We start from the raw sequence: 57,671 nt of genomic DNA, 5'->3' as shown, positions 1-57,671 counted from the left end.
GGAGCGGGGAAATCGATTCTGATTGATGCCCTGGCGTTGCTGTTGGGTGGAAAGGCCTCGGCTGACTTTGTTCGCCATGGGGAAGAGAAGGCGGTGGTCAGTTGTGTCTTCGAGCTGACGCAGGGGGCGGCTGCGATTCTTGAGACGAATGGGATCGACAGTGAGTCGGATCATCTTCTGCTGCGACGCGAGATATTGGTTAGTGGCAAGGGGCGGGTGTTTGTGAATAATCAGCCAGCGACTGTAGGGGTGTTGCGACAGCTTGCGCCCGAGCTTGCGCTGGTGCACTCGCAGGGGGAGACGATGGGCTCGTTCGACCAGGCGCAGCAGCGTATTTTGCTGGATCGCTTTGGTGCGGTGAGTGTGGACGGTGTGGCGGAGGCGTTTGCTGCGTGGCGTGCGACTACGGACAAGCTGGACGAGTTGCAGTCTGCTGAGCAGGACCGTTTGCGGATGGCGGATCTGTGGCGGTTTCAGAGTAGGGAGATCGATCAGGCCGGGCTGAGTGCCGAGGATGAAGATGTTCAGCTTGAGGCCGAGAAGCGCGTGCTGGGGAATGCTGAGAAACTCTATACGGCGGCAATGAGTGCGCATGAGCTGCTGTATGAATCAGAGAGTTCTGCGGAGGGCGCGCTGGGTGCGGCTCTGAAGCATGTGGAGGAGTTGGCGCGGTACGATGCGCGGTTTCAGGAGCCTGCGCAACAGTTGGCTGCGGCGAAGGCGATCGTGGAAGATGTCGATGCCGAGGTGCGGGACTTTGCGGACAATGTTCATGCTGCGCCGGGTCGGCTGGAGGAGATTGAAGATCGGCTGGCTGCGCTCGATCGGTTGAAGCGGAAGTATGGACAGAGATTGAAGGATGTTATCGACTTTGGTGCGGAGGCGGCGCGGCAGTTGGCTGAGGTGGAGAATCGCGATGCGCTGCTGGTGGAGCTGAAGGGGAAGCAGGAGAAGGATGCGGAGGCTTATAAGATCGTCGCGGCGAAGCGAACTGTTGGGCGTACAGAGGCCGCGAAGCGACTGGAGAAGCTGGCTGAGGCGCAGATCAACGATCTTGCTATGAGCACGCGGTTTCATGTTCGCGTGACGGCGGAGAAGTCTCCGGAGAACTGGACCGCGCATGGGTGGGATCAGGTGGAGTGCCTGATCGCGACCAACGCCGGGGAGCCGATGAAGCCGTTGCATGAGATTGCTTCGGGTGGTGAGATGTCGCGGGTGATGCTGGCGCTGAAGGTGACTGTGGAGGAGGCGGCGTCGGGAGTAGCGGGGAGGAAGAAGAAGTCGGTTCTGCCACGGACGCTGGTGTTTGATGAGATCGATATAGGGATTGGCGGACGGGCCGCGGAAGCAGTGGGGCGGAAGCTGAAGACGTTGTCGAAAGGCCAGCAGGTGCTGTGTATTACGCATCTGCCCCAGATTGCCGCGTTTGGGGATCAGCACTTTCTGATCGAAAAGACAGAGAAGCGCGGACGCACGCAGACCGAGGTTCGCCGCATGGAGGATTCAGAGCGAACTCAGGAGATTGCGCGCATGTTGAGTGGGGCGAAGTTGACTGAGACGAGCCTCAAGCACGCTGAGCACTTGCTGGAGAGCAGCCGATGATGGTTTGCTGCACATCTTGTGGGACGGTGAACGCATCCTAGTGAGGAGATGCTAACCAGGAGGATAAGATGTCGAATGATCCCAAGAAATGCGCGATGAAGGGTTGTCTTTGTACTCCACCTGACGGACAGAAGTACTGTTCTGCGTACTGTGAAACAGCTAAGGGTGAGACGAAGCTGCAATGCGACTGCGGTCACCCGGCATGCGCTGGTCAGAAACTCTAGGTTTCGGACAACATAGGAGGATGCCAAGACGATGCCGGTGGGCTGCGAAAGGTTCCATTATTTGTGCTGCTTTTGTTGCTTTCTCGTCTTGTTATGTTGCACCTAGAATGGTTCAATTCTGTGCTAATGCGGGGTTGAACGCGGTATACTAGGAACGTGACTACAACCACCCTTGACCATGCTGCTGTAACCGAGAGCGGCGACAAAACGAAAACTAAGCGGGTTCTCCTCCTCAAGCCTCGCGGCTTCTGTGCCGGCGTCGTGCGTGCGATCGATATCGTGCAGATTGCGCTGGAGACCTTTGGCGCTCCGATCTATGTTCGCAAAGAGATTGTGCATAACAGCTATGTTGTGACCGACCTGGCGAAGAAGGGCGCAATCTTTGTCAACGAACTTGATGAGGTTCCAGAGGGCGCTCGGGTGATTTACTCGGCTCATGGAGTTTCGCCAGCGGTTCGTGACCGGGCGAAAGAACGCGGTTTGAAGGTGGTGGATGCGACTTGCCCGCTGGTGACGAAGGTTCACGTGGAGGCGATCAAGTTTGCCAAGCAGGGGTACTCGCTGGTGCTGATCGGTCATCGCGATCATGACGAGATTGAGGGTACGCAGGGTGAGGCTCCGGATGTGACCCAGGTGGTTTCGACGGTGCAGGAGGTTGCGGATCTGGTTGTGCCGGATCCGAACCGCGTGGCGTATTTGACGCAGACGACGCTGTCGCTCGATGAGGCCCGGGACATGATCCAGGCGCTCAAGAATAAGTTTCCGAATATTGTTGGGCCGCACTCGCAGGACATCTGCTATGCGACGGAGAACCGGCAGGTTGCGGTGAAGAACGTTGCTCATGGAGCGGACCTGGTGCTGGTTGTGGGGTCGACCAATAGCTCCAACTCCAACCGCCTGGTCGAAGTTTCGAAGAATCTGTATACGAATTCGTATCTGATCGATACGGCAGATGCTATTCGGCCGGAGTGGCTTGATGGTGTTGACACGGTTGCCGTGACGGCCGGCGCGTCGGCTCCTGAGGTTCTGGTGAAGGATGTCGTCGAATATCTGCAGAAGATGGGTTACGGCTCGGTCGATGAGGTCGAAGTGATGCCGGAGAACGTGCGCTTTGGTCTGCCGCCGGAGATCGTTCAGGCAATTGCATCTGCTCCACCAGTAAACCGGTAACGAGTTTCGTATCGGTAACTAGTTTCGTAAAAACAGAGAGTTTGTTTTTCATGGGTATATCTGCAAGTAATCCGAAGGGCGTTGATCAGCCGGCCCAGCCGCGTTTTGGCCGGATGGATGTTGGACTGGATCGTATTACGCAGGGTGTTGCGCGGGCGAAGGACTGGCTCTTCGCGCAGCAACATCCAGACGGGTACTGGTGCGGTGAGCTCGAAGCAGACAGCATGCTGGAGTCTGACTACATCTTCATGCATACGCTGCTGGGCACCGGCGAACCGGGCCGGATGGAACGCGCGATCAATGAGATTCTTCGGCATCAGAATGACGACGGAGGCTGGGGATTGTTTCCGGGTGGGCCGTCGAATATCAGCTACGGGGTCAAGGCTTATCTTGCTCTGAAGCTGATGGGATGGTCGAAGGATCATCCGGTGCTGGTGAAGGCTCGTGAGTGGGTGCTTGCGCATGGCGGGGTCGTCGAGTGCAACACGTTTACGAAGATCTATCTGTGCGCTCTGGGACAGTACGACTACGACGCTGTGCCGGCTATTCCGCCGGAGATCGTTCTCTTTCCGAACTGGTGCTACTTCAATATCTACGAGATCTCTTCGTGGTCACGCGGCATTCTTGTTCCGCTGTCGATCATCTATGCGAAGAAGCCGTTCAAGAAGCTCGCTCCGGAGCAGGGGATCGAGGAGCTTTTCGTTGGCGGCCGCGAGCATGCCAATCTGCATCTTCGCTGGGATAAGAAGAAACCGTTCGGTTGGCGCAACGTCTTTCTTGCCCTCGACAGGATCGCGCATCTTGCGGAGCGGGTGCACATTCGACCATTGCGCAAGATCGCATTGAAACGCGCCGAGGCGTGGATGCTGGAGCGTTTTGAGAAGTCCGATGGACTGGGCGCGATCTATCCGGCCATGTTGAACTCGATCGTGGCATTGCGGTGCCTTGGGCGCTCGGTGGACGATCCTCAGTTGATTCGTGCGCTCGATGAGTTTGAGAAGCTCGGTATTGACTGTCCTGATGGCACGGACGACTATTCGACGCCTACGTTTCGCATGCAGCCGTGCTTTCCTCCGGTGTGGGACACGGCGCAGGCCATGTACGCGCTTGGTGAGGCAGGTGTTCGCAGAGACGACCCGCGTATGTTGAAGGCTGCGGACTGGATTCTGTCGAAGGAAGTGCGTCAGAAGGGCGACTGGGCGGAGAAGGTCAAGAATGTTGAACCGGGCGGCTGGTACTTCGAGTTCAACAATGAGTTTTATCCGGATGTAGATGATACTGGGCAGGTTCTCCTTGCGCTCAATTGCGTGGAAAATCCACGGGAACGGTATCAGTACGACGCCTGCCAGCGCGCTCTGAACTGGATTTGGGCGATGCAGTGCAAGAACGGTGGCTGGGCGAGCTTCGATCGCGACAATACCAAGATGATCTTCCAATACATCCCGTTCGCGGACCACAACGCGATGCTTGATCCGCCGACGGTCGACATTACCGGCCGTATGTTGGAGATGCTGGCGCTGTATGGCGTTACGCGAAGCGATCCGCGTGTGGAGAAGGCGATTCAGTTCATCCTGAAAGAGCAGGAGCCGGACGGGAGTTGGTTCGGGCGCTGGGGCGTCAACTATCTCTACGGGACGTTCCTGGTGCTGCGCGGACTGGAGGCGATGGGTTTTTGGAATCACGAGCCAGCCGTGCAGCAGGCGGCTGAGTGGATTCGCATGGTGCAGAACGCGGACGGAGGCTGGGGCGAGACCTGCGGGACCTACGACGATCCGAATCAGCGTGGCATTGGGCCGAGTACGCCCTCGCAGACGGCGTGGGCTGTGCTTGGATTGCTGGCTGCAGGGGATACGCGTTCTGATTCTGTGGCCAAGGGTATTCGCTGGCTGGTGGATCGTCAGCACGAAGATGGAAGTTGGGATGAGCTTGTTCCTGGGCGCAATGGTGAGAGCTACTACACGGGCACGGGGTTCCCGCGTGTGTTTTATCTCGGATACCACCTTTATAAACAGTACTTCCCGCTGCTGGCGTTGACGACCTACGAACGTGCCATGAAGAGCGGTACGGCTCACTAACTCAGTAAGCCGCGCGTCAAGAATTTATTCGGAAGTTTATCTGGAGGAGACACCGATGGCAGTGCCAGTCTCGCAAGCCTGGACGGTTGCAACTTATGTTTTGAAGCAGAAGCTGATGGGCCGGAAGAAGTATCCGCTCGTGCTGATGCTGGAGCCGTTGTTTCGCTGCAACCTGGCGTGCGCGGGCTGCGGAAAGATTCAGTATCCGGCACACATCCTGAAGTCGGAGCTCTCGCCTGAGGATTGCTTCAAGGCGGTTGAGGAGTGCGGAACGCCGATGGTTTCGATTCCCGGTGGGGAGCCATTGCTGCATCCTCAGATGCCCGAGATCGTTGCCGGATTGGTGGCGCGCAAGAAGTACGTTTATATGTGCACCAATGCTCTGCTTTTGAAAGAGAAGCTGCACTTGTTCAAGCCGAGCAAATATCTTTCTTTTTCAGTTCATGTAGATGGTCAGCGCGAGCATCATGACTTCTCCGTCTGCCGCGAGGGTGGATACGACATTGCGATGGAGGGCGTACGGGCTGCGGTTGCGGCTGGTTTCCGTGTTACGACCAATACCACCTTGTTCGACGGAGCGGATCCGAATAGTGTCCGTGCCCACTTCGACGAGATGATGGCAGCCGGCGTTGAAAGCATGATGGTATCGCCGGGATATACCTACGATAAGGCGCCGGATCAGAATCATTTTCTCGGCAAGGCGAAGTCTCGCAGAATGTTTCGCGCCATACTATCGAACCGCAAAAAAGAGTGGCAGTTCAATACTCACCCCCTCTTTTCCGAATTTCTGATGGGGAAGCAGAACTTCGAATGCACGCCGTGGGGAATGCCGACTTTCAGCATCTTCGGCTGGCAAAAGCCATGCTATCTGCTGCAGGACGGCTACGCGGATACCTTTCAAGAGCTGCTGGACTCCACGAAGTGGGAGAACTACGGCGCCAAGAGCGGTAATCCCCAGTGCGCGAACTGTATGGTGCACTCCGGACACGAAGCTTCCGCGGTGGACTATAACTTCGGCTCTCTGAAAGGCTTTTTGACGACGGCCAAGAGATATATGTTTGCGTCTCTCTACCCTGATGAGGGCGCACAGAAGCTGCTCAACGAATGGCGGCCAGAGCATGCCAGTCCGCTGATTCAGATTCAAGCTCCAGTCGGCACAACGAAGACAGAACTGCAATCGATCTCAGGAGACTAGGTGTCATGTCTACGGAACAACAGGAACATCTAAAGATCGAACAGTTGCGGCATCAGAGTGCTGACGAGCTCGAGCACATTGCGGGTCGCGACCGCGAACAACTTGAAGGCTGGATTCCGACGCTTGCGACCGATCAGGAGATCACCGAGGCGTTGGAGAAGGCCTTTGATTATCGCGGCGATATTACGGTCACCCGTAAAGATGGGTGTCAAGTGATTGGCTACCTCTTCGATCGACGGACGGGTGCCTCCCTCGCAGACTCGTTTGTCCGCATCATTCCAATGAATGAGAAGACGAAGGTAAGTATCACTTACTCTGACATTGCGGCGATTGCGTTCAGCGGCCGCGACACAGCGGCGGGCAAGACCTTCGAAGCGTGGGTGAAGAAGTACTGGGAGAAGAAGGCAGCCGGCGAACAGAACATCCAGATTGAGCCGGAGAAGCTGGACTAAGACCGCGGTCGGGCGTAGAGTTTGCCGGGTAGCAGGTTGATGTTTCCAGGGTTTATCTGCCAATTTGGCTGAAAGAGCGAGAGTGCGCGTATTTATTACGGGAGCGACGGGCTTCGTTGGAGGCCATGTGGCCAGGAGCTATGCGGCTGAGGGCGCAAGCCTTCGGTTGCTGACTCGGCAGACGAGCCGATTGGACTCCCTTGCTGGCATTGATGCAGAGATGGTGACCGGAGATCTTCGCGAGCCGGAGAAGCTGCGCTCTGCTTTGGTGGGTTGTTATGCACTCGTTCATGTTGCCGCGGATTATCGTCTGTGGGTGCGTGATCCTGACCAGATGTATGCAGCCAATGTGAATGGTACGCGGGAGCTACTGAAACTCGCTTGCGAGGCTGGGGTCGAGCGTGTGGTCTATACCTCGAGCGTGGCGACGATGGGCTTCAAGAAAGATGGGACGATCGTAGATGAGGAGTCGCCGGTCTCGTTGTCGGAGATGATCGGCCACTACAAGCGCTCCAAGTTTCTTGGCGAGCTTGAGGCGATCAAAGCAGCGAAGGCAGGCCAGCATGTGATGATCCTCAATCCTACGACGCCGATTGGCCCGGGCGATTCGAAGCCTACGCCGACGGGAAGGATCATTGTTGATTTCCTGAATAGAAATTTTCCTGCATATGTGGATACCGGACTGAACCTGGTGGATGTGTCCGAGGTGGCGCGCATGCATGTCGTCGCGCTCGAACGAGGAACTCCGGGGGAGCGATACATTCTTGGTGGGGAGAACCTTACGCTGAAGCAGATTCTGGATCGGATGTCGGCGATTACGGGGCTTCCTTCTCCGACGATGAAGGTGCCGCATGCCGTGGCGATGGCCTTTGCCTTCTTCGATGAGAACTTTACCGGCAAGTTGAGGGGCAAGGAGCCGCGTGCCACTGTCGAGGCCGTTCGAATGGGGAAGAAGATGATGTTTGCTTCTTCAGCGAAGGCGGAGCGGGATCTGGGATTTCAGGTGCTGCCTGTTTATAGTGCGCTGCGAGCGGCGATTGAGTGGTTCGTCGCCCACGGGTATGCGCCGCCGCTGGGTGGACAGACGACATGAAGGGAAACATCGCGATCATTGCTGCGCTCGAAGGCGAACTGAAGCCGCTGGTTCGCGGTCGAGGTGCAGGGAGTTGGAAGCGGAGGGAGTCGAGTAAGGGGTGTTCGGTGTGGGAGTATCGCCACGCGGATGGGTGCTGGATTGCCGCGTGTGCAGGTATGGGAGAAGTCAGGGCTGCTTTGGCCTTTGCTGAGGCTGAGAAGATTGCTGCGATCGATGCTGTTTGCTCGGTGGGGTGGGCGGGTGCGCTGGATGGAACTATTGCGGCGGAGTCGGTTTCGGGTGTCTCTTTAGTCATCGATACGAAGACGGGAGAACGGTTTCGTCCGACGGATCTTCAATCCGCATGGCCGGTGCTGGCAACTACAACGCGTGTAGCTGATGAGCGAGAGAAGAAGCGGCTCGCTGCGAGTTATGGGGCGAGGCTTGTGGATATGGAAGCGGCGACGATTGCCCGGATCGCGTTAGGGAAAAGCATTCAGTTCTACTGCTTCAAGGCCGTGTCGGATGATGCGGAGGCACGGTTGCCAGATTTGAATCCGTTTGTCGCAGACAATGGACGGTTGAAGATGCTGCCGTTTTTGGCGCATGTTGCAGTGCGGCCGGGCTCGTGGTCGGGCTTGATGAAGTTGGGAAGACATAGTTCTGCGGCGGCTAAGAATTTGGCAGAGGCGCTCTATGGATGGTTGGATGAGAGCGGTTCGCTCCGCAGATTGAACGGCGATTACACTGAGAAGCAGAGATAAATAAGGATCGGTTGATGTCACAAATTATTCCTGAGACGATGCGTGCCGCGGTCTATCGCGGGGTAGATGATGTTCGGGTTGAGACAATCGCGGTGCCGGAGATCGGTGACGGCGAGGTGTTGGTAAAGATCCACACCTGCGGGATCTGCGGGACGGATTTGAAGAAGATTCATAGTGGTTCGCATGATGCTCCGCGCGTCTTTGGGCATGAGATGGCGGGGACGATTGTGCAGGTGGGCGCCGGGGTTGAGGAGTTCGTTGTTGGCGATCGAGTGATGGCTTATCATCACATTCCTTGTGGCGAGTGCTATTACTGCCGCAAACGGACGTTTGCACAGTGTGAGGTTTATAAGAAGGTCGGGTGTACTGCGGGTTTTGCGCCCTCCGGCGGGGGCTTTGCCGAGTACATTCGCGTGATGGATTGGATTGTGCGTCGCGGGTTGGTGAAGATTCCTGACGGTGTTGCGTTTGAGCAGGCGGCGTTTCTGGAGCCCGTAAATACTTGCTACAAGGCGATTCAGTTGCTCGATTTGAAGACGGATGAGACCGTGCTGGTGATTGGCCAGGGGCCGATTGGGATTTTGTTGGCTGCGCTGGCACGGCGGACGGGAGCTAATGTGCTGACCAGTGATCTGTATCCAGAGCGGCACGCTGTGGCCGCGAAGTTTGGGCTTGATCATCCTGTTGATGCTCGCGAAGATGTGGTTGCTGCAGCGAAGGCGGCTACTGAAGGTCGTGGAGCGGATGTGGCTCTGCTGGCGGTTGGCAGCGATTCGCTCATCAAGATCGCGATGGAGGCGATTCGGCCGGGTGGACGAGTGGTGCTGTTCGCTTCGACGCAGCATGGGGAGGCGCCGTTCGATCCTGCAGCAGTATGTATGAACGAGAAGACGTTGATGGGGTCTTACAGTGCGTCGGTGGCGATACAGGATGAGGTGGCGCGGATGGTGTTCGACGGCTACCGCAACGGGTTCGACCTGACGAACCTGATCTCGCACCGGTTTTCGCTGGAGGATGCGGTGGCAGCGATCGATCTGGCGTCGCATCCCCAGGCTGACTCGATGAAGATTGTGATTCAGCCTGCAGGCTAGTCGCGGGTTCGCTTCTTGACCTCTACATTGAGGCGCTTGATCTTCTGATTGAGAGTCGAGAGCGGAATCTTGAAGTACTCTGCGGCTTCGGTCTGGTTCCAGTGGCAGCGCTCGAGACGGTCGGAGATGATGCGGCGTTCGATCTCTTCCATCAGGTCGAAGAGGCTGGCGTTGGGCTGGTGGTCGAGCAGGCTGGCCGAGTACGTTCCGCCTGTGAGTTGAGTAGGCAGCAGGTCTGGATTAATGCTGCGGGAGGTGGAGAGGACGACGCCACGCTCCATGGCATTTTCAAGCTCGCGAACGTTGCCGGGCCACTCATAGTCCATGATGATTCGCATCGCCTCGGGTGACAGGGTGCGGGTCTCAGTGCCGTTTTCTTCTGCGTAAAACTTGAGGAAGTGGGCGGCGAGCAGAGGGATATCTTCGCGGCGGGAGCGGAGCGGCGGGAGTTCGAGGCTGATGACGTTGAGGCGGTAGAAGAGGTCTTCGCGGAAGCGGCCCGCGCGGACGGCGTCCTGCAAGTTGACGTTGGTTGCGGCGATGATGCGGACGTCAACCTGGATCTCCTGCACGCCGCCGAGATGCATGAAGCGGCGGTCTTGAAGAACGCGGAGGATCTTAGCCTGCATGTCCATGCCCATGGTGCCGATCTCGTCGAGAAAGAGCGTGCCGCCGTTGGCGACTTCGAAGAGCCCCTTTTTCGCTGTGACAGCGGAGGTGAAGGCGCCTTTGACGTGTCCGAAGAGAGTGGATTCGAGCAGCTCGGATGGCACGGCACCGGTGTTGACGGGCACGAAGGGACGATCCTTGCGAGGGGAGTTGGCGTGGATGGCCTTCGCGATGAGTTCTTTGCCGGTTCCGCTTTCACCTTGGATGAGAACGGTCGAGCGGCTGGGCGCGACCTGCGCGATGAGGTCGAAGAGGCGAAGCATCGGTTCGCTCTTGCCGACGATGTTTTCAAAGTTGTAGCGCTGCTTGAGGGTGCGTTTGAGTTGAACGACCTCTTCTTCGGCACGATGGCGGGCGACGGCGGCGCGAATGTCGGCGAGCAGCTTCTCGTTGTCCCACGGCTTCTGGACGAAGTTTTCTGCGCCGGCGCGGATGGCGTCGACTACGTTGCCAACCGTGCCATAGGCCGTGATCATGATGACGGGAAGGTTGGGCTGCATCTCGACGATGCGGGGGAGGAGGTCCAATCCGCTTTCGCCGGGCAGCGCAAGGTCGAGCAGGAGCAGGTCGTATTCGTTGCGCGAGAGAAGTTCGATGCCGGAGGGGCCATCGCTGGCGATACTGACAGTAAACCCTTCAAGGGTAAGCAGGGTATCGAGCGATTCACGGATGGCGGCTTCGTCATCAATGATGAGGATTCGGGGATCGCCGACGACTCTGGCGGTACGTTGGAGATGGAGGGTTTCGGCGGCGAGCTCGGTAATTTCAGACATGCATCGCCTTCCTGTCAACAGTTGCAGACTCGCTCTTCGGTTCATCAGCCATCACGGTCGGGCGAGCGGCTGAGGTGGGGAACTCCAACTGGAAGGCGGTGCCGACGCCAATTTCGCTCTCAACGTGGATCTTGCCAGCGTGCTCCTGCATGATGCCGTAGCTGACGGCGAGGCCGAGGCCGGTGCCCTTGTGCCCGCCCTCCTGGGGTTTGGTCTTGGTGGTGAAGAAGGGATCGTAGATGCGGTGGAGATGCTCCTTTTCGATGCCGTTGCCGGAGTCTTGAATGCGGACAATGACGCGGCCGGCGCCGTTGAAGGTTGCGATCTTGAGCGTTGCGTTGGCGGTGCCGAACATCGCGTCCTTCGCGTTCAACATGAGGTTTAAAATGACCTGCTGGAGCTTGCCCTGATTGCCGTGAATGCGGGCGAGGTGTGGATCGAAGTTGGTTTCGACGCGGATCTGCGCGGTTTTGAACTGATGCTCAAGCAAGGTGACGGTGTCGCGGAGAAGCTCGTTGAGGTTGAGGGGGGCGAACTCGGCGCCGCTGGTGCGGGAGAAGTTGAGCAGGCCGTTGACGATCTCGGAGGCGCGGAAGGTTTGCTGTGTGATCTTTTCGAGCACCGGGGCGAGGCGTTCATCGTCGCGCATGTGCTTGGTGAGCATCTGGGTGTAGCTGGAGATGACTGCGAGGGGAGTGTTGACCTCGTGGGCGACACCTGCGGCGAGCAGACCGATGGAGGAGAGTTTTTCGGCCTGGGTAAGTTGGGCTTCGAGCTGCATGCGGTCTGTGATGTCGTCAACCAGAATGATGCGACCTACAGCGACGAAGTTACGCGTGACCAGTGGGGCGATGGCGATGTTGGCGATGCGGACCTTTCCGTCGGGGAGTACGAGGCGGAACTTGTAGAGGGTGTGGGTGCCGTGTTCCTCGCGCACGCTGTTGAAGCGGGCTACGAAGTCCGGCGGCAGGACGGCGGAGATGGGTTGCCGCAGAACCTCATGGCGCGACTTCGAGTACATACCCTCCATCTGGGTGTTCCAGCTTTCGATACGGTCGTCTAGGTCGACGGCGAAGACGCCGATGTTGATGGACTCGACGATGTTTTCGTGGAACTCCTTGAGGCTTTCGAACTCGGTGATCTTTTGTTCGAGGCGGCGGTAGAGCTGCGCGTTTTGAATAGCAATGCCGATGTAGCCGGCGAGGGATTCGAGCAACTCCATGTCTTCGCTGGAGAGGAAGTCTCCGTCGTCGGTGCGGCCGAGACCGATGACAGCGACGGTGCGGGTGCCACCACCTTCGCGATTGGCGACGCGGCAGGGAAGGTAGTAGTTGAGGTCGAGGCGTCCGGCGCTTTGGCGCTGGGCTTCGGGGAGGCGCAGAACCTGTTGGGGATTTTCGAGGAAGATGTGGTTGTTGGCTCCGGGCCGGTCGAAGTCCAGGAAGCGAACATCGAGGCTGCGGAGTTCGGCGGAGTGGAGGTTGGTGAGACCGTGAGAGGCGGCCAGATCGAAGTGACGCGGGGTGAAGCTGCCTTCGCTCTCCGAGGCGAGAAAGACGGCGACGCGAGTGACGAGAAGAGTCTGGGGAAGGCGCTCCACGATGGAGTCCAGCAGGGCGCGAAGGTCGGTTTGGGCGTTGATGCCGCGGCCAAACTCAACGAGGGTCTCGCGGTAGTCGAAGCGTTTCTGATCGAAGACTCGGTCGACTCGTGCCTGGATCATGCGCTTGAGCGGATCAAAGACGATGCCGGCGATGATGATGGCGGCGAGGAGGCCCCATACGCCAAGGCTGGAGAGTCGCGTGTGGACGATCTCGCCGGTTAGCGCGATGACGCCAAAGTAAACGCCGACGAGGGATGCGGTGGCCAGGGTGTAGGTGACGCCGCGTTTGAAGATGAGATCGACGTCCATGAGCCGGTAACGGACGATGGCCCAGCTGAAGGTGAGGGGAAGGACGACGAGGGAGAGGCCGGCGATCTTGGCGATCTGGCTGTTGACCGACCAGTCAGCCAGGTAGGGGATGACGTAAAGCAGGGTGAAAGGCGTGACAGCGATGAGGGTGCCGCGCGTGAGCCACTTGAGTTGCTGACGCTCGAGGGCAGACTCCGCCCAGCGGTAACGCAGTCGGAAGACGATGGCGGCGATGACGTAATAGAGTGCCAGGTAGCCAAGGGCGATTTGATCGAGCCGGTGGAGTAGAACCTCAGTCGCGGACCAGAAACTTATCGCTGTGTACTGCAAACCGATGAGAAAAAGCCCTGGGAGGTAGAGCAACACACAGCCGATGCGGCGGCGCAGACGGTTGCGTTGGTCGGAGGCGAAGTTATCGGAGAAGCTGACCGCGAAGTGCAGAAAGAGGGCCGGTTGAAGCGCCTGTGCCGCCATGTTGCCCCAGTAGATGTACCAGTCGAAGGTGCCCGGTTCGCCGGTAGATCGGAAGCTGTAGAGGACAAACGAGGCAAGGCAGAAGACGTAGAAGTGGACAGACTTTGGAGCGGTCCAGCGCCGGAACAGGACGTAGATGCCGATGCAGAGATAGACCAGCGCGATGAAGCGTAGCCCCTGATTGATGGTGCGGTCTTTGGGCTCGAGGATAACCTGAATGTCGAGCTTGGTTGCGCCGTGGAGATCGATGGACTGGGGAACGGGGCGGAGGATGGAGTAGGTGGCGTGGGCCCAGATGCCGCTGCGAAACATCTCCCGGGTGAGAGAGGCGACGCGTGGGGTGGGCTGGTCGTCGACACTGACGAGGATGTCGCCGGTGCGTATGCCGGCGCGATGGCCTGGGGAGAGCGCTGGAACCCGCTCAGCCCGGAGTCCGGTGGCCGCCTCGACCCACCAGATGCCGTCAGTTGGGACGTCGAAACCGCTCTCCCGATCGAAGTTCATGGCCGCAAGGACGCAGGCGGCGACGGTCGCAACTGCGAGTACGATAGCCAGAATGCGAGTTTGGGAGGCGTTTTTCATGAAAATCCGACAACCTGGAACAACATCAGCACATCAAGGACCAAACGATTTAGCCCTCTATGCACCATTGGCAAGTCATTTGCCGTCCTAGAGTCTACAAAAAATCATAACCTATTCCGTAATAGTCGAAGTTATTCAAGCTTACGCTCCCGATGAAGGAATTGTTTACATCTGTGCATCCATATAGTCTGACTGGGCCCAAAATCCCGGATTTGAACATTTCTGGAGGAGAGATGGAATTTAGCTAAAATAAACACGGGAAGAATTAATACTCCTGTAATATTTGAAGATTGCTTTGGAACGAACTTCCTTTAGCAAACGAGGCTGCCGGACTGTGACACGAAGAGATACTAGCCAGATTACTGAGGGATTCGTTGTGGTGGACGGGGTGAAGGTCCACTACCAGCGCGCGGGTTCGGGACGGCCACTGCTGCTGCTTCACGGCCTGGTGGGATCGGCTAAGAACTGGCGGCGAAACATCAGCTTTCTCGCGCAGGACTCCGACGTCTATGCGATTGACCTGTTCAACATGGGGGAGTCAGAGCGGGTTCCCGGACTGGATGCCGGGCTTGAAGCTACGGCGGACCGGTTAGCGGCCTATATGGACGCGCTTGGTTTGGACGAGGCGGATATAGCAGCCCATTCGCACGGTGGGGCTGTGGCCATGATGTTTGCCGCGCGTCACTCGGATCGAGTGCGCAGGCTCATCCTGTTCGCACCAGCAAATCCGTTCTGCGACCTGGGACACCAGTTGATCCGGTTCTATCAGACAAGATTCGGGATCTGGGTTGCTCGGCAGATTCCTTCCTTCCCGAGGATGTTAAAGGCGACAGCGCTCAGCAGGATGTATGGGGATCCCTCCCGAGTTTCGGCCGGGGCGCTTGAGGGATATATCGAAGGACTGCATATTCCAGGAACGATGGATCACGTGCTGCAGATAGTGCAGCGCTGGTTCGTGGACATGGGGTTGCTGCGATCTGTCCTTGAGCGGTTGGTGACGAAGCCAATGCTGCTGATATGGGGCGATCGCGACAGAGCGGTGGGTTTGAACTCTGCGCGAGAGTTGCAGCGGATTCTTCCGCAGTCGAGTTTGATGGTGCTTCCGGGCGTGGGACATATCGCGTTCGAGGAGATGCCGGAGATCTGCAATACAGCGATGCGAGAGTGGTTGCAGAAACCGCTGCCTTCCGAAGCGCGCGTGACGGTGAGCCGGCATGCGGAGTCTGCCGCGTTTACCAGCCAGGCGATTAAACGAGGCGCGGCTTAGCTCGCTAACTCAAGCTAAATACGCTCTGCAGCCAGAGACGAATCTCGGCTTGCATCTGATCGAGCTTCGAGTTAGGTGACTCAGTGGTTCCCTGAAAAAAGTGGTCGGCGTCTGCTATCCAGACCAGGCGCTTTGGTTCGGGCGCTCGTGCAAAGACGCCTTCCAGAATGTCGCGCGGGCCGTATTGGTCGTGGTCGCCGCTAATGAAAAGCTTAGGCTGGGTGCATTTAGGCAGAAACTTGTAAGTGTAGTCGCGACCCTCTGCGTGAACGGGAACGCCGAGGCCGACGAGACCCTTCACGCGGGGATCTCCACAGCAGGCACGCAGTCCGACGTTCGAGCCGAAGGAGAAGCCGGCGAAGAGGATAGGCCGGTCAAAGTTGTGTTGTAACCAGTCGAGAGCTGCGAGAACGTCGTCCTGTTCTCCGAGTCCATGATCGTGAGCGCCTTCGCTGAGGCCGACTCCGCGGAAGTTGAAGCGAAGGACGGGAAGACCGAAGGAAGAGAGGGTTTTCATGGCGTGATAGACCACTTTGTTATGCATGGTTCCGCCGCCCGAGGGGTGTGGATGGCAGACGAGCGCAGCGTAAGGAGCATCGTCGCGGCCGGTGTTGAGAAGGGCTTCGAGCCGACCGGCGGGACCGCGAAGATCGTCGATCGAACGGATCTGGGAGGTAGTGGCTTGCGTCATCTGCTTCAGTTTATCGGGTGTGTTCGTTATCCGTTTTTTACAGGGGATACCGTATGCTGGAGGGCATGGCGATTGACCCTATCGAACTGACGAAACAGCTTGTAAATATTGAGTCCACTACGTATCACGAGGGTCTTGCCGGTGCTTTTCTCTATGACTATCTCGGGGCGCAGCGTTACGAGGTGGAGCGGACAGCAGTCGAGCAACCGGACCGCGCCAGCACGCCGGGAGCAGGCAGCGGAGAGCGATTCAATGTGTACGCATGCATGCCTGGAGTAACACCGGATGTGGTGCTTTCGACCCACATGGATACTGTTCCTCCTTTCTTTGGCTGCACGGAGGACGACGAGTTTTTATATGGACGGGGAACCTGTGATGCGAAGGGGATTATTGCGGCGCAGGTAGCGGCAGCGAATCGGCTGCGCGAGGGCGGAGTGAAGGTTGGATTGTTGTTTGTGGTGGGCGAGGAGCGGGATTCGGCGGGGGCTGCTGAGGCTAATCTGTCTCCGAAGGGATCGCGATTTTTGATCAACGGGGAGCCGACGGATAATCGGTTGGCGCTTGCGTCGAAGGGCGCGTTGCGGGTTGAACTAAGAGCGAAGGGCCGCATGGCGCACTCTGCCTATCCTGAGTTGGGTGAGTCGGCCATCGATAAATTGATTGAAGCGCTGCATGATGTTCTGGCGATGCCGTTGCCGACTGAGCCGGAGATTGGCCCTTCGACGTTGAACATTGGACTGATCGATGGGGGGCGTGCTCCGAATGTGATCGCGGATAAAGCAGAGGCGCACATTCTGGTTCGCTTGGTGGGGCCTTCGGATGAAGTGAGGAGGTCGATCGTTGCGGCAGTCGGTAATCGGGCCGACGTTGAGTTCAGCCTCGATCTGCCTTTTGTCAGGATGCGGAAGGTGGGAAAGCTGCCGACGATGATTGCGAAGTTTACGACGGATATTCCCAAGCTAACGGCCTGGGGCGAACCGTTTCTATTGGGGCCCGGGTCGATTCACGTCGCGCATACGCCCCAAGAGAAGATTGCGAAACGAGAGCTTCTGGAAGCGGTCGATCATTATGTGGAACTTGCCACGAGTCTTGTTCAAAACGGTTAGTTTGAGGCCAGATGCGTTCACTAAGAAAGATTCTGATCATCTTGCTGGCGGTGGCGGTTGTTGTCATTGTCTGCGCTACGTTTGTGTATCGGAACATTCCGAACGACAATACCGACCTTAGGCACTTCGACACTCTCATCGTTCTGGGAAATCCTGCCATGCCGGACGGAACGCCTTCGCCGGAGCAGCGGGAGCGTACTTTGGAGGCGGTTCGAGAGTACAAGGATGGCGTTGCCTCTCATCTGATCTTTACGGGTGGCGCAGCTCATAATCGCTTCGTGGAGGCCGATGTGATGAAGTCTTTAGCAAATGCAAACGGCGTCCCCAGCAACGACATAACGGTGGAAGATCAGGCGCAGAACACCATTCAGAATATCTTCTACAGCCGCCAGATTATGGAGGCTCATCATTGGACCAGCGCGGAAGTCATAAGTTCGCCCAGCCATCTTCCTCGTACCGGGCTGATTCTTTCTCACTACTCCTTCGCGTGGCGAACCCATGCGGCACCATGGCCGACTGGATACACGATGCTAGAGAAGCTGATGCACTTCTGCGTCGAGGCGGAGTACTGCTTAAAGCTTCGGGTCTTCGGTTTTCCTGCGTCGCGATTCCTGCCAGGGCCAGCGTGACTCACGCTTGGATTTAGCCGGAGACGACGCGGAAGGGTAGATTCCCCTGACTGTCTTCGGCGAGTACGGCGGTCTCATCTGGATTGGCAGGGTTGTAGCGAATGTTTACTGAGGGGCTGCCGGTAGACTTCGACTCCGCCTCGTGATGAGTAAGAGGTACGCTGCGAAGATAGCCGCCATAATAATCCCCGTTGATCTTGAAGTGGAACCCGGCTTCGATCTGGTAGGTGACTCCAGGTGAGGCCACGTCTTCGTCGGCGGTGAGGACTTGCCAGTGGTTGATTTCGGCCTGAGCGAGCGGCCATTGGACGGCGAGGCGAAGTTTCTTCTCGCGGTTTTTGCGGCGGAGCCTGCGGCTGATTGCGTCGATGAGAAAGATGCCGGCCATACTTGGGTAACGATTCTAATACGACAGTTTGGGACGCGTTTTCCTACGGGGTGGCGGGGCCTAAACTAGAGGGATGGCAGCAGAGTTTACCCACCTTCATCTTCATACTGACTACTCCCTCCTCGATGGCGCGTGCGATGTAGATAAACTTGCCGGGCACCTGAGCAAGATCGGCCAGACAGCGGCTGCAATGACCGACCATGGAAATATCTATGGTGCGGTGCACTTCTTCGACGCGATGCAGAAGAAGGGAATCAAACCGATTCTTGGGTGCGAACTTTATATCTGCAAGAACTACGATCATCGTGCCGCGCCGGAGGGCGATAAGTATAACCATCTGCTGGTGCTGGCTGAAAATCAGGAGGGCTATCGCAATCTGGTTCGGCTGACAAGCGAGGCGGCGCTGCATGGGTTCTATCGAAAGCCTCGTGTGTCGAAGGACTTTCTTGCGAAGCACTCTGAGGGGTTGATTGGGTTCTCGGGCTGCCTTGCGGGTGAGGTGAATCAGTTCCTGATGGAGGATAAGTACGAGGAGGCCAAGGGTACTGCTGGCTTCTACCAGGATCTTTTTGGGAAGGGGAATTATTTTCTCGAGATTCAAGACCATGGACTGGCACCGGACAAGGGCGTCTGCGATGCGTTGTTCAAGATGGAGCGCGAGCTTGGCATCCCTCTGATCGCGACCAATGATAGCCACTATGTTGCTGCGGATGATTCGCGTGCGCATGAGATTCTGCTCTGCGTGCAGACGGCCGGCAGCATGAACGACCCGAAGCGATTCAAGTTCGACACGCAGGAGTTTTACATCAAGAGCGCGGAGGAGATGCTGCGAACGTTCTCGCAGAATCCTGAGGTCTGCACACGGACGATGCAGTTTATCGAGCGCTGCAACGTGAAGATGATGAAGGTGGACAATCCGTTTCCGGATTTTGTCGTGCCAGAAGGCGAAACGCTTGACAGCTACTTCGAGCAGGTGTGTCGCCAAGGGCTGGAGATGAGGGTTGAGACGGCTGTTGCTCATCTGCGTTCCCGCGGGCTGCTGAAAAAAACGATCCCTGAGTACCACGAGCGTCTCGATCACGAACTGAACATCATCAAACAGATGAAGTTTCCCGGCTACTTCATGATTGTCTGGGACTTTATCCGGTATGCGCGTGAACAGAAGATTCCGGTGGGGCCAGGGCGTGGATCGGCTGCGGGGTCGCTGGTGGCCTATGTGATGCAGATCACGGATATAGACCCACTGCAGAACGAACTTCTGTTTGAGCGTTTTTTGAATCCGGAACGCGTGTCGATGCCGGATATCGATATCGACTTCTGCATGAACCGGCGTGGCGAGGTGATTGAATACGTCAATCGTAAGTATGGACGGGATCAGGTCGCGCAGATCATCACGTTCAATACGATGGCGGCAAAGGCTGCGATCAAGGATGTAGGCCGAGCCCTCGATATGCCATATGGCGAGGTCGACCGAATTGCGAAGATGATTCCTCCGACGATTGGGATCACGATCGATCAGGCATTGAAGGATTCGCCGCCGTTGGCGGGAGCGTACGAGGGCGATCCGAAGATCAAAGAGTTGATCGATGCGGCACTGCGGTTGGAGGGACTGGTTCGTGGTGCGGGCGTGCATGCCGCGGGTGTTGTGATCGCTCCCAAGCCGCTGACGGAGCTGGTTCCGGTGACGCGGGCAAAGAACGACGATATCGTTACCGCGTATGACATGAAGGCCGTCGAGAAGATGGGGCTTCTCAAGATGGACTTTCTTGGGCTGACGACGCTGACGGTGATTGATGACGCGTTGAAGCTGATCAAGTCTACGACCGGGACAGATGTCGATATGTCGACGATTCCGCTCGATGACGCAACGACGTATGAACAGGTCTATCACCGGGCTCTGACCTCGGGGGTGTTTCAGTTTGAGTCGGGAGGAATGCGCGATGTTCTGCGACGATATAAGCCGAACACTGTTGAGGATCTGACCGCGTTGAACGCGCTCTATCGTCCGGGGCCGATTCAGGGTGGGATGATTGACGACTTCATCGAGCGCAAGTGGGGACGACGCGCGGTGAGCTATGAGCTGCCTGAACTGGAGATGATTCTGCGCGAGACGCTGGGAGTGATCGTGTATCAGGAGCAGGTGATGCAGATCTCGAACGTGCTGGCGGGCTACTCGCTGGGCGATTCAGACCTGCTGCGTCGAGCGATGGGTAAGAAAGATCCTGCGGAGATGGCGAAACAGCGCGATCGCTTTATGAGTGGCGCGGCGGCGAACAAACATCCGAAGGATACGGCAGGGAAGATCTTCGACTTGATGGCGCAGTTTGCCGGGTATGGCTTCAATAAATCACACTCGGCCGCGTATGCGCTGCTGGCCTATCATACGGCGTGGCTGAAGACGCACTATCCGGTTGAGTTTATGGCGGCGCTGCTGACGAGCGAAACGTCGAAGCCGGAGAATGTAGTGAAGTACATCTCAGAGTGCCGCGAGATGAATATCTCGGTGGTACCGCCGAATGTACAGGTTTCGGATGCGAACTTTACACCGATCAACGGAGCGATTGGGTTTGGGTTGGCGGCGATCAAAAATGTTGGGCATAACGCGATTGAGTCGATCATTGCTGCTCGAACGGCGCTACAGGCTGCGGGAAAGAAGGGGTTTTCCAGCCTTTGGGAGTTCTGCGAAAAGGTCGATCTGCGACTGCTGAATAAGCGAGTGCTGGAGTCGCTGATCAAAGCTGGAGCAATGGATGTGTTTGGCGGTCGGGCGGCGTTGTGCGCAGCGCTGGATAAAGCGATGGAGCGAGCGCAGAAGTCGCAGCGCGATGAAGCGGCGGGTCAGCACGGGCTGTTCGGGATCTTCGATGCGGATATTCATTATCCTTCTTCGAACAATGGGGAGGAGGCTCTGCCCAGTGTGGCTGAGTGGGACGAACACACTCGGCTGCAGAACGAGAAAGAGGTGCTGGGATTCTTTGTGTCTGGGCATCCGATGGATAAATACCGCGAGAAGCTTCGGAACATGAAGGTTGTCGACACGGTGACCGCCTGTGAGATGAAGCCTGAGCCGCAGGTGTTTCGACGCGGACGAAGCGAAGAGCCGCAGAATGAGATCTCTATCGCGGGCGTGATTACAGGCTTGAAGGTCGCGAAGTCCAAGCGCTCGGGGGAGATGTACGCGCAGGCTTCGCTCGAGGACACGGTGGGCAAGATCGAGTTGATCGCGTTTCCGCAGTCGTACGAGAAGCTCGCGGAGAAGCTGAAGATCGATGTGCCTGTGGTGGTTCGGGGAGTGCTGCGCGGGGAAGAGGATTCGGCCCCGAAGCTTGCAATCTCCAGTATTCAGGCGCTGGAGGATGTGAAGATCAAGCTGCCGGATTCGTTACGAATCAAGGTTCCCTTGCATAATCCTGACGCGGCGCTGCTCGAGAAGCTGCACGCCATCCTGGTTGGAGCTCCGGGCAAGGGAAAGCTGCTGCTCGATCTTGAAGAGCCGGGGGAGTTTTGTGCGGTGCTTGAACCACACAACTGCCTGGTCGCTGCAGATCGCCTTTTCATCGATCAGGTAGAGGAGCTGGTGGGCCGCGGAGGTGTTCGCATCATCGACTAGCCGCCGATGCCATACAATCGAGAGAGAAGTTTGTGAAGCATACCTAGACAATGGCAGAACACGAGACCGGCAGAACAGCGCATTCCCAGGCAGTATCCGCACCGACTCCCGAAGCGTGGATTAAGACGGAGCTGGCGCGGCACCCCCAGCGCCCCTACCCGATGGATTTCATTGCAGCATTGTTCACCGACTTCAGCGAGATCCACGGCGACCGCGCTTTTGGCGACGATGCCGCGATGAGTTGTGGGATGGCCGCCTTTCACGGCGAGCCGGTGATCGTGATCGGGAACCTGAAGGGGCGGACGCTGAAGGAGCGGGTGGCGCGGAAGTTTGGCAGCCCTGATCCGGAAGGATACCGTAAGGCTCTGCGGGCGATGAAGATTGCTGAGAAGTTTGGCCGGCCTGTGTTTACCTTCCTCGATCTGGCTGGGGCGAATCCTGGCATCGGAGCCGAGGAGCGCGGGCAGGGGGAGGCGATCGCACGGAATCTGCTGGAGATGTCTCGGCTGCGGGTGCCGACCATCGCCACGATTACGGGTGAGGGCGGTTCCGGCGGTGCGTTGGCGCTGGCAGTAGCCGATCGCGTGTTGATGCTCGAAAACGCAATTTACTCAGTGATCTCTCCAGAGGGTTGCGCGTCGATCATGTGGAAGGATGCGAGCAAGAAACAGCAGGCAGCGACGGCTTTGAAGTACACCGCTGTGGACGTCAAAATACTTGGCTGTGTCGATGAGGTATTGCCGGAGCCGTGGGGTGGGACGCAGAACAATCCGGAAGAGGCCATGGCGCTGGTCGACGAAAGACTGCGCGGCAATCTCGCAGAGCTTCGGGCACTGCCGCTCGAGACACTGCTGGAGCAGCGGTATACCAAGTTTCGTAATATTGCGCAGTTTTACACCACCGCTTAGCGGAACCACCGTTTCTGGAGCAGCCAGCGTTGCAATCCCTCAATTCGACACACTCAGGCCGCTCTGAGCGCACCTTGCAGCTGGCGCTCTTCGTAACATCTGCGACCTGGTTTGTGGCTTCGGACATTCTGGCGGGACGCTCGGCGCGTGGCCTTTCGGAGCGATTTGGCCTTGACGCGGAAAGACCGCTGCTTGCGGCACTCTTTCTTCTTTTTTTGTTGGCGGTCGGATTTTCGATTCTGCAGGCGATTGCGCATCGACACTCTTCGCTTCGGGAGGTTCTGGGCCTTCCAAAGCGGTCGACATCGCGGCGGGAGTGGACCCTTGGGGTCGCTGTTGGCTGGGGTTGCGTTGTTCTGGCCATTCTTCCGATGACGCTGACGGGAAAGTTGGACGTGCAGTTGTGGTTGCAGCCGCGGTCGATCTTGCTGCTGCTTTTGAATCTTGTAACACTGGCAGTCGCGGCGCTGGCCGAGGAGGTGGCGTTTCGCGGCTACCCTTTTCGGCGTCTGATTGAGGCGATTGGACCAGTAGCGGCGACCGTCGGAATGTCTCTTCTCTTTGGGGTGGGACACGCACTGAATCCGGGGGCTACCTGGACCAGCGTCTTTGTGACGATGCTGGCCGGTCTGCTGCTGTCAGTGGCGTGGCTCCGGACCCATGGGCTATGGCTACCCTGGGGACTTCACTTTGCCTGGAACGCCAGCATCGGCATTCTATTTGGCCTTCCGATCAGCGGAATCAGTGACTTCGCCAGCGTGGTGCAGACGCGGGCCTTTGGGCCTCTGTGGCTGACGGGAGGGAACTACGGACCCGAGGGGGCGGTTTTCACTGTTTTCGTTTTGCTGATCGCTGTTGTCGTTCTGATCCGTATTACTCGCGACTATGCATGGGATTACACCCACAGGCCGATTGTTGCGGGTGGCTATGCGGTTGAGGTTCAGCCACCGCCGGCGCATGTAGCGATGGAGCAGGAGGCAAAACCGGCGGGGGCCTCCCTGGTTCAGATTCTTCCGGTTACTCCTCAGGCGCGTTCGGTTGGCGAGGAACCGAAGCTCTAGGCGGGTGGGATTGAGGCGCTTTTATTTTGATTTTGGGACTCTAACGCTACTTCCCTGTGGTCTGATCAAAATTCGTGAACCGGCTCTTGTCAAAGGGGAAGAGAAAGCGCAAGCTGGTGTATCTGAGGTGCTTCGATGGCACTTTTTCACTACAGATCGGCTCTCTTACTGGGTAGTCTGGCACTGTCGTCGCTCTGCTTGAAGACGGCTCATAGTCAGGTCTTTGTGGTCGGCGAAGGTACTGCGACCGCTGACATCTCTACGGATTTCTCCCCTACGCATGTCTCTTTGCCAGATGCTCCTATGACGGAACGTGGGCGTCGTGAGCTGGTCCGGAATCTTGAGGCGGAGCAGGGGTTTGCTCATCGTGCGTTGCCGGTGAGCGCGGCTGTGACGCTGCGAGCGAACGGGCCGATCAGTCCCGGTGGGGCAGAGTACAGAAAGATGATCTACCAGAAGGGTGAGGCTGCGGCGCTGGGAGACCGCGTCATCATTACCTCTTTGGAGATCAAGCCGGATCGGATTGTGCTGGACCTCAACGGCGGTCCGTATGTGAAGCATCGGTTTTTGAGTCATGTTCAGATCAATGACGCGCCGGTTGCACGGACGAACCAGGATAGGGCCTCAGGGTCGCGAATTACGTTGATCTTCGAGGGGCACGTTCCGGAGATTTCTGCGCCGGAGGTAAAGGCGTTGCTGGAGCCGGTGATCGATTTCGGAGTGAAGACCTCTGAGCAGGCCTATGCGGACACTCTGCCGCCTGTGTTGAAGGAGGCGATTGCTGCGCACGAAGTTCTGGTGGGGATGAACCATCGAATGGTGCTGGCGGCGCTGGGCGCACCAGAGAACAAGATGCGGGACCAGCCGAGCGGAGATCCGAGCGGTGGGCGATACGAGGAGTGGATCTATGGCCACGTCCCGCAGACGATTCGGTTTGTGCGGTTTGTAGGGGACCGCGTGACGGTCGTGGAGATTGCGGCGCTGGGTAAGCCGATCGAGATTCATGACAAGGATGAGATGGCCGGCTACAACTCCGGCGAGCCGGCACGTGAGGTCGCGATGGGAGATAAGGCCGCTGATGGAACTGAGAAGACGAATGCGCCGCCGACGTTGCTAAAGCCGGGTGAGGCGGCGTCTGCAGGCCGTACCGACAATAAGGTTCAATTTCCCGATGACAAGAAGGGGGGAGCGTCTGCGCCTGCCTCGCCGGCACAGCCGCCTTCGAACAACCTTGCATTGGCTCAGCAGCCACGTTAGGGCCGTGGTAGTGTAGACTTGTAGGAGAGCTTCAATCGCAGTTCTTCTCCTCCGATTCCCGCCGTGGTTCGTCCCGGACAATCTTTACGAGAAGCACCGGATGATGAGATTCTGCTTGCCCGCGCGGGTCTAGCCGATCGAGATATCCAATGCGTGGGCCGAGATATTTGTAACGTTCGTATTAGGGAGAGCAAGCATTATGGCGAAGATTGCCAAGACCGGCGACCGTAAGAAGGTCATGGATACTAACAAGAGCACGGATTGTCCGAAGTGCTCCAAACCAACTCGCATTGTGAAGCGCGTGAAGGACCGGGAGCGCGGTACTCCTGGCGGAGTGTATATCTCCTGCTCAGCGTGCGATTTCTTCGAGAAACTCTAAGCGAAAGATTCAACCAAGATGCCACAGGATAAGGAGCCCCGTGTGGGCTCTTTGTCGTGTGTGGGCCTTTCTTTTGAGTGTCTTGGTAGAGCTGGGTTTCGTTGAAGTTTGTGCACCAAAGTTGTACAGATAATTTACCGGTAGAGACTTGACGATTGTTGCTTCATACGGGCAGACTCGACGCTGGAAAGTAGGAACCCCGTTTTTATGATGACCAGCAGCTCTGCCCTGACCTCCTCTGCTTTTGCGCCTCTTCCGCACTTCACTCGCCCCACATTTCTGATGTGTCCGCCAGAGTTTTATGACGTGGACTACGTGATCAACCCGTGGATGGCGGGGAATCTGCATCGACCGTCGCGGGATACTGCGTTTATGCAGTGGAAGAACCTGTACCGGCAGCTGCAGCGGGTGGCGGATGTTCGCTTGCTGCATGCTCGGGAGGGGTCGCCGGATATGGTGTTTGTGGCGCATGCGGCGGTGGTGCAGCATGGGCTGGCGGCGGTGTCGAGCTTTGCTCATCCGCAGCGGCAGACCGAGGAGGGGCATCTGCGAAAGTGGTTGCAGGACGCGGGTTTCCTGCTGTGGGAGACGCCGCGGGAGACTTCGTTCGAAGGCGAGGGAGATGCGCTCTTTGACGCCAGTGGCGGCCATCTTTGGGCGGCACATGGGGTCAGGACTTGCAAGCACAGCCATCGGCATCTGGGGGATGCGTGGCATACGCGGGTGACTTCGCTGCATCTGGTGGATCCGCGGTTTTATCATTTGGACCTTTGTTTTGCGCCACTTAGCGGGGGGTATCTGCTTTACTTTCCGGGCGCCTTCGATGCGGCTTCGCTGGAGAAGATCCATGCGGCATATGGGGCGGATAAGCGGATTGTTGTCAGCGAGTTAGAGGCTACGCAGTTTGTCTGCAATGTGATCAACGTGGGGCGGGATGTTTTGCTGGGTGCGGTGGAGACGGATCTGGCTAAACGGTTGATGGAGCGTGGTTTCGATGTGACCGAGATGCCTTTGGGCGAGTTCCAGCGCGGGGGCGGGTCGGCGAAGGCGCTGGCTCTGCGGTTGAGCGATTCGGCGCTTGCTCTGGGGGATCCTCGGATCGAGTCAACGCTTTAGATTTTCATCTTTGTGGATGATTTTTTTCTGGTGTGGTTGAGAGGCGTTTTTTCTGGGGTTTTTCCAGAAAAGCGCCTCTTTCGCGTGGTGTTTTGGTGGTGAAGTTGTGGTGTTTTGTGTGGTGGATGTGGTGTTTTGGCATCGATCTTTTTGGCTGCTAAAAATACGCCAACTTTTTGAACTTTTTCTTGATTTTTTTTCGGGCGCCCCCCGCCACCTAACCAAACCTGTTTATCGATTGAGATCCTGCATCCCACCCTTCGCAAGAACGCGAAGGATGGGGCACCCGATCGTTGTAGGTAGTCAGGTGTTGAACAGAAGAAAGAGGGAGACGCGGAATGAGCGCCTCCCTCGAGTTTGCGGTTCGGCCGATTGGTTAGAATTGGCCGCCGTAGCCGAGGAACTTGCGCAATCCGTCGCCCGTTCGCCAGGTGGACTGGGATTCGTTCTTGATTAAGTCGCGGAATGCGACGTGGGCGATCTCGGACTTGATCTGCTGGAAGCGCAGCGAGTTGGGATCGAGGGGATTGCCGGGCAGATGCGCGGCTAGCTCATTGGGAAGATAGTTGTTGACGAGCGCGTCGTAGCCCTCCTGGGCACGGGGGTCGCGGGGGTGGCTGAAGAGCTCGAGCTGACCGGCTTTGGTGGAGTAGTCGTAGAACTCGAGCTGTACGCTGGTGGGGTCGATCCGGGTGGATAGGGGCAACCAGTCGTAGTAGGCACCCACCTTGGTCTCGCAGGTGGTGAGGGAGAGGATGTTGGTTGGGGCTCCGTTGAAGTTGAAGAAGCCGGGAGCGATCTCGTCCGTGGCGAAGAGGAGGTAGTCCCGGCCGGGGGCCCAGCGCGACTTGAGCATGGAGTACATGTCGTGCCGGTTGGTGTAGATCTGGTCATAGGGATGCTTCGTTAGCCAGGTTGTGTCGCCCTTGTGGCCGAGGGTGACGAACATATTCAGCAGGTCGACGGAGGAGCAGAGGCCGGTGCGGATGGTGTTGGTGTCGCCTGTGAAACGGCCGCTGGGATCCATGACGATGAGGGGGATGTGGGTGGCCTCGTCATAGACGGTGCCGATTTTACCCTGAACGAAGCCGTGGGCACCGTTGTACTCACCGTGGTCCGAGGCGAAGATGATGATGGTGTTGTCGATGATGCTCTGCGGCAGGTTGTGGAGCTGATCAAGGAGGTCGCCGATCTCTTCATCGATGATCTTGGTGATCTGGTTATAGCTGTCCAGGCCGCGCTGCCAGTAGTGGAACGGTGCGTTGCCTATGCCGAAGCCGGTGCTTCCGTCGGGTCCGTCAGGGTAAGGAACGACCTTGAATCCCAACTGAAACGGGTTCGTGGCGATATCTCCCCAGACCATCGCTGAAATCTTCTGAAAGTAGGCATGGGTAGTGGGTTTGCCGGTTGCAGCATAGTTACTGGGGTCCTGCCAGTTGGTCGGAAGGATGGGATTGCCGAAGGGCGGTGGAGATTTGAGCTTATTGGTGTTCCAGTTCACGATCGGCGGACTGTTTGTATAGTCCTGGTTCTGATTGAGTGGGGCGTTTGGGTGGTTTTTGTTGTAGTTCGCGAAGAGGTTGGTGTAGGTGAGAAACTCGGTGCCGGCGGGGAAGAACTCGCGATCGTGCGGGTTGACATAACCGACAGTCAGAAACCACGGGGCATCGGTGGTCTTGACGTTCTGCAGGTAGGCGATGGCCTGACCGGTGGTGTAGGCGTCGTTGTTGTACGGGGGGGGGCACCGCTGGGTCTTGGCCGGGCGCGGGGGGAGTTTGGTCGCCGTAGGTTCCCTGCAGGTTGTACCCGGTCGGGTCGGGTGGGCTGTTCCAGGCGAATCCGTAGGGGACCAGGGTGTCGTTGGGGCCGCTGGCGACGGAGACGTGCCACTTGCCGAAGTATGGCGTGGTATAGCCGGCTGACTGAAGGAGCTTGCCGAAGGTAGGAAATGCAGGATTGAGGACAGGAACTTTGGGATTCGTAGTGATAGTGCCGATGAGCCAGCTCTGATGGGAGTAGAGGCCGGTGATGATGGTGCCGCGAGCCGGCGTGCAGGCGCAGGCCGCTGTGTGGTAGTTGGAGAACTTTACGCCGCGCTTCCAGATGTGCTTGTAGAGGTTCGGCATGAAGCGCTTGAAGTATTCTTCGGCGCTGTCGACGCCGATGGGGAAGACGGAGGGCCAACGCAGCTCGTCGACGAGGATGAAGATGACGTTGGGTTTCGCTCCTGGCTCGGTAATGTTTTGAGAGAGACCAAGGCGACTGGCGACAGTGGCGCCTGCGACGGCGGCGGTGGTTTTCAGGAAGTCTCTGCGCTTCATAATGTATTTTCTCCAATGGATGAAATTCGTTGCTGCTGAGAGTGAACTTCGGAGAAGCCCGAAGTCGAAATAGCAACCCACGTAGGGAGATAACCGAGACACAATGGTTGACCTGAATTTGTTCCAGAGCCCCTTTTAGCTGATGCACCATGCAAAACAGCTTTTTTCGAGAGCGGATGAGGGCTCTCGATGAGGCGCCGGTTTAGTGGAATGAATCGGGTAGCCGGTGGATTCCTGGGGGATTCAGGGGGTCAATAGATTTTTGGAGGACCAGGGCCGATGAGAGTCGCGAGGGAAGATCACTTACGCGACGGGCAAATTCTACCCCGGGTGCTAAGAGGGGTCAATGCCGTACTTGGTAAAGATCGAATGAACATTGTCTGGCTTGTGCGAACTACGTCTCAGGGGTCAACAACGGTTCGTTGAACAACTTGCCACCTCGGCATGCTTATCGCTCCCTGATCTCAGTGGCGATAATAGGTCGACTCACTCATTGAGCCCTGTACAGGGCGTCTCGGGCGTTACGGGTGGTTTGTCGGCAACTCGGAAGTTGAACCAGCCAGCTTCGTCACCGTCTTGTCCCCACCCTTCGCGAGCTATTTTTTCTGGAGGGCTTCGGCTTTGGCGATCTCGTCGAGGATGGCTTGGGCGGCGGCTGCGGGGTTCGGCGCCTGGGTGATGGGGCGCCCTACGACCAGCATGGAGGCTCCTGCGGCGATGGCCTGGGCTGGGGTGGCGATGCGCTTCTGGTCGCCGACGGCCGTGCCTGCGGGGCGGATTCCCGGGATGACGAGGAGGGTGTCGGGGCCGGTGGCTGCGCGGACGGCGGCGACCTCTTCGGCGGAGCAGACGAAGCCGTCTATGCCGGATTGGGTGGCAAGCTTGGCGAGGAGGAGGACCTGGTCGGCGAGGGAGGCAGTGATGCCTGTGCCTGCAAGCTGAGCGGCGTCCATGCTGGTGAGGACGGTGACGGCGAGGATGCGGGGGGAGCCGGAGGCGCGAGCGGCTTCGGCTGCGGCGGCCATCATGGCGGCGCCTCCGCTGGCGTGGAGGGTGAGGAGACCTGCTCCGGCTTGGGTGGCTGCGCGGACGGCGCCGGCTACGGTGTTGGGGATGTCGTGGAGTTTGAGGTCGAGGAAGACGTCGAAGCCGCGGTCTCGGAGTTCGCGGACGATGGTGTTGCCGGCGGCGTAGTAGAGCTCCATGCCTACCTTGAACCACTGGCAGGTGTGGCCGAGAGTGTCGACTAGTTTCATGGCTTGATAGGCGTCTGGGTAGTCGAGGGCTACGGCGAGGCGGGTTTTCGCGTCGGGCATGAGGTTAGTTTAACTTTTGTGAAGTTGGATGGGTGGATAAAGTTGAACGGTGATGGGATGTGCGTCGGCGGTTGGGTGCAGGTTTGACTAGCGAATGGCCATACATGTGATGAAACTGCACGAATGTCCCACTACGGAGCATTAGGCGGCTTTCGATAGGTTGCACACAGCGGAGCAATCCCTCGCCGCAGATCCAATCCATACTTCTCTGCGAGGTTCTCCTGGCGCTCCCCGCATATTGCGTGGCCCATCTCATGGGTGACCGCATAATCGAGAATACTTCCGGGTGGCAGACCAAATCTGCGAGCTACCATTGACTGTCGAGAGTCTGCGGTTTCGAAGAGTTCCTCTTCGAACACGGTGACGCGAGCGCTGAGTTCGCTGAACGCGGGCGATTCAGGATCCCCGCCCAACTGCTTTATCGTCTGCCTCCAGTGTGCTGAACCTGCGAGCACGAATGTCCACTGCCCCATTCGTTCAGTTGGATACCTTTCGAGAACCTTTGCCAGCAACGCGACGCTGGTAAGACATTGTGATGGGTCGTAGTCGGTCGTGCAGGAGAAAGAGATGGCGTGCGAAAGAGACGCAGGGCGATTTGGGAGGTCTATCGGCAGAATCTTAATTGAGGTCGTTTGCGCATTGAGCAAAGACACATAAAGAAAGATGACGGCAGTGAAGATTTTCATGGCGGATACCTCATCGGTACCCGCCTACGTTGCTCGCTTCGACCTGCTACCTCAATGCAAGGCAGGTCGTAATGTGTGTCACAAAAAGATCACTGACTAAACTTCGCTTTTTTATTGAGATAGCGGTGTAGAGGCGGCGAGCCGGGTTCACAGGGTCCTAGGATGCTGATCTCTGAACAGAACTTTTCCGGCCTTGAGCGAAACGGTTCCAGCCCACTACCCAGGTCGCGCGACCTCAAAACAAAATAGTTCCAGGTCATCGATTTCGTTGAGCAAAATCAATGATGTAGCGGTTCTCGCTGAGGCGTGGCTCTATCCTCAAAAGGGGGCCGAAATGATAAACTCCGCTCGACAGGTGAGCAATGGCCGACCGCGCAGAGGTTTCCGGCTCAATACGGTTCGCTCCGTTTGAGCTAGTGCTCGAACCTGAAGAGCTGCGCAGGAATGGGATACGAGTCAAGGTGTCTGGACAGGCACTTCAGGTTCTTATTGTCCTGGCGTCGGAACCTGGGCGACTCGTGACTCGGGAACACCTTCATAAGGTACTCTGGCCGGCGACGTCATTCGGCGACTTCGAACACGGCCTGAACGCTGCTGTGAATCGACTTCGAGAGATTCTTGGCGACTCCGCCGTGAATCCTAAATACATCGAGACAATCCCGCGCCAAGGCTATCGATTTATCGCTGCGACGAATGTCGAAGCCGAGCAGGTGACGTCACTGCCGCATATTGCTTCGAGTGAACCTCCGAGACCGCCTGCAAAGCAACCTCTTCGAAGGTGGTGGATTGCGTTGGGCGTTGCAGCATGTATCCTCATCGGCCTGGCAGGCCTTCGACTTAAAACCAGGTTTGAAGAAGCGTCGCGACTGTCAAGGATTCAGCGTCTCTCTGTTGTTCCGCTTACGTCTCTGCCAGGCAATGTGATCTCGCCCGCCTTTTCCCCGGATGGGAGCGAGGTCGCATTCGGGTGGGACGGCGAGACGAATGGTGCAGGATACGATCTCTATGTGAAGGCGATAGGTTCCGAGAATCCATTGCGTATCACTCGGCACCCGTCCGAAAAACTCTCGATAGCCTGGTCGCCGGATGGGAGCGACATCGCGATCAGCCGCGTTTCAAAAGAGGGGGCTTCGGGTATCTTTCTCGTTCCGCCGACCGGTGGGCCGGAACGGAAAATTTATTCTCGAAGCACCACGTACTGGTATGGGAATGAACTCAGCTGGTCTTCTGACGGCAAGTATCTCGCTTTCACGGACCATCCCGAGACCTCCTACCAATCGATAATTCTTTACTTGCTTTCAATGAGCACATTGAAGGCGACGCCAGTGAAAACGGACTGTAAGTTTGCAGTCGCGCCTTCTTTTGCCCCAAAAGGCGAACTGCTGGCATGGGTTTGTATGGATCAGCTGGGAAGCGAGTCTTTACGTCTGCTGAATTTGGCCGATGGAAGGACCACAGAGCTACTGAAGGGGCATGACATGATCGGCGGCATCACCTGGGCGAGAGGTGGCGATAGCATCCTCTACAGTTCCTCCCTGATTGGAGGCGGCCTTTGGGAGGTCGTTCTCGCTCACCCGGAGCGGGCGCAAAGATTACCGATTGGACATGACGTTTCCGATGTGACCGTGAGTTCGTCCGGCCATCGCCTTGTCTATTTGCAAAGCTCGACCAATACGAATATCTGGCAGCTTGATCTTCAAGGATCTCCAGCGCAAGCGCACAAGCTGATCGTCTCTTCGGCCGAACAGGAATCAGCCAGCATCTCGCCAGATGGCAAGAGAATAACGTTCGAGTCTAACCGCAGCGGAGCCCTTGAAATTTGGGTCTGCGATAGTGACGGATCCAACGTGCTCCAACTGACCTCCTTTCGTGTTATTTCAACTGGCTCGCCGCGCTGGTCTCCCGACGGAGGCCTGATCGCTTTTGACTCACGATTCGGTGGCGAATCCAATCTATACACGGTCGATCCGGCGGGAGGCGTTCCAGTCAAACTAGATATTGACGTGCCCGACAAATCACAGCCTAGCTGGTCACCAGACGGGAAGTGGATCTACTTCACGCAGGGCGAGGACTTTGGCGAACCCTCCGTCTGGAGGGCGCCGTCGCGCGGTGGTCGTGCGGTGCAGGTTGCAAGCGCTCCGGCGGCCGTGCCTTTTGCGTCATCTGACGATCGGTATGTTTACTTCTTCCGGAAAAAGAGGCTCTGGCGCATGATGCCAGATGGCGCTTCGCCCGAAGAGGTAAAAGGTATGCCGGAGCTAAGCTTCCAAGGAACCGAATGGTTTCCCACCAAAGCGGGAATCTACTTCATGTCGCACGAGAGCGGTAAGACGACGATCGAGCTGTACGACACTAGAACGCAAAAGATTCGCACTGTTTTCACGCTGGAGAAGGCTCCTCCGTATTGGATCGGCGCAATGCCGGTTTCTCCGGATGGTACGTGGATGCTGTTCCCCCAAGTCGATGGGCATTCCAGCAATCTGATGATGGTTGAAAACATGCAGTAGATCCCGGACTATGCTGTGCTGTCTGCCACCTCTCGTCTTTAGCTGTGGTTTTGGGGATAATAGAGGTCTATGTCGAAACGTGAATTTCAAACTGAAGTTAGTCAACTGCTGCAACTGATCATCCACTCGCTTTACTCTCACCCTGAGATCTTTCTTCGTGAACTGGTGTCGAACTCGTCCGATGCGTTGGATAAGCTTCGCCATCTGACGCTGACGGACGAGGCTTATAAGGCGCTGCCGTTCAATCCGCGGATCGACCTGGAGCTGGACGAGGAGAAGAAGACTCTTACGATCAGCGATACGGGCATCGGAATGAATGAGGAGGATCTGACTTCGAACCTGGGTACGATTGCTCGGTCGGGGACGAAGAACTTTTTGTCACAGCTCTCGGGCGATGCGAAGAAGGATTCGAACCTGATCGGGCAGTTTGGCGTTGGGTTCTATAGCGTGTTCATGGTGGCGGATAAGGTGGAGGTGGTGTCGCGCAAGGCTGGGGAGGACCAGGCGTGGCGGTGGGTGAGCGACGGCAAGACCGGTTTCGATATTGAACCGGCGGAGCGGTCGGTTGCCGGGACTACAGTGGTGATTCACTTCAACTACGAGGGCGCACAGTATGCGAATAGCTGGCGGCTGCAGGAGATCGTTAGGAAGTACTCGAACCACATTGCGTTTCCGATCTTTCTGACCTACGACAAGAGTGAGTGGAATGAGGCGGAGAAGAAGTCGGATAAGGTTCGCACGACGGAGCAGGTGAATGCTGCGAGTGCACTGTGGCGGCGACCGAAGAGCGAGTTAACGGATGAGGACTACAAGGAACTCTATAAGTCGGTGTCGGGTGGGTGGGATGATCCTCTGTTCTGGTTTCACACCAAGGCAGAGGGGAGCCTGGAGTACACAACGCTGTTTTATGTCCCCGCGAAGGCTCCGCTGGATCTATACAACGCGGAGTACAAGGTTGGCGTTAAGCTTTATGTGAAGCGCGTCTTCATCATGGATGATGCGAAGGAGCTGCTGCCGCAGTACCTGCGGTTTGTGCGGGGGATTATCGACAGCGAGGATCTTCCGCTGAATGTGAGCCGCGAGATTCTGCAGCAGAATAAAGTGCTGACGACGATTCGAACGGCCAGCGTGAAGAAGATTCTGTCTGAGTTGAAGAACATCGCGGCGAATAAGCCGGAAGAGTATCTGAAGTTTATTGCTGAGTACAACCGTCCGCTGAAGGAGGGGCTGTACGGGGACTATGCGAATCGCGAGACGCTGCTGGAGCTGGTGCGGTTCAAGTCGACCAAGGTGGAGGGGCTGACTAGTCTTGCGGATGTGAAGTCGCGGATGAAGGAAGGCCAGAAGAGCATCTACTACATTACTGGTGGGGCGGAGTCGCTGTTGCGGACCTCGCCGTTGCTGGAGATTTACAAGAAGAAGGATGTTGAGGTCCTGATTCTTGATGACGACTTCGATGAGGTGATCTTCTCGGGTATTGAGAAGTACGGCGAGATCGATCTGAAGGCGGTGAATAAATCTTCTACCAGCGAGGATCTGAAGGGCGAGGATGAGGCGGATAAGAGCGAGAGTCTGAAGCCGCTGATTGCGATGCTGAAGAAGACGCTGGGGGATCGGGTGAAGGATGTGCGGGCGTCGGTGCGGCTTGCGGATAGTCCTTCGTGCATTGTGTCGGATGAAGAGGAGCCGTCGCTGAAGATGCAGCAGATGATGCGGGCGATGGGACAGAAGGATCTTCCTGCGCTGAAGCCTACACTGGAGATTAATCCGGATCATGAGATTGTGAAGAAGCTGCTGGCGCGGTCGGATGATTCGGTGGCGCAGGATGCGGCGTGGCTGCTGTTCGATCAGGCGCTGCTGATGGAGGGTGTGACGATTCAAGATCCTGCTGCGTTTGTGCAGCGGCTTAATCGCGTTTTGAATCTTTCTGTCTAGAGGCTCTCGTGCGGCGCAGCGGCTGTGGGTGGGCAGCCGCTGCGCTTTTGCGTTTTTGGGCGAAGCGCGGGGACTGATAGACGGAATGATTTTTGCATTGGGGATTGACTGGATTGGTTGAGGATTTTTCTTTGCCTTCGATCTCGAGAAGGGCTAGGCTCTCCTTACTGTGTCTACATAACGGGAGGGTTGATGCTGTCTCGCAGGACTCTTTTCGGCTTGTTGGTTTTGTTTGCGTTCTCCATCTCTTATGCGGCAGTTCCGCAGGCTCCACAGACGCGTCCGGCGCCGGGAGGTGGACAGTCGGGAGGAGGACGGCCACCTGGCGGTGGAGGCAATACACGTCCGCCGGGCGGAGGAAACCCAGGTGGGGGACGGCCTCCTGGAGGTGGAAACACACGTCCGCCTGGGGGAGGGAATCCTGGAGGGGGAAATAATAATCGACCGCCGCCGCGGCCGAATCCTAGTCGTCCTCCGCCGCGACCGAACCCGAGTCGCCCGAATCCGGGACGGCCTCCGAGTGGGAGACCGCCGCAGTGGGGACGTCCGCCGCAACAGCGTCCTTCGTACAGCTTCAGGAGAAACGACTGGCGTTATCTGCACAACTACTACAGGCGGAATCTTGGATACATCAATCTGGCGACGCGACCTCGGTTTGTGATTGGCGGATTCTTTCCGTACGCCCACATTCCGTACATCACGCCGCTGCCGCCGAACGTGTACGGGTATCTGCCGCCACCACCGCCGGGGTACAACATGGGCTACTACGATGGATATGTTGTGGTATATGACCCGGTGACTTACTTCATCGCGAACGTAATCGATCTGTTGCAGCAGCAGTAGAAAGTGTGGCGGGCCGGAGTCTCGGGATGCTCCGGCGTGCTGCACGGGTGGATTCAGCGTCGCATCGAGTAACCCCGCGTTGCATCGAAAGACCATAGAGGATATCTGTGTAAGGTATGAAGAAGAGGAATGCGATCGCGGAGGTGGCCTTGTCGGAGGATCAGTTTCAGGCGATCGCTCGTGCGCTGAGTGATCCACGCCGGTTTGCCATTCTTCAGCAGGTGGGGGCCTGCGAGGGGATGGAGTGCAGTGCGCTGCGGGAGCATGAGTCGATCAGTCCGGCGACGGTCTCGCACCATATGAAGGAGTTGAGCGAGGCGGGGTTGATTGAGATAAGACGCGTTGGCCGAGGCGCGAATCTTTCTCTGTGCCGGTCGGTGCTCGATGCTTACGTCAGACGCCTGTCCTCTATTTAGATTTGGTAAATGACGAATCGGGTTGGACCTTCTCCGCATCTATTTGATAGCTGCACTGTTCGATAGATATCGAAATAAGGAGATTTGAGATGGGAAAGCTTGCGGGAAAGATAGCGGTTGTAACCGGCGCGTCTAAGGGTATTGGCGCTGAGATTGCGAAGGAGTTGGCGGCGCAGGGCGCGTCTGTCGTGGTGAACTACGCGTCGAGCAAAGAGGGCGCCGATAAGGTCGTCGCAGAGATTGTGAAGGCGGGTGGAAAGGCGATTGCCGTGGGCGGCAGCGTGGCGAAGACTGCGGAGATTGATGCACTCTTTGCTGCGACGAAGAAGGCTTATGGCAGGGTCGATATTCTGGTGAACAATGCCGGGGTGTATGAGTTCGCTCCGCTGGAGGGGATTACGGAGGAGTCGATCGACCGGATGCTGGGCATCAATGTGAAGGGGCTGTTGCTCGCCACCAAGGCTGGTGTGGCTCTGTTTCCGGCAGAGGGCGGCAGCGTGATCAATATTGGATCGGTTGCGAGTGACCAGACGCCACCGATGTCGGCGACGTACAGCGGCACGAAGGGCGCCGTGGATGCGATTACGCGCGTGTTCGCGAAGGAGCTGGGGCCGAAGAAGATTCGGGTGAATGCGGTGAACCCCGGACCTGTGGTAACGGAGGGCTTCAAGTCGGCTGGGGTTGAGGGAAGCGACTTTGAAAAGCAGATGCTGCAGAGCACGCCGCTCGGCCGCATTGGACAGCCGGATGATGTGTCCAGCGTGGTTGCATTCCTGGCCTCGGACGATGCCAAGTGGGTGACCGGTTCGCTGCTGCAGGTCGCGGGTGGGATGCGGTAGGAGAGTTGCTGAAGGAGAGCGCTTCGGGCTTCGGAAAGAAGCTCGGAGCGCTTTTTTTTTGTGATGGAATGGGGGCCGTGTTCTACGCATCAAATGCAGCGGGTATCCAGCGTGTCACTCGGAGGGGGTCACAGAACGCAATCTCAAACCGCAACTTCAAAACAAGGAGCAGAAGATGTCTACGATATCCAACACGGTAGCGATTCCGGCCGACGATCTGCGACGGAATCTGGTGGTTGCAAATCCGGATAGCAGCGGTGCCCAGCATCTCGGGGTCGTGGGCGACACCTACACGATCCTGCTGTCCGGAGCCGATACTGCAGGTCGATTCACTCTGATCGATATGCATGTTCCTCCCGGAGGCGGACCTCCCCCGCATCGTCATGATTTCGAGGAGAGCTTTATTCTTCTCGACGGGGAACTGCAGGCTACCTTCCGAGGGGAGCAGCGTACGATGCGCGCCGGCGAGACGGTCCACATTCCAGCGAACGCTCCTCACCAGTTCCATAACGCCTCGTCGGAGCCGGTGAGGATGCTTTGTATCTGCTCGCCGGCAGGCCAAGAGGAGTTCTTCAAAGAGCTGGGAGCAGTGGTTGCGACGCGTACCACTCCGCCTCCCAGGGTCGATGCGGCGGAGGGAGCAGCGTTCTTCAAGAAAGCAGTTGAACTGGCTCCGAAGTACCGAACCGAACTGCTCAGAGAAGCGAAGTAGGGTCGATTCAAGGCGTAGCAGCGGCCTGATAGTTGACCGGTGCTCGTCGGCATCGTCCTATGCGATGGAGAAAATGTAACAGGCTTTGAGATTTCTCAGGGAACGTAGACGAGGAACTCCGGCATGTCCGGAAGGCCATCAAGGAACGTCCCCTTTTTCTTTCCCTTGGAGGAGAAGCGCAGCACCCGCTGCTTCTCCCGCTCGGCAATGTCCGAGATGCCGACAAACCGGGGCAAGAGAATGGTGAACGCTGGAGGATTTCCGGGTGCTTTCAGCTGCTGGCCCTTGGGGCGGAGCCAGAACCGCCTGGCGGCGATGCGCTTGAGCCAGAGGGGACGAAACGGGGCGCACGTATGCCGCGCGGGCTGGGATTTAGGCCAGCGGAGGCAGAACGGCCTGAAGCCGGTGCGCTTGAGCCAGAAGGAATGAAACGGGGCGCACGTATGCCGCGCGGGCTGGGATTTAGGCCAACGGAGGCAGAACGGCTTGGAGGCAGCGCGCTTGAGCCAGAGGGAATGAAACGGGGCGCACGTATGCCGCGCGGGCTGGGATTTAGGCCAGCGGAGGCAGAACGGCCTGGAGCCGGTGCGCTTGAGCCAGAGGGGACGAAACGGGGCGCAGCCATGGCGTGCGGGCTGCCCAAACCGCGAGCCCCAAAAATGGGTGCACGTATTGTTGGTCCGTTGGCGTGTGGTGAGTCCATCATTCGATTCTCTTGAATGCTAAAGGAGTATCCTCTTAACAGGTCGATCAGTTTGTACTGCTGTACTGCGATCTCTGAGGTGAGTAGCACATCTTCATACTTGTGACCCAGATGACCAGCCAGACCAACTGTTATCGCTGTTGTAAATCACGAAGTTGCGGTCATCCTGCATCACCGCAAAAGCACCCCAATGGCCTTGCGTGTTTGTCGCCAAAAGAGGCACGTTGTCGTACGTTTGCCACACTAAGTTGCCGTCCGTCTGCATGACCACCTTATTGATCAAAAAGTATTCATCGTAAAAGTTCGAGACAGCCCAACCTGAAAAATCCCCAGCTGAGCCATAGATGACAAAGTTGCCGTCCGTCTGCATGGCGACATAAAATTGTCGGTCGAACGAAATTAGCCGGTCCCCTCTGACCATAGTCCCATTCGTCGGCGACGCGAGACCGCCCCCCGGCGGGGGATCATACCAAACCGAAGGAGATAGGATGCCGCCCGAAATATCTGCCATCTTTCACCTCCCGATGTATTTTTGAATGGGTTGTTGGGACTAGCCTGACGCGGGCTCCAATGTGAAATTGGCCTGTTGGCCCTCTCCACGGCGTCCAGAACGCATCGCGTTATCTACCGGACGCTACGCCTCTACTTAGGCGTTGTCAAGCCACACCAATCGACAAAATAGTACGTTAACGCACGGAATTCCGCTAACTCTACAAGGCTCAATTAATTCACGTTCTGCTTGCGTTCCTGTGCTTGTCTCCTACCGCGTAAGTGCGAAAAAACACACAAGGTTCGCTGATCGTTGGCGTACGATTTCTGACGTTCGGTATGGTGACCCTTCAAAAAGTACGTACTGGTGGGTATATATCGCAGAAAAAGAGAATGACGTCAAAATTACGCTTCGTCAGAGAATTATTGATAGAACGGCGCTTTACGCCACTGTAACTCCCGGATCGCCGGTCAGTCGGAAGCTGCGCGTTTCTTCCTTTATGCTGGAGTGAAGCGAATGATGCAGACAGTTTTGACGATTGCTGGATTCGATCCCTCGTCGGGTGCGGGTGTGACCGCAGACCTGATGGTGTTTGCGGCGCATGGGCTGTTTGGGACCTCGTGCGTCACGGGGCTGACGGTGCAGTCGACGCTGGGGGTGCGGGATAGTCTGCCGGTGCCGGTGGAGATGGTGCGGGCTACACTTGCTTGTCTCGAGAGCGATCTGCCGGCGGCGGGGATCAAGATTGGAATGCTGGGTACGGCGGCGAATGTAGTCGCGGTGGCGGAGTTTCTTGAGGGGCTGCGTGGGCGGGGGTGGCGGGTTCCGGTGGTGCTGGATCCGGTGATCCGGTCGAGCTCGGGAAGGGAACTGCTCGATGCGGAGGGGGTGGGGGTGCTGCGGGAGAGGCTGCTGCCGCTGGTGGATTGGGTGACGCCGAATCTTGACGAGCTGGGGGTTCTGGCGGGGCGCATCGTGATGCAGCGGGGGGATATGCCGGAGGCGGCGCGGGATCTGCAGGCGATGGGAGCGGGGTTGAATGTGGTGGCGACGGGCGGGCATCTGATGCCGCCGGACGATCTGCTGCTGCGCGCGGGCGGGGAGATGGATTGGCTGCCGGGGGAGCAGATTGTGAGTCGGTCGACGCACGGGACGGGGTGTGCGTTTTCGAGCGCGCTGCTGAGCAGGGTGGTGCTGGGGGATGATCCGCTGGGTGCGGCGAGGATGGCGAAGCGGTATGTGGCGGAGGCGATTCGGACAGCGGAGCCGAGGGGCGCGGGGCTTGGGCCGGTGAATCCGCTGTGGCCTCTGCGGGAGGATTGACGGTCTTCCGTGGCGGGGCGGGGCTTGGTTGCGTTTTTGTTGTCTGGGTGGGCGGGGGCGTCTCGGGGGCGATGTTTGGAGTATGGATTTTGAACGTGTGCAGAATCGGGAACCGTGGGGCTGCCCGTTTGCGGAGGGGAACAAGGCACGGTTAGGGTGCAGAAACTACATCGATTGGGTCATTGCGGAGCTGTGGCTGGACTGTTTCGATGGTGCTGAGGTTATACGTTGAGTTGTCTGAGTCGGGATATTCCGGATAATGCCGCGGTGAGGTTCGCCGATAGGGATTAGGACGGAGGATTCAGGTCCATGTCCACAGTTGCTTTTCCCGGGGTCTTTCGACCCGAACTCGTAAACCGGAGCGCCGCGAGCGTTCCAACTCTTTCGCCGGGCAACCCCCCGCCGAAGAACGCAGACCTGACGATTCACAGGATCAGCCAGACGCACCACGGACGGACGCTGCTGACGTTGGGCCATGCGGCTGAGTATCTGGCAAACTCTCGGCGTTATTCGATCGAGGCGTTCGACAACAAATCAGACGATGAGGCTATCCATATCCTGCTGGGACTGAGCCGCAGTGTGTTTGAAGACTTTGCCGAACCTAAGACATTGACTCGTGGGTTGTGGAACTGGATGGTTGAGCGGGTGGTGCGGTTGCTGAGTTAGCCCGCGATGCTGCTAGGCTGAATGGGTATGGCACTTACGGTGATCTTGAACGGCCAGTCCCGCAGCTTTGACGCATTTGAGGAAGCTGCCAACCTTGAACAACTTGTCGTGGAGCTGGGATTGAAGGGCGACCGGGTGGCGATCGAACACAATGGGGAGATCGCTCCTCGCTCGCAGTGGGCTCAGACCGTTTTGCGCGGAGGGGACCGGCTCGAGGTGGTTCACTTCGTCGGGGGTGGAGTTTGACGAGGCGTTTCGTTCGGTGCCTCTTTGGCGATCAAGTGCTTTAGAAGAGACTCCCAGCGGTCGCCGTAGTCGTCCCAGCCTCCGAGAAGCTGGACGCGACGAAGGGCGGCCTCGCTCATCTGCGATTGGAGGGCGGGGTCGTCGGCGAGTTGCTGCATGCGTTCGGCTAGGGCGGCTGCGTCGCGGACCGGGACTACGAAGCCTTCGACGCCGTTGGTGAAGAGGTCTTCGCCGCCGGTGTTGGTGGAGCAGAGGACGGGGCAGCCACAGGCTAGGGCTTGACCCTGTACCAGCGCCAGACCCTCTTCGATGCTGGGGAGAACCATGACGTGGCTGGTGCTCATGAGGGCTGCGAGCTGCTCCTGCGGGAGTGGGCCGAGGAACTCGACCTGCTGTTGAGGGAGGTGGTCGAGGACGGTCTTCATATCGGGATGGATGGACCCGGCGAGGCGCAGGCGCTTTGCGGGATGACGCAGCTGGGCGAAGGCCTCGAGCAGGTAGGGAACTCCCTTGCGCAGGGTGACGGAGCCCGCGAAGAGGACCTCGAAGCGGTCGGGGGGAGGCTCGCCGGTGCGGGTGAAACTTTCGAGTCGAACGCCGTAGGGGATGACGTGGAGCTTTTCAGCGGGGATGCCCATTTCGACGAAGGAGCGGGCGGCGAAGCTGGAAGGGACGGTGATTGCGTCCGAGATGTCGTAGATCTTTTCTTCGCGGAGGATGTCGCGGATGTCGGTAACGGGCCGGGTTACATTCCAGCGCTGGTACTCGTCCGAGACGATGGTCTCCTGGTAGCGCTGGTGTGAGGAGCCACGGTCGCAGATGAGGCGGCCTCCACGAGATTGGATCTCGCGGCCGGTTTTTAGGCTGGAGCCGGAGATGGCGATGACGGCGTCTGGCGTTGCGGCGGCGCGGGTGCGACGTAGGGTCCACTCATCGAAGGAGAGCGCGTTGGCATAACTTATTTGATCCATTAGGTATGGATGGTGGATGCCAAAGCGTTGCATGAGGATTTCCGGAGTGTGAACCCAGGGGAATGTCTCGACGACTTCGTGGGGTAGGCCTTCGCGCTTGAGGCGCGTCCAGGGCCAGGTGGAGTAGATGCGCTGGAGATGGCCTCGGCGGTGAAGCTGGCGGGCGAGTTCAAAGTGATGAAAGACACCGAAGACCGTCTGAACGATTCGCATAGCGCCAGTGGGCGATTGACCTCGGTTCATCGTAACAAAGGTCTGTAGATTATTTGATTCTGAGCGTGCCGGTCAGGGGGCGGATTGGACGGCGGGGCGATGATACCTGGCGGTTAGGAACCGGGCCACGGACCTCTCAACGTAGAGATAGCAGGACGGTGCCGAGGACGTGGCGCCTGCCGAAACGCGCATAGGTAAGGCCGATGAGACAGCCGAAGATGAACTCGATGTTGAGGGGATTGGCCAGCAGAATGAGCACGGGCTGATGGAAGCCGAGCAGGCCGCCCACAACGATGAAGGCAAGGATGGTGAGGATGGTTCGTTCGACGACACGTGCGGCGCCGAAGAAGAGGTTGAGGGTGAGAGTGTAGTAGAAAAACATCTCGAAGATGAGCGTCCAGCCGATGAAGATGAGCGGCGGCGGCATGGGAAAGCGCAACGAGGGAAGCAGGAGGTAGGAGTTGAGGAGCCACGCGGTAGTTAGATGGTGTAGCTTCCACTGAACCAGAACAAAGAAGAGGGAGAGGATCCAGTAGATGGGAAAGATGCGGATGAAGCGGCGAAGGAGAAAGTCGATTGCGCCGTGGGGCAGGCTGGAATGAGTGGGGGGGACGCTCATGGCGACGGTGGAGAGGATGAATCCGCTGATCGCAAAGAATATGTCGACGCCGCAGGCGCCAAAGTTGGTGAGGTTGAAGAAGTGACTTTGGCGGGAGACTGCGTGCCCGGAGACGACAAAGAGGCAGTGAACGTAGACGACGAGCAGGGCCGCGATCGCTCGAAGGATCTGGATCGAGTCGAGTCTTTTCATCGAGAGAGGGAGACCGGCTTCAAGGTCAGTGGGGTCGACCTAGAGTGTCTTTTCGAAGGTAGATGCGATATCCGCGCTCGTGCTGAGTATCGCCGCCACGTTGTATGGAAAGAACGTAGTTTTCGTCCAGGAGGTCGGTGAACTGCGGCCAGAACTGCAGCTTCTCGTAGCCATGAGCACCGTAGGTCGGCCACTGTTCATTGGTCAAGACGATGATCCGCGGATTGGATTTTGTCAACTGTGCCAGGAAATCGTCTCTCAGATGTTCTACCCGCGCATCTTTGCGGTCGAGGAAGAAGACGGTGTCGTTGACGTAGCCCGTGGCCATGGTGATGTTCATGTGAAGTAGGACGTTGAGACAGCCGCTGGTCACGTCAAGACACTGCACCTCACCTGGCGCATCCGAAGCATGCAGGGCGACCAGATCACTCTGAAGCGCTCCTTCGTTCCACCTGTCCCACCGGGCTGGACGTGAGAGACGGGGGTAGAGTGCGGCGGAGAACAAGACCAGAGCAAGAGCCAACCATTTGTAGCTTGCTGTACTTTGCCTGATCGTCGCTACAAGGACCCAGCCGGCCCAGAGAAAAAAGAAAAAAAAGAACGGCGTGCGGTGATACAGGAAGCCCTTGTGTTGCAGGAAGTACGATGCAGCGCCCAGTGCGGAGGCGAGGAGTAAGACCTGCTGGTCAAGGTTGTTTCTGAGGGGAGGGTGCAGCGCGACGAGGACCAGCGAGCCGATTGCCACCTCCGGTAGTACATGAATTGGATCGAAGATAGCCGGAAGCATCTCCCGGAAGCTCATGGAAGCTGTAGTCGCATAGACCGGAACCATGGTCCATTCGAGATGGAGAAAGGCGCCTAAAGCTTTTTCGTAGAGAAGATAGGCAAGGATGAATGCGATGCCGGCTGCGAACCCGGCGAGGAGATATCCCAGATAGGCGCGGAGAGGGAGCTGCAGCTTGCGGAGTGCCAGGATCGTTGGCAGGGCGAGGAGAAGAAACACGCTGGCGGGAGGCTTGATCGTCGAAGCGAGCGCGACGGAGAGTCCGAAGAAGAGGATGAGGAGCGGCCGTTGTCGATGGAAGGATTCAAGTAAGAAGGCGACACCGGCCCCGAGCAGGCAGGTCATGAAGAAGTCTCGCTGACCCAGGCCGATGATGCTGGCCCAGGTGCCGGTATGCTCCAGCACGAAGAAAGAGAAGCCGAAGACAGCGGCGAACCAGAGCTCTCGTCGGCGAGTGATGACGAGCATGGAGGCTAGAGCTACGCCTAGGCCGCAGAGATCGAAGAGGCGGAATGCGAGATCGCCGGGGCCGAAGAGGTGCCTTTCGAGGCTGTAAAGAAGGAGCGATCCGGGAAACTGGACTTCGACGATGTCACGATAGAGACGCATCCCATGCTCGCTCAGGTAGACCATGTAGAGCAGGATGGGGCTGTCGTGCACCAACGGCCAGTGCATGGAGTGAGCGATGGTGATGGTTACGAAGACCGCGAACCAGACGGTGAGGACAGCGAATAGAATGCGCAAGGTCGACGGTTTGAGTGCAGCGGAAGGGATGCCGATATTGCGTTGCGTCAGGGCCGAGCCTCCGGATTATGGTTCAGGAAGAAGTATAGAGTCTGGCTATACGATTAGCCGAGAAAATCAACGTCAGCAATTAGCATTTCAATAATTGACCACGTACCCCGCGGAGCCTCCGCGTCGTCCGCAACGCCTGTGGTGCTAAGACCTCCAAGGATACCGAGCACCAGCTCTTCCTCATCCTCCATCGTGAGTACCCAATGAACCACTGACTCTGCGGTATCGGAGTTGGGAGTGAAAGGGAAGCGTAATTCCAGTCACGTGCAATCCGGAAACAACCACGTGAACGCGCGAAAAGTCGATTTTCGGCAATTTCAACGTCAAAGTTTCCCATCACCCCGTTTTCGGGAACTTCGACGCCCGGCAGGATTGTTTCTGAGTTGCCAGTAAACTCTGAGCACCCCATTGCGACGCGAAGCAGCGTCGTCTTTCTATCGCCCCGGAAAAGTGTCCGGCCTGGATCGTCAGATTCACTCGAAGCCAGTTGCTGTTCTCTCTACTCTGGGCACGAAGATTTTCATATTTCATATTGGATCTCCCAATTACAAGTTATCAAGCTATAGGTGGGACACACTCATATTCCATCAACAGCTGCGTTGATTGAATGAATGGAGATCTGTTACTTAGCCGGGGGCGGCGATAGATTGCTGCTCCAACTATCCGGATCAAAACAAGTTGTTGATAAACGCTCGTGCATCCTGGCAAAGTAACCAACTTTGATTACTACTTTGCATGCACATGTTCTGCTCAGATGAAGTACATTCTGCGTTTAACGTGCTAAGTGAGTCGGCACGTTTTGTTGGCCTCCTGCCGGGGACGCGAAAGATCCCGCTGCAGTTCTGTTGTCTGATTCGGCCTTGGTTGAAACTCGTTGGAAATTGGATTCATTCTCCTCGCTCACAACGAAACAACCATGGAGCTGGAGGTGAGTCGTGTCGCTGGTTATCTTTCTGCCCATTGGTCTGGCTAACTCAAGTATTCAACGTCACTTTTCAAGCAGGATTGAAGCAGCCGCCAGGTCCTTGCTCATAGCAATGCTCTTTCTCTCCGTGTCCACTGCGGGGAATGAATCAGCGCTGGGCCAAGTCGCGACACCGGTGAATGTACCTACCTGGCGATATGACAACACCGAGGCGGGAGCTAATACGCAGGAGACTTTACTTTCACCTGCAAACGTGGCGAGTTCATCGTTTGGTCTGCTTTTTTCAAGATCGGTCGATGGCTATGTCTATGCACAGCCCCTCTACATCAGTGGTCTTACGATGGGTGATGGGTTAGTACACAATGTTCTGTTTGTAGCGACAGAACATGATTCCGTATACGCTTTTGATGCTGACTCCAACGCAGGCGCGAATGCCCAGCCACTGTGGCAGATCAGCTTGCTCAACCCGGCTTATGGCGCCGCCCCCGGCGCAACCACCGTTCCCAGCGCGGATGTTAATACTAACGACCTTGTTCCTGAGATAGGGATCACCGGTACTCCCGCGATCAACGGCAATACGATGTACGTCATTGCAAAAACGAAGGAAAGTGGAGGCTATGTCCAGCGGCTGCATGCGATCAACATAATAACTGGAGCAGAGCAGCCAAACAGCCCCACAATTATTCAAGCAACGGCGGCGGGCAAAGGAGCCGGAAGTTCGGGCGGCGTCATCGCGTTTAGTCCGTTGTGGCAGTTGAACCGTGCCGCCTTGAGCTATTACAACGGCATCGTCTATGCCGGGTTTGGTTCTCACGGCGATAACGGTCCATGGCACGGATGGTTGCTGGCATTCGACGGCACGACGCTGGCCCAGACGGGATCGATCTGTTTGTCGCCTAGCGGTTCCGGAGCCGGCGTCTGGGAGTCCGGTGCCGGAATGCCAATCGACAATGGAGGGACTGCCGGACGGATGTTCTTTTCTACAGGTAATGGGTTGAACACCCTTTACCCTCCGTTCAATCCGAGTGTGAATCTAGGAGACAGTGTTGTGGAAGTTAGTCTTGCAAGTGGCAGTCTTGCTGTGACCGATGCCTTCACTACTTTTAACCAAGCTGCATTATCGGGAGCAGATCGCGATTTGGGTTCCGGCGGAGTTCTACTGTTGCCCGATCAGACAGGTTCAATTCCGCACATCCTGATACAGGCGGGAAAAGAGGGACGCATCGTGGTCCTTGATCGAGATAATCTCGGAGGCTATCTACCGGGAGGTACGTCGAACACAAACGCTTTGCAGGATATTCTCGGCGCAACTACGGGCATCTTCAGTACTCCCGCCTACTGGAACGGAAATGTCTATTTTTGGGGGAATGGAGACTATCCTAAAGCCTTCAGTCTAACGAGTGGTGTACTAGCATCTACTTACAGCAGCGAAGGTATAGTTAAATCTGGCTTTCCGGGGGGCAGCTTCGTCATATCTTCAAATGGCACATCGAACGGTATAGCGTGGGCCGTCAGGCAGGGCAACGCAACAGCTCCGGAGATACTCTACGCCTTTGACGCCACGAACCTATCGAGAATTCTGTATGAAAGCGATAAGCAAACGCGCGATAACGCTGGCCTGCCGAATAAATTCGTTGTACCAGTGGTTACAAACGGTAAGGTATATCTAGGCGCAGGATACCAAGTCGATGTGTTTGGCCTGCTAAACGGCGAACCGGTTGCAACAGCGCCAACGATTACACCCAACGGGGGTGTATTCGATCCTCCACAACTTGTATCGCTCAGCACGCTAACACCTTCTGCGAATGTCTACTACACACTGGATGGAACAGTTCCTACGACTGGGTCAAACGTCTACACGTCGCCAATCTCCGTGACCTCTGGCACAACGATCAGAGCCCTGTCGAGTGCAACCAACTATCTTCAAAGCGCGATAACCTCCGCGACGTTCAGCCCCTCGCCTTTCACAGCTTTGCCGGTATTCACACCAGCCGGGGGCACCTATGCAGCAGCGCAGGAGGTTGTGTTATCAGATAAAGATACTTCGGCCGCTATCTACTACACACTAGATGGCTCTACGCCTACAACCTCGTCCTCCGTCTACACGGGTGCAATACAGGTGCAAGCGAATACGACTATTAGTGCTTTAGCTGTAGATCCGGCACTAAAGACTAATCACGCTGTGGCGGCAACCTATGTTATTCAGAGCGGAGGTTCGAACATAGATTTTGGTAGCGGTTTTGCAATTCCGACTGGACTAACCTTCAATGGCACTGCGATTAATGCGAACGACACTAGCCTCCAACTCACGAATGGAGGTAGTAACCAGGCGGCTAGCGCCTTCTACAACCAACCGATTGACGTTCGGGTTTTTACTACAGATTTCGTGTTCCAGCTCATCAATGCGTACGCAGACGGCTTCACGTTTACGATTCAGAATCAGCGAGCTACTGCGCTAGGCAGCGTCGGGGGAGCATTGGGGTACGGCCGGGGCATACCATCCAGCGTCGCAGTCAAGTTTGACTTTTACAACAACATCGGAGAAGGCAGCGACTCGACTGGCTTCTACACCAACGGAGCGATGCCCGAACTTCCTGCCGTCGATATGACCGCAAGCGGGGTGATTCTGAAGAGCGGCGACACCATCCAGGCTCACCTGACTTATGATGGCACTACTCTGACGCTGACACTTACTGACATCGTGACCGCTAAGACATTTACGTACAGTCAGGCGATCAATATTCCTCAGATTGTTGGAGGCAATACCGCATATGTCGGATTCACTGGCGGAGCAGGCACAATTACATCAATCCAGAAGATCCTGACCTGGACCTACAGTACCCCAGCGACAGCACCTGCGCCCGCACCACCGACCTTTAGTCCGGCGGGTGGCAGTTACCTGTCGACGCAGAGCGTTGTGCTTAGCGATACGAGCTCTGGTGCCGTGATTTACTACACGACGGACGGTACGACTCCAACTACATCTTCTGCCGTATACAGCAGCCCCATAGTGGTTAACGCCGCGACGACAACCGTGCTCGAGGCAATAGCTGTAACTCCCGGTGGTTCGCAAAGCGCTATCGCTACTGCAACCTATGTGATTTCCGCTGGTACTGCCACACCGACGTTCTCGCCGGCGCCAGGCACATACACGAGTGCGCAAAGCGTTACTCTTTCCGACGCTACACCGGGTAGCATTATCTACTACACAACGGACGGCACATTACCCACTACGAGTTCTTCGGCGTACTCCGGCCCCATCCCGGTTGGGTCAACCGAGATGATACAAGCCATGGCTATTGCGCCAGGACTTTCAGCAAGCCCGGTGTCGAGTTGCGGATATACCATCAGTGCGGTAAATGAAGTGATCAACTTCCCAAGCGGTTTCGCCGGCGCAGGAAGCAGTTTCAGCTTCAATGGAGTTGGCACTCTAAATGGTTCGATGTTGCAGGTGATGACCGCAAGCCAGAAATCTTCGCGAAGTTCCATATGGTTTAATACGGCGGTCAATACCGCTACATTTACGACTGATTTTGATTTTCAGATTCTCAACGGTGTAGCCGATGGTTGGACGTTCACCATCCAAAACAAAGGGCTCTCGGCGATTGGACCAACGGGAAGCGGTCTGGGCTACGGAGGAGGGACCGCTGGAATCGGAAATAGCCTGGCAATTAAGTTTGATATCCATAACAACGCCGGCGAGGGAACTAACTCAACCGGGTTCTATACAGGTGGGGCATCGCCAACGATACCTGCTATCGATCTGACACCTTCCAAGATTGTCTTGATCCGCGGGGACGTTATACATTCGCATGTCACTTACGACGGCACAAACCTTACACTACTGCTAACTGACGCTACAACATCTGCAAGCTTTACTGCGACGTATGCTGTGAATTTAGCCAGCGTAGTTGGTAGTACAACAGCTTATGTTGGTTTCACAGCAGGAACTGGTTCTTCAACAATGAACGTAAACATCCTTGACTGGACTTATCACAATTAGCAGATGCAGGGGCCAGCGCTAGTCGCGATCGCCAGAACAGCAATCTATTTATCTTTCACACCGAAATGACGGCATCTTTACCTGCTGCCATTCCGCTCTGTCGCCGGAAGGACAGGCAGCGCTCACGCTGCGTGAAGTTTGCGGCCTGACAACAGAGGAGATTGCCCGGGCATTTCTCGTTACGCCGGCGACGTTAGTGCAGCGCATCGTGCGCACGAAGGCAAAGATTCGAGACGCACCCGATTCAGTATGAGGTACCGTCGCCACAGGAGTTGCCAGAGCGACTAGGTGCGGTACTTCAGGTCAATCGGGAGCCAGAGCGGCAATTGCTGCAGGAGCGGATTCGGCAATTGAAAAAAAAACGGAGAAGAAGCAAAATTTCTTTGACTCTTTGTCGAATTCCAGTATGGCCGTTCGACTATGTAGTGAAGACGGGGCAACAGACCCGCTCGCTCTCAATCCGCCAGGTCTTTGAGATGGAAGATTTTGCACCAATCCTGTCCGAATAGGAGATCCAGTACAAAATAGCGAAACGGGCTGAGCTGCCGAATCAGACCGCCAACAAATATCCGCCCTCGCATCCACGGTTGAAGGTTGGTGATCGGGAGCTGTGTCCGCTACCATCAGTGCCCCACAGGTTCCTCTGACGAGGCAAAAAAGGCTAGCTGTCGATTTTCCGTGTCCCGACCGACTATTTGATACAGAACAACCAGCTGCAGCTTTATCAATCGCAAGAAGCAAGGAGGAATCGATGAAATACATCTGTTTGGGATACTACGATAAAGACAAATTTGATGGCATGACCGAGGACGAGCGAAACGCCATGTTCGACATATGCTTCGAGTACGACGACCATCTTCGCGCCAACGGGAACTGGGCTGGTGGAGAAGCGCTTCAGTCTCAGGAAACTGCTCTGACCCTTTATTGGAAGAACGGCAAGGTGGCAACGACGGATGGTCCCTATGCGGAGACCAAGGAACAACTCGGTGGCATTCTCGTCCTTGAAGCGCGGGACATGAATCATGCGGTACAGCTCATGGCGCAGCATCCGGCGATGACATATGGCAACATCTTCGAGATTCGGCCAGCAGGGGACATGAACGAAATCATGAAGGCCAGTGAGCGGCGGCGGCGAAAGGAGGTCTTACAATGAGCACGGCCACGAGAGAACGAATAATCAGTAGGGCAGGGAGCATGTCATTCGTTCGCGATCTGAGAGTTGCAGCCGTCTCGTTATTTCGGACTCCAGGGCTGGCGATCGCGGTGGTTCTGACGCTGGCGCTCGGCATCGGCGCGAACGCGGCCATTTTCACGCTAGTGCGCGGAGTTCTGCTCAAGCCTCTTGTCAACCGCGACGAGGACCGGCTGATCTATATCCGCCAGAGCGCCCCCGGCATCCGCGACGAAAACGCTGCGTTTTCCGTCCCTGAGATACAGGATTTGCGCGCGAGCGTGAAAACCCTGAGCGCGTTCGGCGACTTCTCCACCATGGACTTCACCATGGTCGGCCTCGGTCAGCCACGTTCGATTCGAGGCGGCGTTGTCGGTGGCACGTATTTCGACGTGATGGGCCTTCGTCCCGTGCTCGGTCGCCTGATCGGACCTCAAGACGACGGTCCTAATGCTGCCGGCGTCGTCGTTCTCACGTATCGTTTCTGGACGACCGCTCTTCATAAGGATCCTTCGGTCCTCGGCAAAACCATTCGTCTCGGTAGCCTCGGTGATCGCTCTGCGACAGTCATTGGCGTCCTCGAACCTTGCGTCCCATATCCCCAGGATACTGAAATCATCGCCAACCTGGTCACCAGCCCGCATCATCTTTCCGCAACCATGGTCACTGGTCGCGTCCATCGCATGACTGAGCTTTTCGGCCGTCTGGCTCCCGGAGCCACCCTCGATCAGGCTCGCGCTGAGTTGCGCTCCACCTACTCCGCGATGAAGAAGGATCATCCTGAAGCCTATGCACAGGAAGCGGACTTTCAGATTGGTGTGAAGTTGCTTCGTGACCAGATCACCTCGGGCGCCCGGACCGTGCTGCTGGTGCTGCTCGCAGCGTCAGGTTTGGTCTTCATCATCGCGTGTTCCAATGTCGCTAACCTGATTTTGGCACGGACGGTTCGCCGCGAAGGCGAGCTGGCGATTCGCGTGGCGCTGGGCGCAAGCAAAGGCGCGTTGCGCCGCATGCTGTTGGCCGAAAGCCTTCTGCTCTGTGGCGCAGGCGCTGCACTCGGTGTAATGAGCGCGAAGCCGATGGTAGCCATCCTGGCCCGCTACGCCTCGCGCTTCTCCGTCCGAGCGCTTGATTTAAGGGTCGATTCGAGCTTGCTATGGGTGGGAGCGACTCTGGCCATCGTCGCCGCAGTGATTCTTGCCTTCGTCCCGCGCCTGCCCTCTTCCGGCACGCCGAGTGGACTGAGCCTGTCAAGCGGAAGTGTGCGGATCGCCGGCAGCACGAGCCGCCGCCAGCGGATCTTCGTGGTGATACAAATCGCCGCGTCTTTCGTGCTGCTGGCCGGCGCAAGTACATTGGTCACTACGTTGATCGCACTGCAAAGGGCGCAGACAGGACTGGATACACAGCACGTCCTCGCTATCGATGTTCCTGCTATGTCCTATGGGAGGACACCTCAACAGGTGGTCGATTTCTACAAGGAAGCGATACGTCGCATTGATGCACTGCCGGGCGTGAGTGGGACCGCATTCGGCGACGTCGTTCCCTGGCGCGATGCCGGCGGTCCCGGCGGTCTCGGTCTTCAATTTTCCGCCGACGGACACGTCCATGTCGCCGGTTCAGAGGATCCCCGGGCGCAGCCGCGTGCCGTCTCTCCCGGATTCTTTGCGGCGCTTGGCGTTCCTATCATTGCCGGCCGCGATTTCAATGCGCTCGATAACCAGAGTACTAATCAAGAGCCTGTCGTTATCGTCAGCGAGACTCTCGCACAGCGCATGTTCCCCAATCAGGATGCGGTCAATCGGCATGTCTATTGGACCGATCCCGTGTTGCAATTCTTTCCAGGGAGCGATCTCGAAAAGTCGCGCTTGATGGCGCCGCACCGAATCATTGGCGTCACCGCCGACATTGACGATGACCATGTCGTTCCTGAACCCACCCTCAGCATTTACAGCCCGTTTGACGAGGGCCTAATTTTTGGCGGTCGTCTCTTCATTCACACGGGCGCAAATCCCTATGCGCTGGTCCCGTCGGTCACGCGCGTTATTCGCGACATGTCGGCAGATCAGCCCGTTGAGCACGCCGCCACTCTTGAAGACATTCGGGCAGAGGTGCTCACGCCGGACCGTTTAAATTCGCTGGTGTTTGGCGTATTCGCGGCCGTCGCGTTGGCGATTGCCGTGGTCGGTGTCGCGGGGGTGCTGGCGTTTTCGGTGAGCGCGCGGACCCGGGAGTTCGGCATCCGGCTAGCCCTCGGATCGGGGCCTCAACGACTCCTCAAGGGCGTGATCGTGGAGGGTACAGTGATGGCGGCGGCGGGCGTTCTTGCAGGCGCGGCATTCGGATTCGTGCTGGCGCGTTTGGCGGGAAGATATTTCCTGGACATCAAGATGCCGGGCGCATTGCCTGTGTTTGTCTCTGCGTTCGTACTGATGGCGGTCGCGGTCATCGCGTCGGTGCTGCCCGCGGCACGCGCTGCGCGTGTTGATGTTATGCAAGCGTTGCGCTCCGAGTGACCGTCGGACGGGTGGTCAGGGATACTGATTTCAGTATCGCGCCTGGTCTCCACTGTACATAAGATGCGTTATCAGACACGATTGCAGTTTTTCCTCTGTTGCGTTTGGGGGTCAAAAACTACCATTGAAGCCGCAACACTAAGTCCAAATGGTCGTCGTCGGGGCTGGGGGAAAGTGGCAATCCCGCGTTCTCTGCGGACTTTTACACCATACTTCTTTTCCACAGCCTGCTTTTCCGGCAAAATCGTGTTTCGCAGAAAATCATGTGAGTCCCGGCCCCCTGCGAGAGGATCTCCATGCTCACCAAGGTGCGTACCACTTACTGCCCTTCCAGTCTTTGGCGGCCCGATGGTGGTCGACGCTTTGAGTGTTCCAAGCTACTGATCTACCGTTTGGATGTCGTTCTTTCCGCGGAGATCGCGGGTCGCCAGCGTTCCAGATGGAGGACACGATCTCGAGCGTACAAGCTGTTATTCATGAATTGGGAAGCCAGATCGATGAACTCCTACCTTGAAGTGTACATTCGGGATGCAAGGTCATCGCCGAACAGCGCGGTCTCGACTGGGACGTGCAACTGGACGCAGAGGGTGTCGCTGTTCCTGGGACAGGTTGGGTGTTGGTGAGATCGGCCTCGCCGGAATTGCCGCTGCAATTACGAGTGCCGTCTATCACGCGACTGGTATTCGGGTACGTGATTTGCCCAGTTCGGATCGAGGACTTGTTGGTTTCAAAGAGCCAAAGCATGCATGTTGCCTAATCCTTCATCGACGAAGCCGGCTATTCTTTCAAAATCACCAATATCAACGTGGTAGTCGCAATCGTATGTCGATGGACGTAGACTCATCTTGACGGTCCGGGCTCCGATTCAAAGGAGAAACCGAAATGGAGGCAGATGAATCCACAGCGACCCGAAGACCCCAGGGAGGAATAGCTGGGAACACGCCGATATCCGCGGAGCCCAACTATTACTCCGGCCGCTTAACCGCTGGCACGATCATTGGCCTCTATCAGCTGCTGCAATTGATCGGTGAGGGTGGGATGGGGGAGGTCTGGCTTGCAGAGCAGAAGCAGCCCGTCCGACGCCGTGTTGCCGTCAAGCTAATCAAGGCCGGCATGGACACGCGAGAAGTGATTGCCCGATTCGAGTCTGAGCGGCAGGCACTTGCGTTGATGAGTCATCCGTCGATCGCTAAGGTCTTCGACGCTGGCTCCACTGTCGATGGCCGTCCCTATTTCGTGATGGAATATGTGGTTGGCCTGCCGATTACGGTTTATTGCGATCGGCACAAGCTCAATATTCGGCAGCGGCTCCGACTATTTCTTGCGGTATGCGACGGAGTCCAACATGCTCATCAGAAAGCCATCATTCACCGTGATTTGAAGCCCTCGAACATACTGGTTTCTGAAGGAGAGAGCAACCCGATTCCCCACATCATTGACTTCGGTGTGGCCAAAGCTACTGCTCAGCATCTGAATGCCGGGACGATGTACACCCAGATCGGTGCGCTGATTGGTACCGTGGGCTATATCAGTCCCGAGCAGGCCGACTCTCGCGGGGAGGACATCGATACGCGAAGTGATGTCTATTCTCTTGGCGTAGTGCTCTACGAGTTGCTTAGCGGTACTTTGCCTTTCGATTTTCGAAAGTTGGCCTACGATGAAGTACTGCGGCGCCTACGCGATCAGGATGCAGCGAGTCCAAGTAGCCGACTTCTGACGGAGAGTGAAGATTCACAATCAATCGCAAAGAATCGCGGTGTAGAACAGCAATCTCTGATCGGCTTGCTACGTGGAGATCTTGACGCCATCGCACTGCGAGCTCTCGAAAAGGACCGGTTACGACGATACTCCACCCCGATGGAACTGGCTGCCGATATTCGCAGATATCTCGACAACGAGCCAGTTCTGGCGCGTACGCCTAGTGCTATTTACCGAGCGCACAAATACGTCCGCCGACACAGACTACGTGTCACGCTGGTGAGTTTGTCAGTACTTCTGGGAATAATCTTTGCGATAGCTCAAGCGATTGAGCTTAGGAGCATCCGACGCGAACGCGACCGTGCAGATAGGATCACAGAGTTTCTAACAAACATGTTCAAAGTCTCTGCTCCCAGTGAGGCGCGTGGCAACACAATAACGGCACGGGAGATTCTCGACCGGTCGTCAAATGAGATCGAGAGAGGTCTGGACCGGGATCCCGTAGTCCGCTCCCAGCTGATGCTGGTCATGGCCAAGACATACGAAAACCTCGGTCTCTTTTCGCGAGCGCACGTCTTAATGGAACATATTTTGCAAGATCGGGTCAGAACACTGGGCGCCGATAACCCGAAGACACTGGAGGCAAAGTCCCAGATGGGATGGCTATTCTATCGTGAAGGGCATGACGCCGAGGCCGAACGTCTTATTCGGTCAACGATTGATGCACAAAGCCGCATCCTGGGCCCCGAGAATCCCTCAACCCTCGAGTCCAGGGATCGTCTTGCGCGGATCCTGCTTCGGCAGGCGCATTATGCCCAAGCGGAGAAACTTGAACGGGAGCTGATCGCCATCAGTACCCGCCGCGAGGGGCCAGAGAATCCGCAGGTGCTGCGGTTTATGGATGGACTGGCCAATGCATTGAACGGCGAAAACCGCTTTGTAGAAGCCGAGGCGGAATATCGACAATTGCTCGATGGGGAGCGTCGCAACTTGGGCGAAGACCATCCGGATACTCTAGCAACCGTTCACGATCTTGCCACAGTGTTCCTGGACCAAGGCCGCTATGAGGAGGCTGAGAAACTATATCGAGAAAGTTTGGAGATCGAGAAGCGTGTCCTAGGACCGGAACATCCGGATACAGCAAACTCGATGACGACGCTCGCTAATACAATTCGATTCATCGATGGTCGCAATGCGGAGGCCGAAAGCCTATATAGACAAGCGCTGGAAATCGAAACGCGGGTCGTGGGAGTGGATCACCCTTCTACGACGCGTGCCCAGGAAGGGTTGGCGAACGTGTTGTCGGCCGAGCACCGTTATCCCGAAGCAGAATCGCTGCTGCGGCAGGTTCTTGCGACCCGTCAGCGCCTTCTCGGCGACGAACATACAGACACTCTTCTTTCGCAATATAACCTGGCAACAGTCCTCAAGCAGGAGAACAGATATGAGGAAGCAGAAGTGCTAATCCGTCGCACTCTGGAATCGCAAATACGCGTGCTGGATGCGAATGACCCAGACACGTCGGCATCTCGGTCGCTTCTCGCCGACATCTTGCTCAGAGAACAGCGCCCCATGGAGGTGGAGGAGTTTGCGAGACGTGCCTTCGACGATCAGCTGCGAACGCTTGGCCCACATCACCAGGACACGCTTGAGAGTCTGAGAATTCTCGGCGAGGCGCTGACGAAAACTGGGCGTTACGAAGAGGCGAAAAAGCTGTACACAGACACAATCGCAAGTATCGGCGCAGATGCCAGATATGCGGCACGCGAGGGCGTCGTTGACCTCTGGTACGACCTCGCCTCCCTTTCCGTTCGCACCGGCCGCCGGGACGAAGCCTTCGGCTATCTCGAGCGCGCTGTGGACGCAGGCTATGACAATGCTCCGTTCATGCACGCTGACGAAGCTTTGAAATCGCTTCACAACGACCCGCGCTTCGATAAGCTCTTAGCGAGAGTGGCGGCTTCCAATCGGCAACCTGCGCTTGTTTCGAGATGACGTGCAGACCAACTTCACTGGACACCATGCAACCTCCCGCGATTCGTTCATGGTGGCAGGCGCATCGAGCCGTACCAGCTTACGTTCTCAAGAGCGCGCGTATCTCGAATCGGAACATATCTTCGAAGGTACAAAACTCAGGAACTCCAAGCTCTATCACGGGCGCAGCGGCGATAATCGCCGGAACATGCCGCTCCAGTATGGCTTGGTGTTGTCTTTCCTCTTCATGAGTGAGTAGGCTCATTTGGTATGCCAGACTAATGTGGAAGCCAAAGGTGGCATGATCCTCAGTCCGGAATCGAAAGACTTCCTCTGC

Annotated in this window: 45 protein-coding genes and 1 pseudogene (1 of these 46 only partly in view); 31 read left to right on the top strand and 15 right to left on the bottom strand. The window is 57.0% G+C overall.

What is annotated here, in order from left to right; genetic code table 11:
• From recN to HDF10_RS18730, 8 genes are all read left to right on the top strand, one after another.
• On the top strand, window positions 1-1,602 hold the 3' portion of the coding sequence (recN, locus tag HDF10_RS18765; protein ID WP_183816236.1) for a DNA repair protein RecN. The gene continues 93 nt to the left of window position 1, outside the view; 1,602 of the gene's 1,695 nt are visible here — the last part of the coding sequence; its start codon lies beyond the left edge, outside the window; the stop codon is at window positions 1,600-1,602.
• Window positions 1,603-1,982: 380 nt separating this feature from the next.
• Window positions 1,983-2,996 carry a 4-hydroxy-3-methylbut-2-enyl diphosphate reductase gene (locus HDF10_RS18760; RefSeq protein ID WP_183816138.1) on the top strand — a complete coding sequence of 338 codons (1,014 nt, stop codon included), beginning with the start codon at window positions 1,983-1,985 and terminating at the stop codon, window positions 2,994-2,996.
• A gap of 50 nt (window positions 2,997-3,046) precedes the next feature.
• The gene (gene shc / locus HDF10_RS18755; RefSeq protein WP_183816136.1) at window positions 3,047-5,071 is read left to right on the top strand and encodes a squalene--hopene cyclase; all 2,025 of its coding nucleotides are present in this window, start codon (window positions 3,047-3,049) and stop codon (window positions 5,069-5,071) included.
• A 55-nt stretch (window positions 5,072-5,126) separates the two neighbouring features.
• Complete coding sequence (gene hpnH / locus HDF10_RS18750; protein ID WP_183816134.1) at window positions 5,127-6,266, top strand: adenosyl-hopene transferase HpnH; 1,140 nt, start codon at window positions 5,127-5,129, stop codon at window positions 6,264-6,266.
• Window positions 6,267-6,271: 5 nt separating this feature from the next.
• Entirely contained in the window at window positions 6,272-6,718 is a 447-nt protein-coding gene (locus HDF10_RS18745) for a hypothetical protein (RefSeq protein ID WP_183816132.1), read from the top strand.
• 82 nt (window positions 6,719-6,800) lie between these two features.
• The gene (gene hpnA, locus HDF10_RS18740; protein ID WP_183816130.1) at window positions 6,801-7,811 is read left to right on the top strand and encodes a hopanoid-associated sugar epimerase; all 1,011 of its coding nucleotides are present in this window, start codon (window positions 6,801-6,803) and stop codon (window positions 7,809-7,811) included.
• Window positions 7,808-8,557 (top strand): phosphorylase family protein, encoded by a 750-nt coding sequence (locus HDF10_RS18735; RefSeq protein ID WP_183816128.1) that lies wholly within the window; start codon window positions 7,808-7,810, stop codon window positions 8,555-8,557. The genes hpnA and HDF10_RS18735 overlap by 4 nt, the downstream gene beginning before the upstream one ends.
• A gap of 14 nt (window positions 8,558-8,571) precedes the next feature.
• Window positions 8,572-9,648 carry a zinc-dependent dehydrogenase gene (locus HDF10_RS18730; protein ID WP_183816126.1) on the top strand — a complete coding sequence of 359 codons (1,077 nt, stop codon included), beginning with the start codon at window positions 8,572-8,574 and terminating at the stop codon, window positions 9,646-9,648.
• Here the strand turns inward: HDF10_RS18730 and HDF10_RS18725 are convergent.
• Both HDF10_RS18725 and HDF10_RS18720 read right to left on the bottom strand, forming a co-directional pair.
• A complete protein-coding gene (locus HDF10_RS18725; RefSeq protein ID WP_183760783.1) occupies window positions 9,645-11,090 on the bottom strand; it encodes a sigma-54-dependent transcriptional regulator in 1,446 nt (481 codons plus the stop codon). The two genes, HDF10_RS18730 and HDF10_RS18725, sit on opposite strands and share 4 nt — an antisense overlap.
• A complete protein-coding gene (locus tag HDF10_RS18720; protein ID WP_183816124.1) occupies window positions 11,083-14,058 on the bottom strand; it encodes a GAF domain-containing sensor histidine kinase in 2,976 nt (991 codons plus the stop codon). The genes HDF10_RS18725 and HDF10_RS18720 overlap by 8 nt, the downstream gene beginning before the upstream one ends.
• Before the next feature lie 334 nt (window positions 14,059-14,392).
• On the opposite strand from HDF10_RS18720, the gene HDF10_RS18715 reads away from it, so the two are divergent.
• Entirely contained in the window at window positions 14,393-15,325 is a 933-nt protein-coding gene (locus tag HDF10_RS18715; RefSeq protein ID WP_311732818.1) for an alpha/beta fold hydrolase, read from the top strand.
• A gap of 4 nt (window positions 15,326-15,329) precedes the next feature.
• Here the strand turns inward: HDF10_RS18715 and HDF10_RS18710 are convergent, their stop codons facing one another.
• Window positions 15,330-16,016, bottom strand: a complete 687-nt coding sequence (locus HDF10_RS18710) for an alpha/beta hydrolase (protein ID WP_183816122.1) — start codon at window positions 16,014-16,016, stop codon at window positions 15,330-15,332.
• Between the two features lie 65 nt (window positions 16,017-16,081).
• Here HDF10_RS18710 and HDF10_RS18705 point away from each other — a divergent pair, with 65 nt between their 5' ends.
• Both HDF10_RS18705 and HDF10_RS18700 read left to right on the top strand, forming a co-directional pair.
• Window positions 16,082-17,122, top strand: coding sequence for a M20/M25/M40 family metallo-hydrolase (locus HDF10_RS18705; RefSeq protein WP_183816120.1), 1,041 nt, complete (start codon window positions 16,082-16,084; stop codon window positions 17,120-17,122).
• Between the two features lie 11 nt (window positions 17,123-17,133).
• On the top strand, window positions 17,134-17,751 hold the full coding sequence (locus HDF10_RS18700) for a YdcF family protein (protein ID WP_260177993.1): 618 nt from the start codon (window positions 17,134-17,136) through the stop codon (window positions 17,749-17,751).
• Window positions 17,752-17,764: 13 nt separating this feature from the next.
• On the opposite strand, the gene HDF10_RS18695 is transcribed toward HDF10_RS18700, so the two are convergent.
• Window positions 17,765-18,139 carry a DUF3592 domain-containing protein gene (locus HDF10_RS18695; RefSeq protein WP_183816118.1) on the bottom strand — a complete coding sequence of 125 codons (375 nt, stop codon included), beginning with the start codon at window positions 18,137-18,139 and terminating at the stop codon, window positions 17,765-17,767.
• Window positions 18,140-18,212: 73 nt separating this feature from the next.
• On the opposite strand from HDF10_RS18695, the gene dnaE reads away from it, so the two are divergent.
• The 6 genes from dnaE to HDF10_RS18665 all read left to right on the top strand — a co-directional run bounded on the left by dnaE (window position 18,213) and on the right by HDF10_RS18665 (window position 26,470).
• Window positions 18,213-21,749: a DNA polymerase III subunit alpha gene (dnaE, locus tag HDF10_RS18690; protein ID WP_183816116.1), complete on the top strand. Its 3,537-nt coding sequence runs from the start codon at window positions 18,213-18,215 to the stop codon at window positions 21,747-21,749.
• Window positions 21,750-21,799: 50 nt separating this feature from the next.
• Complete coding sequence (locus HDF10_RS18685) at window positions 21,800-22,657, top strand: acetyl-CoA carboxylase carboxyltransferase subunit alpha (RefSeq protein WP_183816114.1); 858 nt, start codon at window positions 21,800-21,802, stop codon at window positions 22,655-22,657.
• Between the two features lie 29 nt (window positions 22,658-22,686).
• Complete coding sequence (locus tag HDF10_RS18680) at window positions 22,687-23,718, top strand: CPBP family intramembrane glutamic endopeptidase (RefSeq protein ID WP_183816112.1); 1,032 nt, start codon at window positions 22,687-22,689, stop codon at window positions 23,716-23,718.
• 303 nt (window positions 23,719-24,021) lie between these two features.
• Window positions 24,022-24,975 carry a hypothetical protein gene (locus HDF10_RS18675; protein WP_183816110.1) on the top strand — a complete coding sequence of 318 codons (954 nt, stop codon included), beginning with the start codon at window positions 24,022-24,024 and terminating at the stop codon, window positions 24,973-24,975.
• Window positions 24,976-25,174: 199 nt separating this feature from the next.
• Complete coding sequence (locus HDF10_RS18670; RefSeq protein WP_020713649.1) at window positions 25,175-25,354, top strand: Rcat domain-containing protein; 180 nt, start codon at window positions 25,175-25,177, stop codon at window positions 25,352-25,354.
• Between the two features lie 207 nt (window positions 25,355-25,561).
• A complete protein-coding gene (locus tag HDF10_RS18665; RefSeq protein WP_183816108.1) occupies window positions 25,562-26,470 on the top strand; it encodes a dimethylarginine dimethylaminohydrolase family protein in 909 nt (302 codons plus the stop codon).
• Here HDF10_RS18665 and HDF10_RS18660 read toward each other — a convergent pair.
• From HDF10_RS18660 to HDF10_RS18640, 5 genes and pseudogenes are all read right to left on the bottom strand, one after another.
• Complete coding sequence (locus HDF10_RS18660; protein WP_183816106.1) at window positions 26,467-26,727, bottom strand: hypothetical protein; 261 nt, start codon at window positions 26,725-26,727, stop codon at window positions 26,467-26,469. The genes HDF10_RS18665 and HDF10_RS18660 overlap by 4 nt on opposite strands.
• A gap of 119 nt (window positions 26,728-26,846) precedes the next feature.
• Window positions 26,847-28,382, bottom strand: coding sequence for a sulfatase-like hydrolase/transferase (locus HDF10_RS18655; RefSeq protein WP_311732824.1), 1,536 nt, complete (start codon window positions 28,380-28,382; stop codon window positions 26,847-26,849).
• Window positions 28,354-28,791 (bottom strand): annotated as a pseudogene (locus HDF10_RS21060) (sulfatase-like hydrolase/transferase); the annotation flags it as partial. The gene HDF10_RS18655 and the pseudogene HDF10_RS21060, both read right to left, overlap by 29 nt.
• A gap of 596 nt (window positions 28,792-29,387) precedes the next feature.
• Window positions 29,388-30,107, bottom strand: coding sequence for an orotidine-5'-phosphate decarboxylase (gene pyrF / locus HDF10_RS18645; RefSeq protein ID WP_183816100.1), 720 nt, complete (start codon window positions 30,105-30,107; stop codon window positions 29,388-29,390).
• A gap of 131 nt (window positions 30,108-30,238) precedes the next feature.
• A complete protein-coding gene (locus HDF10_RS18640) occupies window positions 30,239-30,793 on the bottom strand; it encodes a hypothetical protein (RefSeq protein WP_183816098.1) in 555 nt (184 codons plus the stop codon).
• A 362-nt stretch (window positions 30,794-31,155) separates the two neighbouring features.
• Here HDF10_RS18640 and HDF10_RS18635 point away from each other — a divergent pair, with 362 nt between their 5' ends.
• The 6 genes from HDF10_RS18635 (at window position 31,156) to HDF10_RS18610 (ending at window position 38,045) form a co-directional block, all read left to right on the top strand.
• Window positions 31,156-33,300: a winged helix-turn-helix domain-containing protein gene (locus tag HDF10_RS18635; protein WP_183816096.1), complete on the top strand. Its 2,145-nt coding sequence runs from the start codon at window positions 31,156-31,158 to the stop codon at window positions 33,298-33,300.
• 69 nt (window positions 33,301-33,369) lie between these two features.
• Complete coding sequence (gene htpG, locus HDF10_RS18630) at window positions 33,370-35,235, top strand: molecular chaperone HtpG (protein ID WP_183816094.1); 1,866 nt, start codon at window positions 33,370-33,372, stop codon at window positions 35,233-35,235.
• Between the two features lie 192 nt (window positions 35,236-35,427).
• A complete protein-coding gene (locus tag HDF10_RS18625) occupies window positions 35,428-36,078 on the top strand; it encodes a hypothetical protein (protein WP_183816092.1) in 651 nt (216 codons plus the stop codon).
• A gap of 116 nt (window positions 36,079-36,194) precedes the next feature.
• Window positions 36,195-36,494 (top strand): winged helix-turn-helix domain-containing protein, encoded by a 300-nt coding sequence (locus tag HDF10_RS18620; RefSeq protein WP_183816090.1) that lies wholly within the window; start codon window positions 36,195-36,197, stop codon window positions 36,492-36,494.
• Window positions 36,495-36,583: 89 nt separating this feature from the next.
• Entirely contained in the window at window positions 36,584-37,333 is a 750-nt protein-coding gene (locus HDF10_RS18615) for an SDR family NAD(P)-dependent oxidoreductase (RefSeq protein ID WP_183816088.1), read from the top strand.
• A 175-nt stretch (window positions 37,334-37,508) separates the two neighbouring features.
• Complete coding sequence (locus HDF10_RS18610) at window positions 37,509-38,045, top strand: cupin domain-containing protein (protein ID WP_183816086.1); 537 nt, start codon at window positions 37,509-37,511, stop codon at window positions 38,043-38,045.
• A 95-nt stretch (window positions 38,046-38,140) separates the two neighbouring features.
• Here the strand turns inward: HDF10_RS18610 and HDF10_RS18605 are convergent, their stop codons facing one another.
• Complete coding sequence (locus tag HDF10_RS18605) at window positions 38,141-38,281, bottom strand: hypothetical protein (RefSeq protein WP_183816084.1); 141 nt, start codon at window positions 38,279-38,281, stop codon at window positions 38,141-38,143.
• Window positions 38,282-38,842: 561 nt separating this feature from the next.
• Window positions 38,843-39,259, bottom strand: coding sequence for a hypothetical protein (locus HDF10_RS18600; RefSeq protein WP_183816082.1), 417 nt, complete (start codon window positions 39,257-39,259; stop codon window positions 38,843-38,845).
• A gap of 495 nt (window positions 39,260-39,754) precedes the next feature.
• On the opposite strand from HDF10_RS18600, the gene thiD reads away from it, so the two are divergent.
• The 3 genes from thiD (at window position 39,755) to thiS (ending at window position 41,473) form a co-directional block, all read left to right on the top strand.
• Window positions 39,755-40,561, top strand: coding sequence for a bifunctional hydroxymethylpyrimidine kinase/phosphomethylpyrimidine kinase (gene thiD, locus HDF10_RS18595; RefSeq protein WP_260177992.1), 807 nt, complete (start codon window positions 39,755-39,757; stop codon window positions 40,559-40,561).
• A 309-nt stretch (window positions 40,562-40,870) separates the two neighbouring features.
• A complete protein-coding gene (locus HDF10_RS18590; protein WP_183816080.1) occupies window positions 40,871-41,227 on the top strand; it encodes a hypothetical protein in 357 nt (118 codons plus the stop codon).
• Between the two features lie 27 nt (window positions 41,228-41,254).
• Complete coding sequence (gene thiS, locus HDF10_RS18585) at window positions 41,255-41,473, top strand: sulfur carrier protein ThiS (RefSeq protein WP_183816078.1); 219 nt, start codon at window positions 41,255-41,257, stop codon at window positions 41,471-41,473.
• On the opposite strand, the gene HDF10_RS18580 is transcribed toward thiS, so the two are convergent.
• The 3 genes from HDF10_RS18580 to HDF10_RS18570 form a co-directional block, all read right to left on the bottom strand.
• On the bottom strand, window positions 41,449-42,657 hold the full coding sequence (locus tag HDF10_RS18580) for a glycosyltransferase family 4 protein (RefSeq protein WP_183816076.1): 1,209 nt from the start codon (window positions 42,655-42,657) through the stop codon (window positions 41,449-41,451). The genes thiS and HDF10_RS18580 overlap by 25 nt on opposite strands.
• 136 nt (window positions 42,658-42,793) lie before the next feature.
• Entirely contained in the window at window positions 42,794-43,468 is a 675-nt protein-coding gene (locus HDF10_RS18575; RefSeq protein WP_183816074.1) for an acyltransferase family protein, read from the bottom strand.
• A gap of 25 nt (window positions 43,469-43,493) precedes the next feature.
• Window positions 43,494-44,996 (bottom strand): hypothetical protein, encoded by a 1,503-nt coding sequence (locus HDF10_RS18570; protein WP_183816072.1) that lies wholly within the window; start codon window positions 44,994-44,996, stop codon window positions 43,494-43,496.
• A gap of 986 nt (window positions 44,997-45,982) precedes the next feature.
• Here HDF10_RS18570 and HDF10_RS18565 point away from each other — a divergent pair.
• The 5 genes from HDF10_RS18565 (at window position 45,983) to HDF10_RS18545 (ending at window position 57,355) form a co-directional block, all read left to right on the top strand.
• Complete coding sequence (locus HDF10_RS18565; RefSeq protein ID WP_183816070.1) at window positions 45,983-49,975, top strand: chitobiase/beta-hexosaminidase C-terminal domain-containing protein; 3,993 nt, start codon at window positions 45,983-45,985, stop codon at window positions 49,973-49,975.
• 46 nt (window positions 49,976-50,021) lie between these two features.
• Window positions 50,022-50,228, top strand: a complete 207-nt coding sequence (locus HDF10_RS21250) for a sigma factor-like helix-turn-helix DNA-binding protein (RefSeq protein ID WP_311732823.1) — start codon at window positions 50,022-50,024, stop codon at window positions 50,226-50,228.
• 498 nt (window positions 50,229-50,726) lie between these two features.
• Complete coding sequence (locus HDF10_RS18555; protein WP_183816068.1) at window positions 50,727-51,128, top strand: YciI family protein; 402 nt, start codon at window positions 50,727-50,729, stop codon at window positions 51,126-51,128.
• Window positions 51,129-51,169: 41 nt separating this feature from the next.
• The gene (locus HDF10_RS18550) at window positions 51,170-53,662 is read left to right on the top strand and encodes an ADOP family duplicated permease (protein WP_183816066.1); all 2,493 of its coding nucleotides are present in this window, start codon (window positions 51,170-51,172) and stop codon (window positions 53,660-53,662) included.
• An 882-nt stretch (window positions 53,663-54,544) separates the two neighbouring features.
• Window positions 54,545-57,355 (top strand): tetratricopeptide repeat protein, encoded by a 2,811-nt coding sequence (locus HDF10_RS18545; protein WP_183816064.1) that lies wholly within the window; start codon window positions 54,545-54,547, stop codon window positions 57,353-57,355.
• Between the two features lie 79 nt (window positions 57,356-57,434).
• Here the strand turns inward: HDF10_RS18545 and HDF10_RS20620 are convergent.
• A partial coding sequence (locus HDF10_RS20620) for a hypothetical protein (RefSeq protein ID WP_221271870.1) occupies window positions 57,435-57,671 on the bottom strand: 237 nt, incomplete at its 5' end.

Origin of the sequence: Tunturiibacter empetritectus (assembly GCF_014201375.1) — a bacterium.
Taxonomy (GTDB): domain Bacteria; phylum Acidobacteriota; class Terriglobia; order Terriglobales; family Acidobacteriaceae; genus Edaphobacter; species Edaphobacter lichenicola_D.
Note: the sequence above shows the minus strand (reverse complement) of the source record. Positions and strands in the feature narration are given on the sequence as shown.

Excerpts from the sequence above, each read along its gene's own strand:
- HDF10_RS18640 (WP_183816098.1), bottom strand. The coding sequence starts at position 30,793 with ATGAAAATCTTCACTGCCGTCATCTTTCTTTATGTGTCTTTGCTCAAT.
- HDF10_RS18725 (WP_183760783.1), bottom strand. The coding sequence starts at position 11,090 with ATGTCTGAAATTACCGAGCTCGCCGCCGAAACCCTCCATCTCCAACGT.
- HDF10_RS18580 (WP_183816076.1), bottom strand. The coding sequence starts at position 42,657 with ATGCGAATCGTTCAGACGGTCTTCGGTGTCTTTCATCACTTTGAACTC.
- HDF10_RS18615 (WP_183816088.1), top strand. The coding sequence starts at position 36,584 with ATGGGAAAGCTTGCGGGAAAGATAGCGGTTGTAACCGGCGCGTCTAAG.
- hpnH (WP_183816134.1), top strand. The coding sequence starts at position 5,127 with ATGGCAGTGCCAGTCTCGCAAGCCTGGACGGTTGCAACTTATGTTTTG.
- HDF10_RS18695 (WP_183816118.1), bottom strand. The coding sequence starts at position 18,139 with ATGGCCGGCATCTTTCTCATCGACGCAATCAGCCGCAGGCTCCGCCGC.
- HDF10_RS18610 (WP_183816086.1), top strand. The coding sequence starts at position 37,509 with ATGTCTACGATATCCAACACGGTAGCGATTCCGGCCGACGATCTGCGA.
- HDF10_RS18675 (WP_183816110.1), top strand. The coding sequence starts at position 24,022 with ATGACGGAACGTGGGCGTCGTGAGCTGGTCCGGAATCTTGAGGCGGAG.
- pyrF (WP_183816100.1), bottom strand. The coding sequence starts at position 30,107 with ATGCCCGACGCGAAAACCCGCCTCGCCGTAGCCCTCGACTACCCAGAC.
- HDF10_RS18620 (WP_183816090.1), top strand. The coding sequence starts at position 36,195 with ATGAAGAAGAGGAATGCGATCGCGGAGGTGGCCTTGTCGGAGGATCAG.
- HDF10_RS18555 (WP_183816068.1), top strand. The coding sequence starts at position 50,727 with ATGAAATACATCTGTTTGGGATACTACGATAAAGACAAATTTGATGGC.
- HDF10_RS18665 (WP_183816108.1), top strand. The coding sequence starts at position 25,562 with ATGATGACCAGCAGCTCTGCCCTGACCTCCTCTGCTTTTGCGCCTCTT.
- HDF10_RS18625 (WP_183816092.1), top strand. The coding sequence starts at position 35,428 with ATGCTGTCTCGCAGGACTCTTTTCGGCTTGTTGGTTTTGTTTGCGTTC.
- shc (WP_183816136.1), top strand. The coding sequence starts at position 3,047 with ATGGGTATATCTGCAAGTAATCCGAAGGGCGTTGATCAGCCGGCCCAG.
- HDF10_RS18700 (WP_260177993.1), top strand. The coding sequence starts at position 17,134 with ATGCGTTCACTAAGAAAGATTCTGATCATCTTGCTGGCGGTGGCGGTT.
- dnaE (WP_183816116.1), top strand. The coding sequence starts at position 18,213 with ATGGCAGCAGAGTTTACCCACCTTCATCTTCATACTGACTACTCCCTC.
- HDF10_RS18720 (WP_183816124.1), bottom strand. The coding sequence starts at position 14,058 with ATGAAAAACGCCTCCCAAACTCGCATTCTGGCTATCGTACTCGCAGTT.
- HDF10_RS18550 (WP_183816066.1), top strand. The coding sequence starts at position 51,170 with ATGTCATTCGTTCGCGATCTGAGAGTTGCAGCCGTCTCGTTATTTCGG.
- HDF10_RS18545 (WP_183816064.1), top strand. The coding sequence starts at position 54,545 with ATGGAGGCAGATGAATCCACAGCGACCCGAAGACCCCAGGGAGGAATA.
- HDF10_RS18600 (WP_183816082.1), bottom strand. The coding sequence starts at position 39,259 with ATGGCAGATATTTCGGGCGGCATCCTATCTCCTTCGGTTTGGTATGAT.
- HDF10_RS18575 (WP_183816074.1), bottom strand. The coding sequence starts at position 43,468 with ATGAAAAGACTCGACTCGATCCAGATCCTTCGAGCGATCGCGGCCCTG.
- HDF10_RS18745 (WP_183816132.1), top strand. The coding sequence starts at position 6,272 with ATGTCTACGGAACAACAGGAACATCTAAAGATCGAACAGTTGCGGCAT.
- thiS (WP_183816078.1), top strand. The coding sequence starts at position 41,255 with ATGGCACTTACGGTGATCTTGAACGGCCAGTCCCGCAGCTTTGACGCA.
- HDF10_RS18730 (WP_183816126.1), top strand. The coding sequence starts at position 8,572 with ATGTCACAAATTATTCCTGAGACGATGCGTGCCGCGGTCTATCGCGGG.
- HDF10_RS18670 (WP_020713649.1), top strand. The coding sequence starts at position 25,175 with ATGGCGAAGATTGCCAAGACCGGCGACCGTAAGAAGGTCATGGATACT.
- HDF10_RS18685 (WP_183816114.1), top strand. The coding sequence starts at position 21,800 with ATGGCAGAACACGAGACCGGCAGAACAGCGCATTCCCAGGCAGTATCC.
- HDF10_RS18710 (WP_183816122.1), bottom strand. The coding sequence starts at position 16,016 with ATGACGCAAGCCACTACCTCCCAGATCCGTTCGATCGACGATCTTCGC.
- HDF10_RS18705 (WP_183816120.1), top strand. The coding sequence starts at position 16,082 with ATGGCGATTGACCCTATCGAACTGACGAAACAGCTTGTAAATATTGAG.
- htpG (WP_183816094.1), top strand. The coding sequence starts at position 33,370 with ATGTCGAAACGTGAATTTCAAACTGAAGTTAGTCAACTGCTGCAACTG.
- HDF10_RS18735 (WP_183816128.1), top strand. The coding sequence starts at position 7,808 with ATGAAGGGAAACATCGCGATCATTGCTGCGCTCGAAGGCGAACTGAAG.
- HDF10_RS18635 (WP_183816096.1), top strand. The coding sequence starts at position 31,156 with ATGGCCGACCGCGCAGAGGTTTCCGGCTCAATACGGTTCGCTCCGTTT.
- HDF10_RS18590 (WP_183816080.1), top strand. The coding sequence starts at position 40,871 with ATGTCCACAGTTGCTTTTCCCGGGGTCTTTCGACCCGAACTCGTAAAC.
- thiD (WP_260177992.1), top strand. The coding sequence starts at position 39,755 with ATGATGCAGACAGTTTTGACGATTGCTGGATTCGATCCCTCGTCGGGT.